Source organism: Roseococcus suduntuyensis (assembly GCF_014196305.1).
GTDB lineage: Bacteria > Pseudomonadota > Alphaproteobacteria > Acetobacterales > Acetobacteraceae > Roseococcus > Roseococcus suduntuyensis.
Window position 1 is genome coordinate 792,290 of record NZ_JACIDJ010000001.1, and the last position, 54,707, is coordinate 846,996.

54 protein-coding genes (1 of these 54 cut by a window edge) are annotated in these 54,707 nt (G+C 71.6%); 33 read left to right on the top strand and 21 right to left on the bottom strand.

The annotated features are described in order from the left end of the window. Window positions 1–165 precede the first annotated feature (165 nt). Window positions 166–876 carry a glycosyltransferase gene (locus GGQ83_RS03670; RefSeq protein ID WP_242535016.1) on the bottom strand — a complete coding sequence of 237 codons (711 nt, stop codon included), beginning with the start codon at window positions 874–876 and terminating at the stop codon, window positions 166–168. Window positions 877–884: 8 nt separating this feature from the next. Beyond that, window positions 885–2,585, bottom strand: coding sequence for a glycosyltransferase family 39 protein (locus GGQ83_RS03675; protein ID WP_184382230.1), 1,701 nt, complete (start codon window positions 2,583–2,585; stop codon window positions 885–887). Between the two features lie 296 nt (window positions 2,586–2,881). On the opposite strand from GGQ83_RS03675, the gene ykgO reads away from it, so the two are divergent. The 7 genes from ykgO to GGQ83_RS03710 all read left to right on the top strand — a co-directional run bounded on the left by ykgO (window position 2,882) and on the right by GGQ83_RS03710 (window position 9,480). Continuing rightward, window positions 2,882–3,007 (top strand): type B 50S ribosomal protein L36, encoded by a 126-nt coding sequence (ykgO, locus tag GGQ83_RS03680; RefSeq protein WP_184382231.1) that lies wholly within the window; start codon window positions 2,882–2,884, stop codon window positions 3,005–3,007. Between the two features lie 134 nt (window positions 3,008–3,141). Continuing rightward, window positions 3,142–3,891 carry a hypothetical protein gene (locus tag GGQ83_RS03685; RefSeq protein ID WP_184382232.1) on the top strand — a complete coding sequence of 250 codons (750 nt, stop codon included), beginning with the start codon at window positions 3,142–3,144 and terminating at the stop codon, window positions 3,889–3,891. A gap of 188 nt (window positions 3,892–4,079) precedes the next feature. After that, a complete protein-coding gene (locus GGQ83_RS03690; protein WP_184382233.1) occupies window positions 4,080–5,519 on the top strand; it encodes an FAD-linked oxidase C-terminal domain-containing protein in 1,440 nt (479 codons plus the stop codon). Continuing rightward, entirely contained in the window at window positions 5,516–6,685 is a 1,170-nt protein-coding gene (locus tag GGQ83_RS03695) for an FAD-binding protein (protein ID WP_184382234.1), read from the top strand. Before GGQ83_RS03690 ends, GGQ83_RS03695 begins: the two co-directional genes overlap by 4 nt. 18 nt (window positions 6,686–6,703) lie before the next feature. After that, window positions 6,704–7,126 carry a hypothetical protein gene (locus tag GGQ83_RS03700; RefSeq protein WP_184382235.1) on the top strand — a complete coding sequence of 141 codons (423 nt, stop codon included), beginning with the start codon at window positions 6,704–6,706 and terminating at the stop codon, window positions 7,124–7,126. Window positions 7,127–7,129: 3 nt separating this feature from the next. Continuing rightward, a complete protein-coding gene (glcF, locus tag GGQ83_RS03705; protein ID WP_184382236.1) occupies window positions 7,130–8,425 on the top strand; it encodes a glycolate oxidase subunit GlcF in 1,296 nt (431 codons plus the stop codon). A gap of 74 nt (window positions 8,426–8,499) precedes the next feature. Beyond that, on the top strand, window positions 8,500–9,480 hold the full coding sequence (locus GGQ83_RS03710; RefSeq protein ID WP_184382237.1) for a Bug family tripartite tricarboxylate transporter substrate binding protein: 981 nt from the start codon (window positions 8,500–8,502) through the stop codon (window positions 9,478–9,480). A gap of 158 nt (window positions 9,481–9,638) precedes the next feature. Here GGQ83_RS03710 and GGQ83_RS03715 read toward each other — a convergent pair whose 3' ends face one another. The 3 genes from GGQ83_RS03715 to GGQ83_RS03725 are packed head-to-tail and all read right to left on the bottom strand — an operon-like array spanning window position 9,639 to window position 12,516. Further along, on the bottom strand, window positions 9,639–10,580 hold the full coding sequence (locus GGQ83_RS03715) for a ketopantoate reductase family protein (RefSeq protein WP_184382238.1): 942 nt from the start codon (window positions 10,578–10,580) through the stop codon (window positions 9,639–9,641). After that, window positions 10,577–11,344 carry a creatininase family protein gene (locus tag GGQ83_RS03720; protein ID WP_184382239.1) on the bottom strand — a complete coding sequence of 256 codons (768 nt, stop codon included), beginning with the start codon at window positions 11,342–11,344 and terminating at the stop codon, window positions 10,577–10,579. The genes GGQ83_RS03715 and GGQ83_RS03720 overlap by 4 nt, the downstream gene beginning before the upstream one ends. Further along, the gene (locus GGQ83_RS03725) at window positions 11,341–12,516 is read right to left on the bottom strand and encodes a M20 metallopeptidase family protein (protein WP_184382240.1); all 1,176 of its coding nucleotides are present in this window, start codon (window positions 12,514–12,516) and stop codon (window positions 11,341–11,343) included. Before GGQ83_RS03725 ends, GGQ83_RS03720 begins: the two co-directional genes overlap by 4 nt. 325 nt (window positions 12,517–12,841) lie before the next feature. Here GGQ83_RS03725 and GGQ83_RS03730 point away from each other — a divergent pair, with 325 nt between their 5' ends. The 3 genes from GGQ83_RS03730 (at window position 12,842) to GGQ83_RS03740 (ending at window position 15,667) form a co-directional block, all read left to right on the top strand. Then, window positions 12,842–13,324: a hypothetical protein gene (locus tag GGQ83_RS03730; RefSeq protein WP_184382241.1), complete on the top strand. Its 483-nt coding sequence runs from the start codon at window positions 12,842–12,844 to the stop codon at window positions 13,322–13,324. Between the two features lie 12 nt (window positions 13,325–13,336). Continuing rightward, window positions 13,337–14,839 (top strand): tripartite tricarboxylate transporter permease, encoded by a 1,503-nt coding sequence (locus GGQ83_RS03735; RefSeq protein WP_184382242.1) that lies wholly within the window; start codon window positions 13,337–13,339, stop codon window positions 14,837–14,839. Between the two features lie 75 nt (window positions 14,840–14,914). After that, a complete protein-coding gene (locus tag GGQ83_RS03740) occupies window positions 14,915–15,667 on the top strand; it encodes an SDR family NAD(P)-dependent oxidoreductase (protein WP_184382243.1) in 753 nt (250 codons plus the stop codon). A 49-nt stretch (window positions 15,668–15,716) separates the two neighbouring features. Here the strand turns inward: GGQ83_RS03740 and GGQ83_RS03745 are convergent, their stop codons facing one another. Continuing rightward, window positions 15,717–16,376 carry a gamma-glutamylcyclotransferase gene (locus GGQ83_RS03745; protein ID WP_311727120.1) on the bottom strand — a complete coding sequence of 220 codons (660 nt, stop codon included), beginning with the start codon at window positions 16,374–16,376 and terminating at the stop codon, window positions 15,717–15,719. Between the two features lie 67 nt (window positions 16,377–16,443). Between GGQ83_RS03745 and GGQ83_RS03750 the strand changes: the two genes are divergently transcribed. From GGQ83_RS03750 to GGQ83_RS03770, 5 genes are all read left to right on the top strand, one after another. After that, window positions 16,444–17,346 carry a DUF2125 domain-containing protein gene (locus GGQ83_RS03750; RefSeq protein WP_184382245.1) on the top strand — a complete coding sequence of 301 codons (903 nt, stop codon included), beginning with the start codon at window positions 16,444–16,446 and terminating at the stop codon, window positions 17,344–17,346. After that, window positions 17,343–17,729, top strand: a complete 387-nt coding sequence (locus GGQ83_RS03755; RefSeq protein ID WP_184382246.1) for a nuclear transport factor 2 family protein — start codon at window positions 17,343–17,345, stop codon at window positions 17,727–17,729. Before GGQ83_RS03750 ends, GGQ83_RS03755 begins: the two co-directional genes overlap by 4 nt. Window positions 17,730–17,782: 53 nt before the next feature. Continuing rightward, entirely contained in the window at window positions 17,783–18,784 is a 1,002-nt protein-coding gene (locus GGQ83_RS03760; RefSeq protein ID WP_184382247.1) for an NAD-dependent epimerase/dehydratase family protein, read from the top strand. Then, window positions 18,784–19,584 (top strand): SDR family NAD(P)-dependent oxidoreductase, encoded by an 801-nt coding sequence (locus tag GGQ83_RS03765; protein ID WP_184382248.1) that lies wholly within the window; start codon window positions 18,784–18,786, stop codon window positions 19,582–19,584. Before GGQ83_RS03760 ends, GGQ83_RS03765 begins: the two co-directional genes overlap by 1 nt. 335 nt (window positions 19,585–19,919) lie before the next feature. Continuing rightward, complete coding sequence (locus GGQ83_RS03770) at window positions 19,920–20,129, top strand: YegP family protein (protein WP_184382249.1); 210 nt, start codon at window positions 19,920–19,922, stop codon at window positions 20,127–20,129. A 71-nt stretch (window positions 20,130–20,200) separates the two neighbouring features. Here the strand turns inward: GGQ83_RS03770 and GGQ83_RS03775 are convergent, their stop codons facing one another. From GGQ83_RS03775 to GGQ83_RS03785, 3 genes are read right to left on the bottom strand one after another with little or no spacing between them, the layout of a single operon-like run. Continuing rightward, window positions 20,201–20,716, bottom strand: coding sequence for a DinB family protein (locus tag GGQ83_RS03775; protein WP_311727124.1), 516 nt, complete (start codon window positions 20,714–20,716; stop codon window positions 20,201–20,203). Then, window positions 20,713–21,705 (bottom strand): GNAT family N-acetyltransferase, encoded by a 993-nt coding sequence (locus GGQ83_RS03780; protein ID WP_184382250.1) that lies wholly within the window; start codon window positions 21,703–21,705, stop codon window positions 20,713–20,715. Before GGQ83_RS03780 ends, GGQ83_RS03775 begins: the two co-directional genes overlap by 4 nt. Before the next feature lie 2 nt (window positions 21,706–21,707). Further along, window positions 21,708–22,910, bottom strand: coding sequence for a pyridoxal phosphate-dependent aminotransferase (locus GGQ83_RS03785; protein WP_184382251.1), 1,203 nt, complete (start codon window positions 22,908–22,910; stop codon window positions 21,708–21,710). Between the two features lie 148 nt (window positions 22,911–23,058). On the opposite strand from GGQ83_RS03785, the gene GGQ83_RS03790 reads away from it, so the two are divergent. Beyond that, window positions 23,059–24,015, top strand: coding sequence for an acetyl-CoA carboxylase carboxyltransferase subunit alpha (locus tag GGQ83_RS03790; protein ID WP_184382252.1), 957 nt, complete (start codon window positions 23,059–23,061; stop codon window positions 24,013–24,015). 4 nt (window positions 24,016–24,019) lie between these two features. Next, entirely contained in the window at window positions 24,020–25,504 is a 1,485-nt protein-coding gene (locus GGQ83_RS03795) for an MFS transporter (protein WP_184382253.1), read from the top strand. A 46-nt stretch (window positions 25,505–25,550) separates the two neighbouring features. Here GGQ83_RS03795 and GGQ83_RS03800 read toward each other — a convergent pair whose 3' ends face one another. Together GGQ83_RS03800 and GGQ83_RS03805 are read right to left on the bottom strand one after the other, a co-directional pair. Continuing rightward, a complete protein-coding gene (locus tag GGQ83_RS03800) occupies window positions 25,551–26,855 on the bottom strand; it encodes an SDR family oxidoreductase (RefSeq protein ID WP_184382254.1) in 1,305 nt (434 codons plus the stop codon). A gap of 59 nt (window positions 26,856–26,914) precedes the next feature. After that, on the bottom strand, window positions 26,915–28,096 hold the full coding sequence (locus tag GGQ83_RS03805) for a methyltransferase domain-containing protein (RefSeq protein WP_184382255.1): 1,182 nt from the start codon (window positions 28,094–28,096) through the stop codon (window positions 26,915–26,917). A 99-nt stretch (window positions 28,097–28,195) separates the two neighbouring features. Here GGQ83_RS03805 and GGQ83_RS03810 point away from each other — a divergent pair, with 99 nt between their 5' ends. Beyond that, window positions 28,196–29,176: a tripartite tricarboxylate transporter substrate binding protein BugD gene (locus GGQ83_RS03810; protein ID WP_184382256.1), complete on the top strand. Its 981-nt coding sequence runs from the start codon at window positions 28,196–28,198 to the stop codon at window positions 29,174–29,176. Between the two features lie 44 nt (window positions 29,177–29,220). Here the strand turns inward: GGQ83_RS03810 and GGQ83_RS03815 are convergent, their stop codons facing one another. Then, window positions 29,221–30,186: a Bug family tripartite tricarboxylate transporter substrate binding protein gene (locus GGQ83_RS03815; RefSeq protein ID WP_184382257.1), complete on the bottom strand. Its 966-nt coding sequence runs from the start codon at window positions 30,184–30,186 to the stop codon at window positions 29,221–29,223. 163 nt (window positions 30,187–30,349) lie between these two features. Between GGQ83_RS03815 and radA the strand changes: the two genes are divergently transcribed. From radA to GGQ83_RS03835, 4 genes are read left to right on the top strand one after another with little or no spacing between them, the layout of a single operon-like run. Then, window positions 30,350–31,765 (top strand): DNA repair protein RadA, encoded by a 1,416-nt coding sequence (gene radA / locus GGQ83_RS03820; RefSeq protein ID WP_184382936.1) that lies wholly within the window; start codon window positions 30,350–30,352, stop codon window positions 31,763–31,765. Window positions 31,766–31,790: 25 nt separating this feature from the next. After that, window positions 31,791–32,351, top strand: a complete 561-nt coding sequence (locus GGQ83_RS03825) for a CvpA family protein (protein ID WP_184382258.1) — start codon at window positions 31,791–31,793, stop codon at window positions 32,349–32,351. 5 nt (window positions 32,352–32,356) lie between these two features. Then, entirely contained in the window at window positions 32,357–33,868 is a 1,512-nt protein-coding gene (gene purF, locus GGQ83_RS03830; protein ID WP_184382259.1) for an amidophosphoribosyltransferase, read from the top strand. Beyond that, window positions 33,865–34,569: an SDR family NAD(P)-dependent oxidoreductase gene (locus GGQ83_RS03835; RefSeq protein WP_184382260.1), complete on the top strand. Its 705-nt coding sequence runs from the start codon at window positions 33,865–33,867 to the stop codon at window positions 34,567–34,569. Before purF ends, GGQ83_RS03835 begins: the two co-directional genes overlap by 4 nt. Here the strand turns inward: GGQ83_RS03835 and GGQ83_RS03840 are convergent. Then, window positions 34,566–35,522 (bottom strand): NAD(P)-binding domain-containing protein, encoded by a 957-nt coding sequence (locus GGQ83_RS03840; RefSeq protein WP_184382261.1) that lies wholly within the window; start codon window positions 35,520–35,522, stop codon window positions 34,566–34,568. The two genes, GGQ83_RS03835 and GGQ83_RS03840, sit on opposite strands and share 4 nt — an antisense overlap. 117 nt (window positions 35,523–35,639) lie before the next feature. Between GGQ83_RS03840 and GGQ83_RS03845 the strand changes: the two genes are divergently transcribed. Further along, the gene (locus GGQ83_RS03845) at window positions 35,640–36,563 is read left to right on the top strand and encodes a lysophospholipid acyltransferase family protein (protein WP_184382262.1); all 924 of its coding nucleotides are present in this window, start codon (window positions 35,640–35,642) and stop codon (window positions 36,561–36,563) included. A gap of 3 nt (window positions 36,564–36,566) precedes the next feature. On the opposite strand, the gene GGQ83_RS03850 is transcribed toward GGQ83_RS03845, so the two are convergent. Genes GGQ83_RS03850 through GGQ83_RS03865 form a run of 4 tightly spaced genes read right to left on the bottom strand, consistent with a single transcriptional unit; the run spans window position 36,567 to window position 40,267 of the window. Then, window positions 36,567–37,370 (bottom strand): ABC transporter permease, encoded by an 804-nt coding sequence (locus tag GGQ83_RS03850; protein ID WP_184382263.1) that lies wholly within the window; start codon window positions 37,368–37,370, stop codon window positions 36,567–36,569. Next, window positions 37,367–38,149 carry an ABC transporter ATP-binding protein gene (locus tag GGQ83_RS03855; RefSeq protein WP_375781503.1) on the bottom strand — a complete coding sequence of 261 codons (783 nt, stop codon included), beginning with the start codon at window positions 38,147–38,149 and terminating at the stop codon, window positions 37,367–37,369. The genes GGQ83_RS03850 and GGQ83_RS03855 overlap by 4 nt, the downstream gene beginning before the upstream one ends. 40 nt (window positions 38,150–38,189) lie before the next feature. Then, window positions 38,190–39,347, bottom strand: a complete 1,158-nt coding sequence (locus GGQ83_RS03860) for a hypothetical protein (RefSeq protein WP_184382265.1) — start codon at window positions 39,345–39,347, stop codon at window positions 38,190–38,192. Next, window positions 39,344–40,267 carry a hypothetical protein gene (locus GGQ83_RS03865; protein ID WP_184382266.1) on the bottom strand — a complete coding sequence of 308 codons (924 nt, stop codon included), beginning with the start codon at window positions 40,265–40,267 and terminating at the stop codon, window positions 39,344–39,346. The genes GGQ83_RS03860 and GGQ83_RS03865 overlap by 4 nt, the downstream gene beginning before the upstream one ends. A gap of 222 nt (window positions 40,268–40,489) precedes the next feature. Between GGQ83_RS03865 and GGQ83_RS03870 the strand changes: the two genes are divergently transcribed. Further along, window positions 40,490–41,863 (top strand): bifunctional heptose 7-phosphate kinase/heptose 1-phosphate adenyltransferase, encoded by a 1,374-nt coding sequence (locus GGQ83_RS03870; protein WP_184382267.1) that lies wholly within the window; start codon window positions 40,490–40,492, stop codon window positions 41,861–41,863. An 18-nt stretch (window positions 41,864–41,881) separates the two neighbouring features. Here the strand turns inward: GGQ83_RS03870 and GGQ83_RS03875 are convergent, their stop codons facing one another. After that, a complete protein-coding gene (locus GGQ83_RS03875; protein WP_242535014.1) occupies window positions 41,882–43,234 on the bottom strand; it encodes a transglycosylase SLT domain-containing protein in 1,353 nt (450 codons plus the stop codon). A 296-nt stretch (window positions 43,235–43,530) separates the two neighbouring features. On the opposite strand from GGQ83_RS03875, the gene GGQ83_RS03880 reads away from it, so the two are divergent. The 6 genes from GGQ83_RS03880 to GGQ83_RS03905 all read left to right on the top strand — a co-directional run bounded on the left by GGQ83_RS03880 (window position 43,531) and on the right by GGQ83_RS03905 (window position 49,028). Further along, on the top strand, window positions 43,531–44,820 hold the full coding sequence (locus GGQ83_RS03880) for a glutamate-5-semialdehyde dehydrogenase (protein ID WP_184382269.1): 1,290 nt from the start codon (window positions 43,531–43,533) through the stop codon (window positions 44,818–44,820). A 103-nt stretch (window positions 44,821–44,923) separates the two neighbouring features. Continuing rightward, a complete protein-coding gene (locus tag GGQ83_RS03885) occupies window positions 44,924–45,565 on the top strand; it encodes a nicotinate-nucleotide adenylyltransferase (protein ID WP_184382270.1) in 642 nt (213 codons plus the stop codon). Window positions 45,566–46,475: 910 nt separating this feature from the next. After that, the gene (gene rsfS / locus GGQ83_RS03890) at window positions 46,476–46,850 is read left to right on the top strand and encodes a ribosome silencing factor (RefSeq protein ID WP_184382937.1); all 375 of its coding nucleotides are present in this window, start codon (window positions 46,476–46,478) and stop codon (window positions 46,848–46,850) included. Then, a complete protein-coding gene (locus tag GGQ83_RS03895; protein ID WP_242535013.1) occupies window positions 46,847–47,311 on the top strand; it encodes a 23S rRNA (pseudouridine(1915)-N(3))-methyltransferase RlmH in 465 nt (154 codons plus the stop codon). Before rsfS ends, GGQ83_RS03895 begins: the two co-directional genes overlap by 4 nt. A gap of 15 nt (window positions 47,312–47,326) precedes the next feature. Then, complete coding sequence (locus GGQ83_RS03900; protein ID WP_184382271.1) at window positions 47,327–48,001, top strand: NnrU family protein; 675 nt, start codon at window positions 47,327–47,329, stop codon at window positions 47,999–48,001. A 160-nt stretch (window positions 48,002–48,161) separates the two neighbouring features. After that, on the top strand, window positions 48,162–49,028 hold the full coding sequence (locus GGQ83_RS03905) for an ion transporter (protein WP_184382272.1): 867 nt from the start codon (window positions 48,162–48,164) through the stop codon (window positions 49,026–49,028). Here the strand turns inward: GGQ83_RS03905 and GGQ83_RS03910 are convergent. Then, complete coding sequence (locus tag GGQ83_RS03910; protein WP_184382273.1) at window positions 49,007–49,366, bottom strand: DUF2306 domain-containing protein; 360 nt, start codon at window positions 49,364–49,366, stop codon at window positions 49,007–49,009. The genes GGQ83_RS03905 and GGQ83_RS03910 overlap by 22 nt on opposite strands. 51 nt (window positions 49,367–49,417) lie before the next feature. Between GGQ83_RS03910 and GGQ83_RS03915 the strand changes: the two genes are divergently transcribed. Genes GGQ83_RS03915 through gshB form a run of 3 tightly spaced genes read left to right on the top strand, consistent with a single transcriptional unit; the run spans window position 49,418 to window position 52,492 of the window. Continuing rightward, the gene (locus GGQ83_RS03915; protein ID WP_184382274.1) at window positions 49,418–49,930 is read left to right on the top strand and encodes a TetR/AcrR family transcriptional regulator; all 513 of its coding nucleotides are present in this window, start codon (window positions 49,418–49,420) and stop codon (window positions 49,928–49,930) included. A gap of 50 nt (window positions 49,931–49,980) precedes the next feature. Further along, window positions 49,981–51,501 (top strand): 2,3-bisphosphoglycerate-independent phosphoglycerate mutase, encoded by a 1,521-nt coding sequence (gpmI, locus tag GGQ83_RS03920; RefSeq protein ID WP_184382275.1) that lies wholly within the window; start codon window positions 49,981–49,983, stop codon window positions 51,499–51,501. Between the two features lie 40 nt (window positions 51,502–51,541). Beyond that, window positions 51,542–52,492: a glutathione synthase gene (gene gshB / locus GGQ83_RS03925; RefSeq protein ID WP_456315208.1), complete on the top strand. Its 951-nt coding sequence runs from the start codon at window positions 51,542–51,544 to the stop codon at window positions 52,490–52,492. Window positions 52,493–52,603: 111 nt separating this feature from the next. Here gshB and trpE read toward each other — a convergent pair whose 3' ends face one another. Next, entirely contained in the window at window positions 52,604–54,103 is a 1,500-nt protein-coding gene (gene trpE / locus GGQ83_RS03930) for an anthranilate synthase component I (RefSeq protein WP_184382277.1), read from the bottom strand. Beyond that, window positions 54,100–54,707, bottom strand: the final stretch of a protein-coding gene (locus GGQ83_RS03935) for a peptidylprolyl isomerase (protein WP_184382278.1). 1,294 nt of this gene lie beyond the right edge of the window; 608 of the gene's 1,902 nt are visible here — the last part of the coding sequence; the start codon falls outside the window, past its right edge; its stop codon occupies window positions 54,100–54,102. The genes trpE and GGQ83_RS03935 overlap by 4 nt, the downstream gene beginning before the upstream one ends.

Sequence of the window (54,707 nt, forward strand, 5' to 3'; positions counted from 1 at the left end):
GATCCGCGAAGGCGGAATCGCCGGAGCGGTGAATCGCTCTCGCGGCAAAGCCAGCGCGATCCGCGAAGGCGGAATCGCCGGAGCGGTGAATCGCTCTCGCGGCAAAGCCAGCGCGATCCGCGAAGGCGGAATCGCCGGAGCGGTGAATCGCTCGCTCAACTCAGTTCAGGTCATCTCCCGCGCGCCCGGCACCCGCTTCCGTCGGCGGATCAGCCACATGACACCCAGCATGTCGTCAATGCCGACCCAGAGCCGGTCGAAGAAGCCGTATTTCGACACGCCCGCCTGGCGTGGCCGGTCGCGCACATCCACGAAGACCACGCCCAGCCCCTCGCGCTTCACCAGCGCGGGCAGGAAGCGGTGCAGCCCGTCGAATTGCGGCAAAGCGAGGAACACAGCACGCGGCAGCAGCGCGAAGCCGCAGCCGGCATCGCGCGTCGCATCGCCCAGCATGCGCTTGCGCACCCCGTTGGCGAGACGCGACTGCCAGCGCTTGAAGGCAGTGTCCTTGCGGCCGAGGCGCTGCGCCATGACCAGCACCGGCGCGCCCGCCGCGTCATGCGCGGCCAGGAGCTGCGGCACATAGGCGGGGTCGTTCTGCCCGTCGCCATCCATCAGCGTGATCAGCTCGCCGCGTGCCGCCCGGGCGCCGGCCCGCAGCGCCTCGGCCTTGCCGGCATTCACGTCCAGGTTCAGCAGGCGCAGATGCGGGCGCGTGCCGGCCAAAGCGAGGATTTCCTCCACCGTGCCGTCGGTCGAGCCGTCATTCACATAGAGGATCTCGAACTCCACCACGCCCGTCAGCGCGGCCTCGATCTCCGCCACCAGGGGGGCGATGTTCCCGGCCTCGTTGCGAACCGGGATCAGGACGGTCAAGCGCGGGTTCATGGCGCGCGCCGCCACAGCACCATCTGGCGCCAATGCCCGCCATTCATGTTGCGGCCCTCCACGACTGTCAGGCGTTCGGCCCGCAGGCCCAGGGCTTCCAGCCGCGCCAGGAAGGCCACCTCCTGCGAGGGCTGGCCGCGCCGGCCGGGGGCGGCGTCCACGAAGGCCACGCGGCAGCCCTCCAGCGCCAGGAAATCCGCGGCCTCACGCCCGCCCGTCAGCAGGGCGTCGGTGCGGGTGAGGAAGGGGAAGCTCGGCTCCCGGTAGCCCCCCGAGGCGATGGCGGGGTCGGGGCAATGGGCCTGGGCGCGGATGGCCTCGGCCATGCGGGGGGAAAGCCAGAGGCTGTCCATCCGCGCCACCATCGGCCAGGTGCCGAGCCAGGTGAACAAGGCGGCCGCCACCACCACCGGCACTGTCGCCACGGCGGAGCGATGCGCCACCATCACCGCCAACGCGCCCAGCCCCACGCCCCCCAGCAGCGCCAGGACGGAGAGGGGCGGCAGCCAACCCTCATAGAACCAGAAGGCCCCGCCGCCGGCCAGAAGCAGCGCCAGCGGCAGCAGCCAGAGCCCCTGCAGTGTCAAGCGCGACCACCAGCCGCGGGCCAGCACGCCGATCTCGGTCACGGCCAGCGCCACCAGCGCGGCCAGGGCCGGGTAGGTGGGCAGGACGTAGTGGGGAAGCTTGGTGGCCACGATCTCGAAGATCAGCCACATCGGAACCACTAGGCACAGCAGCACCACCACCTCGCGCCGCCGCCGCTCGGCCCAGATCCAGGGCAGCAGCGCCGCGAGCAGCGAGGCCGCCGGCCAGAAGGTGACCCAGACCAAGGCGAGGTAGAAGCCCGGTGGGCCGCCATGGCCCTGGTGGGCGTCGGCCACCTTGCCCAGCGCGTTCCAGCCCAGCGCGGTCTCGAAGAAGGCGCCCTCGGTGCGGATCGTGATGGCCACATACCAGGGCAGGGCGATGGCCAGCAGCAGCAGCACCCCCGGCCAGGGGCGCAGCGCGCCCAGCCAGCGCACCCCGCGCGCGGGCAGGCACAGCGCCACGGCGGCCACCGCCACCACCAGCAGCCCGATCGGCCCCTTGATCATGCTGCTGACGCCGAGCGCGCCCCAGAACAGCCAGGGCAGCCAGGTGGCGCGGAGCTTCACGGGGTCGAGGAAGGCGCGGAGCAGCACGCCCGTCGCCGCCATGACGGTGGCAAACAGGACGGCATCGGTCTTGGCGATGCGCGCCTCCACCCCCAGCAGCAGCGTCACCCCCATCAGCGCGCCCGCCAGCAGCGCCGCCCGCCGCCCGATCAGCGGCAGGAAGGCCCACCAGGTCAGCACCGTGCCCGTCACGGCGCCGATGAGCGAGGGGATGCGATAGACCCCGATAGGTGCCGCATCGCCCTGGCCGCTGAGATGCACCGCCGCCGCCTGCAGCCAGTAGATGCCGGCGGGCTGCTTGTGCCGCGGCTCGTCCTGGTTGCGGATGTCGATGTAGTCGCCGCTGGCCACCATCTGGCGTGTGGCGAGGGTGTAGCGGCCCTCGTCGCGGTCAGTGGGGGGCAGGGTGGCATAGCCGGGCAGGAAGGCACCCGCCGCCACCAGCCCCACCAGCAAGGCGGCGCGCAGAGGCGCGCGGCTGGCCCAGGCGATCAGCTTCAGTGCGGCCGCGAGGGTGGCCGCCACGATTCGTTCCAGCATCCGGTCATCAAGCGCGGCCCGAAGTAGGGAGGGCCCGCGGCATCCTTCCAAGGCGGGGGAGGGGCCGCATGGGAGCGCCAGACGGTCCGGGGGTGGTCCTAGCGCGGCGGCAGCCGCGCGGGAAGGGATGGTCGCGGCGGCAGCCGCGCGGGAAGGGATGGTCGCGGCGGCAGCCGCGCGGGAAGGGATGGTTGCGGGAGTTGACTCCAACCACCCCTCCCGCCTATCTGCCGCATCCCGGTGCGAGGGCTCCCTTCGCGCCGCCCTGTTTCCGTTTGCCGAGTGGGTCCCGTGCCATGAAAATCCGCAACAGCCTGAAGTCCGCCAAGTTGCGGGACAAGAACTGCGTGGTCGTGCGCCGCCGCGGTCGCCTGTATGTCCTGAACAAGAAGAACCCGCGGATGAAGGCCCGCCAGGGCTGAACTTGCACGGCCTCCGGGCCTTGCGATGACAAGACAGCGCCGCTGGGGAAGCCCGGCGGCGCTTTCTTGTGTGCAACCATTATCTCTCGCGGTGGTTCTCCTGGCATCGGCATTCACCGAACAGGAGACCGAACATGCGAACTCTTTGGATCGCCGGCCTCGGGGCCGTTCTCATCAGCGGCGGCGTGGCCGCGCAGGGCATGACCTCGCCCCATGGCACCGGCGTGGACCGGCATGGCGCCGCCATGCCGCGCGCGACGGAAAGCCCCTTCCAGCGCCAGCCGGGCGATGCGCCCGACAACGCGCTGCGCGCCCAGGACCCCCGTCTGACGCAGGGCCGCCTGCCGACCGGGCAGAATACGAACCAGCCCGCGCCGCTTCCGCCGGGCCTGCAGGCTTCGCCCAACCAGCAGACGCCTGACCGCACGCTGGAAGCGCAGGATCCGCGGCTGCAGCAGCAGCGTGGCACCTCCCGCCAGAATGTGACGGGCGGTTCCGGCCCGGGTGGGCGCGCTGATGCCATGCCGCATCGCCAGGCGGCCGGCGGCACCGCCGGCGCGCATGGCCGCACCGATGCGCCCCGCAACCCTGCCGACCGCGCCTATATGGGCGGTGGCATGATCCTGGAAAACGGCCGTCCTGTGCCGCTTCCGGGTGATGCGCCGGGCATGGCGTCCGACTTCCGCGCCGATGGCGTGCCGCAGTCCACCGCACGGGGTGGCCGCATGGGCGCCACGGGCATGGGCGACATGGCGCCGGACGGGCATCGCTCGCCGCAGACCAATGTCGGCCAGACCGGCATGCGTGACCAAGGCATGGTGGGCACGCCGCAGGGCGCCTTCCCCGCCAACCCCGGCACCCCGGCCGGTCGCGTGCCCAACTGATCCATGCCCTGGCCTGGCTTGAGGTCGGGGACATGATCGAGACGATTGGCCGCGTGCCCCGATCGGGCGCGCGGCCTTTCGCCGTTTGGACCCGTTGGGCGGCCCTGAACCCCTGATCGCGCAGTTGCGCCTTGCGGCGGGCGGGGTGCGACGACATGTTGCGGCTGGACGTTTCGCGGACAGCCAGCATGATCAGCCTGCCAGAGCCCAAGCCCGAAATCCTCGCCCGTCGCGCCTCCATCCTGGCGGACCTCGCGCGGCTGTTGCCGGCGGATGCCGTGATCGGCGAGGAGATCCGTCTGCGCCCCTACGAGACGGACGGGCTCTCCGCATACCGCCAGATGCCGCTCGCCGTCGTGCTGCCGCGCACCACGCAGGAGGTGGCGGAGGTGCTGCGCTACTGCCACGCCAACGAAATCCGCGTTGTGCCGCGCGGCGCGGGAACCAGCCTTTCGGGCGGCGCGCTGCCGCTGGCCGATGCGGTGGTCATCGGCCTCATGCGCATGAACCGCATCCGCGAGATCAATTTCGAGGACCGCTACGCCGTGGTCGAGGCGGGCGTCACCAACATCGGCATCACCAAGGCCGTGGAGGGCGAGGGCTTCTTCTACGCACCAGACCCTTCCAGCCAGCTTGCCTGCATGATCGGCGGCAATGTGATGATGAACAGCGGCGGGGCGCATTGCCTGAAATACGGCGTGACGGCGAACAATCTGCTGGGCGTCACCTTCGTCACCATCGAGGGCGAGGTGGTGGAGATCGGCGGCACGCACCTGGACGCCGCGGGCTATGACTGGCTCGGCCTCATCACCGGCAGCGAGGGGCAGCTGGGCCTCGTCACCGAGGTGACGGTCCGCATCCTGCGCGGGCCGGAGGGCGCGCGTGCCATGCTGGCCGCCTTCGACAGCGTGGAGGTGGCGGGCCAGGCGGTGGACGCCATCATCGGCGCGGGCGTCATTCCGGTGGCGCTGGAGTTCATGGACAAGCCCTGCATCCATGCCTGCGAGGCCTTCGCCCATGCCGGCTATCCGCTGGATGCCGAGGCCATGCTGATCATCGAGGTGGAGGGCAGCCAGGCCGAGCAGGACATGCTGCTGGGCCGCATCCGCGACATCTGCGCGCAGTTCAAGCCCATCTCCATGAAATTGGCCGAGAGCGCGGAACAGTCGCTCGCCATCTGGAAGGGCCGCAAGGGCGCCTTCGGGGCGGTGGGACGCATCAGCCCGGACTACCTCTGCATGGACGGCACCATCCCGACGGGCGAGCTGCCCTTCGTGCTGAAGCGCATCGGCGAGATGAGCACCCAATATGGCCTGGGCGTGGCCAACGTGTTCCACGCGGGCGACGGCAACCTGCACCCGCTCATCATGTTCGACGCGAACGACCCGGAAAGTTTCCGCAAGGCCGAGGCCTTCGGCGCCGACATCCTGAAGCTCTGCGTCGAGGTGGGCGGCTGCCTGACCGGCGAGCATGGCGTGGGTGTGGAGAAGCGCGACCTGATGACCGTGCAATTCACCGCGCGCGAATTGGACCTGCAGCGCGACATCAAGTCGGCCTTCGACCCCGGCTGGCTGCTGAACACGGCCAAGGTCTTCCCGCTGGAAGGCAATGCGAGGATCACGGCTTGATCGCGCCGCCTGACGAAGCGGGCGTGGCCGAGGCCGTCCGCGCCGCCCATGCGGCACGGGAGCCGCTTGCCATCGAGGGGCGTGGCACCAAGCGCGCCATGCTGCGGCCGGTGCAGGCCGCCCGCACCCTGTCCACGCGCGGGCTGACGGGCATCACGCTGTATCGCCCGACCGAGATGGTCATTTCCGCCCGCGCCGGCACGCCCATCCCCGAGATCGAGGCGGCGCTGGCCGAGCACAACCAGCAGCTCATCGCCGAACCGCCCGACACGCGCGCGCTGTTCGGCACCGAGGAGCCGGCCACGCTGGGCGGCGTGGTGGGCGCCAATCTCAGCGGGCCGCGCCGCATCACCTGGGGTGCCATGCGCGACCATGTGCTCGGCATCCGCGCCGTGAATGGCACGGGCGAGGTGTTCCGGTCCGGCGGGCGGGTGCTGAAGAACGTGACGGGCCTTGACCTCTGCAAGCTGCTGACCGGCGCGCATGGCACGCTGGGCGTGCTGACCGAGATCACGCTGAAGGTGCTGCCGCGCGCCGAATCCTCCGGCAGCCTGGTGCTGCGCGTGGCGGACATCGCTTCCGGCGTGCGCGCATTGAGCGCGGCGCTGGGCACGCCCTATGGCGTCAGCGGCGCGGCCCTGCTGCCAGATGGCCATGGGGCGATGCAGGGCTGCCTCGCCATCGCGCGCATCGAGGATTTCGCGGAAAGCGTCACCTACCGGCTGGACCGGCTGCGCGCCGAACTCGCCGCGCAGGGCGAGGCCGCGTTGCTGGGCCGCGAGGCGTCCGAGGCGCTGTGGCGCGACATCCGTGACGCCGCGCCGCTGAACCCCGCGCCGGAGGAGGCGGTGTGGCGCCTCTACCTGGCACCCTCCCGCGCGCCCGCCGCCTGCGCCGCGCTGCGCCAGGCCTTCGACGCCCGCCTGCTGCTCGATTGGGGCGGTGGCCTGATCTGGGTGGCGGGCCCGGCGACCGAGGCGGCGCATGGCGCCGTCATGCAGGCCGCCGCCGGCGGCAGCTTCACCCTGTTCCGCGGCCCCGACGCGCTGCGCGCCGCCGTTCCCGTCCTTCCCGCCGAGCCCCTGCCCCTGGCCGCCATCGGCGCACGGGTGAAGTCGGTGCTCGACCCCGCCGGCATTCTCAACCCCGGGCGCCTGCGCGCCTGAGCCCTAGGAGAGACGAGCATGGGTTCCCTGGCTGATGGCCTGGCGCTGCTGGCGCTGGTGCTGGTGAGCGCGATCTACATCGCCGCCTTCTTCGACGAGGTGGACCCGGACTGGGCCACGCGCTCGCTGAAGGAGCGGGTGCTGGCCATGCCGGTGCTGACCGGCGTGCTCATTGCCGTCTGGCTCATCGGGCTGCTGGGCGGCGCGTCCTGGCCCGGGCAGCTCGCCACCTGGGTGGCGGGCTGGAGCTTCACGGCCGTGCTGATGATCGCCGCCCTGCTGGGCGCGGCCGTGGCGGTGGTGGGCCTTGCCCTGCTGCTGCGGCTGCGCTTCTCCGGTCCCGCACTGGCGCTGCCGCGCCAGGTGGCGGCCGCGCAGCTGGGACTGGCGTTGATGCTGGTGGGCCTGGGCATGGCGCAGGCGGGAATCGGGAGCCACTGAACCTTGCAGACCAGCTTCACCGCCGAGCAGCTCCGCGACCCCGACACCGCGGAGAGCAACAAGATTCTCCGCAGCTGCGTGCATTGCGGCATGTGCACCGCCACATGCCCGACCTTCCTGCTGCTGGGCGATGAGCTGGACAGCCCGAGGGGGCGCATCTACCTCATCAAGGACATGCTGGAGAACAACCGGCCGGCCACGGAGCTGGAGGCGCGGCATGTGGACCGCTGCCTCTCCTGCCTGTCCTGCATGACGACCTGCCCCTCGGGCGTGCACTACATGCACCTGGTGGACCATGCGCGCCGCCACATCGAGGAGACCTACACCAGGCCCTTCCCCGAACGCATGCTGCGCCGCGTGCTGGGCGCGGTGCTGCCGCGTCCGGGCCTGTTCCGCGCGGCGCTGACGGCGGCGCGGCTCGCGCGGCCGCTGGCGGGGCTGGTGCCGGGCCAGTCGCTGACGGCGCAACGGCTGCGCGCCATGCTGAAGCTGGCGCCGGCCAGCCTGCCGCCGAAAAGCGCCGCGCAGGAGGCACAGGTGCATCGCGCCGAAGGCCCGCGCCGCGGCCGCGTGGGCCTGCTGACCGGCTGCGCCCAGAAGGTGCTGAACCCCACCATCAACGAGGCCACCATCCGCCTGCTCACGCGCATGGGCCTCGACGTCGTCATCACGCCGGGCCAGGGCTGCTGCGGCGCGCTGACGCACCACATGGGCCAGCACGACCCCGCCATGGCCGCCGCCCGCGCCAACATCGCCGCCTGGGGCGCTGAGATGGATGGCGAGGGGCTGGACGCCATCGTGGTGAACACCTCGGGCTGCGGCACCACCCTCAAGGACTACGGCTTCATGTTCCGCACGGAGCCCGAGGCCGATGCCGCCGCGCGCGTCTCGGCGCTGGCCATGGACGTGACCGAGGTGCTGGCGAAGTTCGACTATGCCCCCACCCGCGAGGCGCCGGGCTTGACGGTGGCCTACCACTCCGCCTGCTCGCTCCAGCACGGGCAGAAGATCACGGCGCTGCCCAAGCAGTTGCTCGCCCGCGCCGGCTTCACGGTGAAGGAGCCGGCCGAGGGCCATATCTGCTGCGGCAGCGCGGGCACCTACAACCTGATGCAGCCGGCCATCGCGGCGCAGCTGCGCGCGCGCAAGCTGGAGAACATCCAGCGCACCCGCGCCGACCTCGTCGCGGCCGGCAATATCGGCTGCATGACGCAGCTGGGGGGCGATGCGCTGCCCGTGGTCCATACCGTCGAGCTGCTGGACTGGATGGCCGGAGGGCCGAAGCCCGCCTCTCTCTGAGTGCTCCGCCGGGGCATGGACGACCGCCGCGCGCCGCGTCAATCTCCCGTGAAATCCATCACGGGAGAGAAACCATGTTCCGTCGGTCCCTGCTCGCCGCGCCCGCGCTGCTGGCGCTGCCCGCCCATGCCCAGGCCAACTACCCCGAGCGCGCCATCAACGTCGTGGTGGGCTTCCTGCCGGGCGGCTCGACCGACACGGGCGCGCGGCTGCTGGCCGAGCGGATGGCGCCGCGCCTCGGCCCCAATGCCCGCATGATCGTGGAGAACCGGCCCGGCGCGGGCGGTTCCGTGGGCGCCGAATATGTCACGCGCCAACCGGCCGATGGCTATCTGCTGACACTCTCCACTGCCTCCGGCCACGCGACCAACCCGGCCGCGCTGCCCGCCACCGTGCGCTACAACCCGGTGGAGGACTTCACCCACATCGCCGTCATCGGCGGCGGGCCGCTGGTGGTGGCGGTGCCGCGCGCCTCGCCCCACCGCACCGTCGCGGAACTGATCGCCGCCGCGCGGGCGGCCAACCCGCCCATGCTCTGGGGCAGTTCCGGCGTGGGCGGCATCGGCCATCTGACGGGCGAGGCCTTCGCGCACCGCGCCGGCATCCGTGGCGAATACGTGCCCTATCGCGGCGGGGCGGCCGTGCTGGAGGCGATGATGAAGAACGAGCTGGGCTTCTCCTTCGAGGTGATGGCCAGCGCCCTGCCGCATTTGCGCGACGGTTCCTCCCGCCCGCTCGCCGTCACCAGCCGCGCGCGCCATCCGGCCTTGCCTGACGTGCCCTCGCTGCACGAGACGGGCATGGAGGGCTTCGACATCATCACCTGGAACGTGCTGCAAGGCCCGCGCGGCATGCCCGCGCCCATCGTGGAGCGGCTGAACCGCGCGGCGGTGGAGGCGCTCGCCGAGCCCGAACTGCGCCGGCGCATGGTGCAGGCCGGCATCGACCCCGCCGACCCCGCCACGCCCGAGCAGACGCGCGCATTCGTGGCGGCGGAGCTGGAGAAGTTTCGCGGGATCGTGCGGGATGCGAACCTTCAGCTGGGGCGAACCTGAAGCCTTCGCCCGCCGCTGATTCACGCCTTCGGTGCTTCGACCGAAGGCGACCAGCCGCTGGAGCATGCTGCGTTCACATGCGTTCACGCAGTCTGCTCTAACCTTTGTTGAGAGCGGGATTCAGCGTTTTCGGTGATTCCACCTCAACGCATCCCGGTCTAACCCCGCCCCACCGTCTTCCGCGCCAGCGCCACAAGCAATTCCAGCGTGGGCGCGGAGACGCCCGCGGCGCGGGCCAGTTGCAGCGGCACCTCCAGCAGCGCGTCGAATTCCAGCGCGCGCCCCGCCTCAAAATCCTGCAGGATGGAGGGGCGGTGCGCGAGCGTGACCGAGCGCAGCACGTTCTTCTCGATCTCCGGGCCGAGCGGGTGGCCCAGCGCGGCGGCGATCGCCATGCCCTCCTGCATCACGGCCCTCGCGGCGGCCATCACCACCGGGTCGTTGAAGGTGGTCCGCATGTCCTGCCGGGTGATGAGCGTGATGGGCCCGTTGGTCAGGTTGTTGAGTAGCTTGGTCCAGATCTCGGTGCGGATGGCGGGGCTGACCACGCCGCCCATGCCGCCCGCCTCCAGCGCCGCCGCCAGGGCCTTCAGGCGCGGTGTGGCCTCGCCCGAGCGTTCCCCCATGATGAGGCGGTTGGCCGCCGTCTGCACCTGCACCACGCCAGGCTCGGTCACGGTGCAGGCGGACCACACCACGCCGCCCACGGCGCGATCGAGCCCCACCGCGGCGCGGGTGACGCCATCGGGGTCCAGCACGTCCGGCGCGTCCTCCCACCACCAGGGAATACCGTTCAGCACGAAGACCACGGGGGTGTCCGGGCGCAGCAGCGGGCTGATGGCGGCGGCGATGCCCGGCACGGCGGGCGCCTTCACCGTCACCACCACCGCATCCTGCGGGCCAAGGGCGGCGGCATCGGCCTCGGCGCGGGGGCGGGCGGTGAACTCCTCCTCCGGCGTGCGCACGGTGATGCCGCGCGCGCGGATGGCCTCCAGCTGCGCGCCGCGCGCCAGGACACTGACCTCCGCCTGGCCGCCCTTGGCGAAGCGCGCGGTGATGTGGCTGCCGATGGCGCCGGGGCCGAAGACGCAGATCTTCATGGCGTGTTCTCCAGGGCGGTGAGCATGGCCTGGCCCGCCTGCACCAGGCGTTCCACGATGCGCGCACCATGCGCCGCGTTCGCGCCGCGCGGGTCCGGGGCCTGGGTGCCGCCGGGGGCGACCTCGTCCAGGTTCAGCGGCACACCGAATTCCGCGCCGGCGGTGGCCAGCGTTCCGAAGCCACTGATGGGCAGGCCGAGGAAGGGCGGCAGTGCCTCACGCGGCGCGAGGCGCTCCGGCGCGCAGAGATCGGGCCGCAGGTGCAGCGCCACCGAGGCCACCGGGTCGCCCCCATGGCCCAGCGCGGCCGGCTCGCCGCCCAGCGCCTGCTGCCAGCCGCCCGCGTTCTTCCACAGGTGCAGCACGGGCGCGATGAGCCCGCGCGAGACCCGCAGGCCGCGCTGTGCCTCCTCGACGGCCGGGATGTTTCCGCCATGGCCGTTGATGATGAGGATGCGCGTGGCACCGCCCTCGGCCAGCGCCTCCAGCACCTCGCGCAGCAGGGCGGTCAGCGTGGCGGTGGAGAGCGCGATGCCCCCGGGCACGCCCCGGAAGAAATCCGCGCCGCCGAAGGGGATGGGCGGGGCCACCAGCGCGCGGCCATGGGCTTGCGCGATGCGCAGCGCGATGGCCTCGGCCAGCAGGTAGTCGCCCATGGGCAAGGCGGGGCCGTGGGTTTCCAGGCTGCCCAGCGGCAGCAGCACGGCATGGCCCTCGGCGAGGCGGTGCGCGACCTCGGGTGCTGACAGTTCCGCGAGTCTCATCGCAGCATGTCCACCGCGATGCGGCTCAGCGCCTGCACGCCGAGCGCGATGCAGCGCTCATCCGGCTGGTAGTTGGCGTTGTGCAGGCGGTCGTCGCGGCCAGGCGCGCCGGCGCCGATGCCCAAATGGAAGGCGGGCGCGCGCTCGGCGAAGGCGGCGAAATCCTCGGCGCCCATGCTGGGCTGGCCCTCATGCACCACCTCGCCGAAATGCGCGCGGACGCTGGCGATGGCGGGGTCCAGCACGCGGTCATCATTCACCAGCGAGGCCACCATGCGGCGGTATTCGATGGTCGCCTCCAGCCGCAGCGCGGCGGCGGAGTGTTCCACCAGGCGGCGGATGGCGGCCTCGGCCACGTCGCGCGCCTCGGCGTGCAGGGTGCGGACGGTGCCCTTCAGGTGAACGCGCTCGGGGATGATGTTGTAGGTCGTGCCGCCCTGGAACATGCCCACCGTCACCACGCAGGGGTGCAGCGGCTTCTGCTCGCGGCTGACGACCGTCTGCAATTGCGAGACGATCTGCGCCGCGCCCACGATGGGGTCCACCGCCGCATAGGGGTGGGCGGCATGGCCCGACTTGCCGCGCAGGTGGATGTCGAAGCGGTCGGAGGCGGCGAGCGACGGCCCGCGCACAAAGCCGAAGGTGCCGACCGGCTTGTCCGGGTGGTTGTGGAAGCCGATGGCCATGTCCACGCCATCCGCCGCGCCATCGGCGATCATGGCCGGCGCGCCTTCCAGCACCTCCTCGGCCGGCTGGAAGACCAGCACGATGCGCCCCGCCAGGTTCTCGCGCAGCCCGTTCAGGATTTCGGCGGCCCCCAGCAGCGTGACGGTGTGGATGTCATGCCCGCAGGCGTGCATCTTGCCGTCGTGCTTGCTCGCGAAGGGCTGGCCGGTTTCCTCATGGATGGGCAGGGCGTCCATGTCGGCGCGCAGCGCGAGCGTGGGGCCGGGCCGCGCGCCCTCGATCACGCCCAGCACGCCCGTGCGCCCCACGCCCGTGCGGTGCGCGATGCCCATGCGCGTGAGTTCGGCGGCGACGATGCCGGCCGTCCGCACCTCTTCGAAGGCGAGTTCGGGGTGGGCGTGGATGTCACGCCGCATCTCGATCAGGCGCGGCTCCAGGGCGGCGGCCTGTTCGCGGATGCGCTGTTCGGGGTTGTTGGAGAGCATGTCGCGGTCTCTTTGACGTAATGTCGCATGGTCCTCGCTGGTGCCGCCCTTGTCCACACGGGCGGCCGGGCGCCGTGCCGCGGGTAGCTGTAAAGTAATTTAGGAATAAATTCGTTTTAATATTTTGTATGGGGCGGCCTCCATGTGACTTCACCATAAGTTCCCACTCTGGAAACGAATACAGGGTAGGGAGGTATAAGTGGGCCACAGGATCAATACGAGAGATGTATTGTCCGGACTAATTTTACTTGGGTTAGGTCTGGCAGGGCTGTATTTCAATCAGGAGCACGCCATCGGTACCGCCCGGCGCATGGGGCCAGGCTACATGCCCATGCTCGCGTTTGTTGGATTGACTGGTATTGGCGCCTTCGTGACATTTGCGGCCTTTTTTACGGGCCCAAATCCGGTGGGCAACTGGTCGCGTCGCAATTTGGTCAGCCTGTTCGGGGCGATCATTGTATCGGCTTTCGTCTATCTCGTTTCGCCTTCCGTCCTTCCTTTCTTCGGGATCGGCTACAACGCCGTCGGCATCGCGATCGTGGCGGGAATGCTGGTGCTGACGCTTGCGCCCGACCTCCGCTTCATCGCGCTGATCTCGGCTTCCGTGGCGGTGTTCGGCCTGCTGCTGGAGCAGATCGGCTTCTTCGCGGCGCTGACAGGAACCATCCTGCTGTCCTGCGCGGCGGAGCGTGAACACTTCCGCAAGCCGCTCGGCGTCCTGGGCCTGATCGTCTTCATGCTGGCCCTGTGCTGGTGGGTCTTCATCCTCCAGCTCGACATCCGCGTCCACCTCTGGCCGACGATCTGAGAGCCCGCCCACATGCAATTCCTCATCGAGAACCTGGCGCACGGGTTCACCATCGCCTTCGCGGGCCAGAACCTGCTCTTCGCCTTGCTGGGCGCCTTTATCGGCACCGCCATCGGCGTGCTGCCGGGCATCGGGCCGGTGGCGACCATCTCGCTCCTGCTGCCCATCACCTTCGGCATCCCGCCGACGACGGCCATCATCATGCTGGCCGGCATCTTCTACGGGGCGCAGTATGGCGGCTCCACCACCGCCATCCTGCTGAACCTGCCGGGCGAGGTCAGCTCCGTCGTCACCACGCTCGAGGGCTACAAGATGGCCCAGAACGGGCGGGCGGGGGCCGCGCTGGCCACGGCCGCCATCGCCTCATTCCTGGGCGGCACGGTCGGCACGCTGCTGGTCGCGGCCTCGGGCCCCGCGCTCTCGGCCGTGGCGCTGTCCTTCGGCCCGGCCGAGTACTTCTCCCTCATGCTGCTCGGCCTCATCGTCGCCAGCGTGCTGGCGCAGGGCTCGCCCATCAAGGCGGTCGGCATGGTGATCCTGGGCGTGGGGCTGGGCATGGTCGGCACCGACGTGCAGACCGGGCAGCAGCGCTTCACCTTCGGCATCGCGGAGCTTTCGGACGGCATCAGCTTCGTGGCGATCGCGATGGGCATGTTCGGCATCGCCGAGATCGTGCTGAACCTGGAGCGGCCCGAGGCGCGTTCCCTGCTCAAGACCAAGGTGGGGTCCCTCTGGCTGAACCGCGAGGAGTGGAAGCGCGGCACCCCCTCGGCCGTGCGCGGCACGCTGCTGGGATCGGTGCTGGGCATCCTGCCGGGCGGCGGCGCCGCACTCGCCTCCTTCGGCTCCTTCATGATGGAGCGGAAGATGTCGAAGGGCCGGCACCTCTTCGGCAAGGGCGCCATCGAGGGCGTCGCGGGGCCGGAAGCGGCCAACAACGCCGCCTCGCAGACCGCCTTCATCCCGCTGCTGACGCTGGGCATCCCGTCCAATGCGGTGATGGCGCTCATGGTGGGCGCGCTGATCATCCAGGGCATCCAGCCCGGCCCGCAGATGATGGTGCAGCAGCCCGACCTGTTCTGGGGGCTGATCGCCTCCATGTGGATCGGCAACGTGATGCTGCTGGTCATCAACCTGCCCATGATCGGGCTGTGGGTGAAGCTGCTCCAGGTGCCCTACAAGTTCCTCTTCCCGGCCATCCTGGTGTTCTGCTGCATCGGCACCTACTCGATCAGCAACAACGTCTTCGACGTCTACATGACCATCGCGTTTGCCGTGTTCGGCTACATCTGCGCCAAGCTGCAGCTGGAGGCGGCGCCGCTGCTCATCGGCTTCGTGCTGGGCCCGATGATGGAGGAGCACCTGCGCCGCGCCATGCTACTTTCGCGCGGCGACTGGTTCATCTTCATGGAGCGCCCCATCAGCGCGACCATGCTGGCGATCGGCCTGGTGGCGCTGGTGATGATGCTGCTGCCCGCGGTGCGGCGGGGCAAGGACAAGGCGCTGGCCGAGTAGGCGGGCGCGACCGCTTCCGCAACTCACGCCGCGGGGGGTAACCTCCGCGGCGTTCCTCATGGGCGGGAGTTTGGCATGGATCTGCAACTGACGGGCAAGGTGGCGCTGGTGACGGGCGCCTCGGCGGGGCTGGGCCGCGCCATCGCGAAGGAACTGGCGGCGGAAGGCTGCAAGCTGGCACTCCTCGCGCGGCGGCGCCCGCTGCTGGAGGAACTCGCCGCAGAACTGCCCGCGGGTGCGGAGCCACTGATCATCGTGCAGGACTTCACCGCGAAGGATGCCGGCGAGAAGGTGCGCGCCGCCATGCAGGCACGCTTTGGCCGCTGTGACATCCTGGTGAACAACGCCGGCAGCAGCCGCCCGCAGACCGACCTGGGCACCGACGAGGTCTGGATGGAGGCGATGGAGATCAACTTCCACGCCGGCCGCCGCATCACCCATGCGCTGGTGCCGATGATGCAGGAGAACCAATGGGGCCGCATCATCAACCTGACCGGCCAGGACGAGCCCTTCATGGTGAACGCCGCCAACGCGCCCAACGGCGCGGTGCACATCTGGGCCAAGGCGCTGTCGCGCGTGCTGGGCCGCGACGGCATCACGGTGAACAGCCTGCCGCCCGGGCGCATCCGCTCCGAGCAGATCGACCAGCGCATCATGCCCACCGAGGAAGCACGCCGCGCCTGGGCCGAGCGCGAGGTGCCCGTGGGCTATATCGGCGAGGCGCGTGACATGGCCGTCATCGCCACGTTCCTGTGCTCACCGCTCGCGCGCTACATCACCGGCCAGGTCATCCATGTGGATGGGGGCACGCGGCGCTTCTCCCACTAGCGTCTGATCCGCGGAGGCCGGGAGGCCGGAGCGGTGAATCAGCCGCTGGTCATCCTGCGTCTGATCCGCGGAGGCCGGAAAGGCCGGAGCGGTGAATCAGCCGCTGGTCATCCTGCGTCTGATCCGCGGAGGCCGGGAGGCCGGAGCGGTGAATCAGCCGCTGCTCCTCTTCCACCAGCCGCGCGAGTCGCTCCAGCCGCCGGTCCGGCAGCCCCATGGCGCGAAGATGGGCGGCGGTGTTCAGCAGGTATTCGCGGTTGGGTCCCGCCTGGCCATGGCCGCGCGCAATGGCGGCCACCGTGCTGTCCTCGCAGGGGCGGGCATAGGAGGGGTGGCGGCGGTCGGCCACATAGGCGATGCCGCGCACCTGCCGGCCGGAGGCCAGGCTCAGCGGCAGCAGCCGGCGTTCATAGACATAGAAGCCGTTCGGGTTCTCGCGCGCGTCCAGGTATTCCAGCACCGCGGCAGCGTGGGACGCCACGACGCGGAAGGCCACGCCCCGGCAGGCGCCGCCCCGGTCCAGGCCCAGCACCAGCCCCGGCACCTCCGGCGTGCCGCGATACATGCGCGACCACAGGCAGAACCTGCGGTGATAGCCACGCAACAGGGCGGGCTCGGCGCCCTGGTGGTCGAACCCAGGCCGCCAAATGAGCGAGCCATAGGCGAAGACATACAGATGCCCATCGGCATCCAACGGCAGGTGTTGCACCGCGGCGCGGCCTTTGCTTGTCGGACGGGACCGGGTTAAGCCCAAACCCATGGCAGGAAAATGGTGGGTGCGCGCCGCTGTCGCGCCGGTGCTGGTGGTGGGCCTGGTTGCGGGGGCCTGGCACCTCGCGACCTCGCGTCTGGAGACGGAATTCACCGCCTGGCGCCAGGCGCGTGAGGCCGAGGGCTGGCACATCCGCCACGCCCCGCCCACGCGCGGAGGCTTCCCGTTGCAGGCGGAATTGCGGCTGCGCGACGTGGTGGTGGACGCGCCCTCGCGCCTGGGCTGGCAGGCCGAACGGGTGGTGCTGCGCATCGGCGTGACGCCCTGGGGCGTGCTGCGGGCGGATGTCGCGGGGGCGCAGGCGCTGCGCCATGCCGGGGGGGTGACGCCGGTGGTGGCCGAGGGGCTGCGCCTCTCCGCCCGCCTGCCCTATGCCGGGACGGATGTGGTGGCCGAGAGCCTGGCCCTGCCCGGCATGGCGGCCGAGGCGGTCTCGGGGCGGATCGAGGGTGGGCGGATGGAGTTGGCGGCCGGCCGGGTCGAGGCCGCGGGCCTGCCGCCGGTGGAGCAGGCGGGGATCGAGGCCCGGGTGAACATCCCGCTGGAAGGCACGGCCGCGCAGTGGCAGGCAGCGGGCGGGCAGCTGCGCGTGGACCGTCTGGAATTTCGCAGCGGCCGCGTGGTGGCGCAATTCGCCGGCCAGTTCAGCCTGGACCGAAGCCTGCAGCCCGAGGGCTATGGCGGCCTTTCCGTGACCCATGCGGCCGAGGCGGTGGGCACCTTGTCCGAGTCCGGCCTTGTGTCCCCCGACATGGTGGGGCCGCTCAGGGCGCTGGTGCTGCTGACCTCGCGCATCCCGCCCGAGGGCGGGCCGCCGCGCCTCGACGTGCCCATCGAGCTGCGGAACCGGCGGCTGATGGCGGCGCGCATGCCGCTCGTCTCCCTGCCCGCGCTGGACTGGCGATGACGGCGCCCGATTGGGTGGAGGAGTTCCTCGCCGCCATCCGGCGCGGCGTGGCCGAGGCCGCGATGGACGCCTTCGAGGGCCGCTTCGCCGAGGAGGCTGAGTATTACACCTCGCCCCAGCTTGCCCCGCTGCGCGGGCGCGCGGCCATCCTGGCGCATCTGCAGAAGCAGATCGCGGGGCAGCGCGACATGCGGGGCATGACGGAGGTGCTGAACGTCACCGGCATGACGGCGCTGGTGCGCTGGCGGGCCAGCTATGTGCTGCGCGCCGATGACAGCGTGCAGCATTACGACGCCCTCATCCTCTACGACTTCGCCGCGCCCGGCGTGTGCTTGCGCCGCCGTTCCTGGGCCGTGCAATGGGCCGAGACGCCATTGCCCTGAGGCCGCAACGGTTCCATCCTCCGCCCCAAGCAAGGCAATGATGGAGGAAGAGCGTGGCTTCTGTGCCAGTGTCCGGCGGGCGTTTCGTGATCATCGGCGGCGGCAGCCTGGTGGGGTCCGCCACGGCCGCCGAATTGTTGGATGCGGGTGCCGCCGAGGTGCGCCTCTTCGACAATTTCTCCATGGGCGCCGAGACGGCGGTGGCGCATCTGCGCGACAACCCGCGCCTGTCCGTGGTGCGCGGCGACGTGATGCGGATGGCTGATTTGCTGGCCGCCATGGAGGGCATGGACGGCGCCCTGCCGCTGGCCGCCTACATGACGCTGAACATGGACCGCGACCCCTGGGGCGGCTTGGACGTGAACATCCGCGGCGTGCAGAACGCGCTGGAAGCCGCTTCCGCGCGCGGCGTGAAGAAGGTGGTCTTCGCCTCCTCCAACGCGGTCTATGGCTATGGGCCGGGCATCAAGGGTGACTTGATCGAGACCACGCCCTTCTTCAGCGAAGGGGCGCCGCCGGCCGCCATCCTCTACGGCGCCACCAAGATCATCGGCGAGCAGCTCTGCCGCACCTACACGAAGAAGCACGGCCTGCCGCATGTCGTTCTGCGCTATTCGACCGTGTATGGCGAACGCCAGCACCACCGCGCCGCCAACGCGCTCTTCATCATCGAGACGCTGGAGAAGCTGGCGAAGGGCGAGCCGCCCGAGGTCTTCGGCGATGGCAGCGAGACGAAGCACTTCGTCTATGTGGGAGACCTCGCCCGCGCCAACCGCATGGCCTTCGAGAGTGCCGCCAGCGACGTGGCGGTGAACTGCTCCGGCCCCGCGCCCATCACCACGAAGGAGCTGGTGGAACTGGTCACGGAACTGGCCGGCGGCGGCCCCGCGCCGCGCTTCGTGGGCGAGACGCCGGGCAAGGTGCGCCTCACCTCCGGCGGCGCCTTCCGCATCGCGCATGAGAAGGCGCATGCCGCCATCGGCTGGAAGCCCGAGGTGGACATGCGCGAGGGGCTCGGGCGCCTCATCCGCTGGCTGCGCGAAGGCAACGCGTGATGGCTGGCCGTCTGGCGGGCAAGCGCGTCCTGATCCTGGGCGCGGGTTCGGTCGGTGTCGGCGTGGGCAATGGCCGCGCCATGGCCATTCTCTTCGCGCGCGAGGGCGCGCAGGTGGCCTGCGTGGATTACCGCATGGAGGCGGCGGAGGAGACCACCGCCATGATCGCGGCCGAGGGCGGGCAGGCCTTCGCCCTCTCTGCCGATGTGACGCAGGAAAGCGAGATCGCGCGCATCGTGGAGGCCACCATGGCCGCCTTCGGGCGCATCGACATCCTGGTGAACAATGTGGGCGGCAGCGTGCCCGGCGGGCCCGAGGAGCTGACGCCCGAGATGTGGCACAAGCAGTTCCACCACAACCTGCACTATGTGCATCTGTCCACGCGGGCGGTGCTGCCCATCATGGTGAAGCAGGGTGGCGGGGCGATCGTGAACCTCTCCTCGGTCGCGGCGCACCGGAACATCGGCAATGACCTGATGGCCTATGCGGCGTCCAAATCGGGTGTCACGGCGCTGAGCCGGATGATCGCGGTGCGCTACGCGCCGCAGGGCGTGCGCTGCAACATCGTGACGCCAGGGTTGATGCACACGCCGCTGGTGGAGGCGCGCCTCGCGGGCCAGCGCACGGGCGGCGACGTGGCGGGCATCATCGCCAGGCGCAACGCGCAGCCGCCGATGGGCCGCATGGGCGATGCCTGGGACATCGCCTATGCCGCGCTGTATCTCGCTTCCGACGAGGCGAAGTATGTCACGGGCGCCGAGATCATCGTGGATGGTGGGCTGACGCTGAAGACGCCTTAGGTTTACAAACCGTTCGTCTCACTTGCCGAGTCGCCGCTCGCGTTTTGCTCGTAGGCGTGGCCGCCACCACAAGATGTGGTAATTTTCGGCGCACAGGCCCCAGATGTAGGGTAAGCCTTGACAGGGGCGGTCTGATTATGCGGAATAAGTGTGCACTTCAGGATATGGATGAGCCGCCAGGTGGTCAGACCTGGCGGCTCGGAGATGCCCTGATCCCGTCCTGACGTCAGGTCCGGGAGGAGACTGCACACTCGGAGTGTTCCTCCGAGACGTTTCTCAGTCAAGCCTGACGTCGCCGATCGGCAAATTTAGCGCCGTAGTGTGATAGGTGACCCATGACTCAACGCACGTACCCCTCTTACTGGCTCTACAAGGACAACGCAGGCCAGTTCCGCTGGAGCTATGCGGCGTCAAACGGCCGCGTCATCGCTGTCTCGAGCGAAAGCTATCTTCGTAAGGCTGACTGTCTTCGAGGGATCGAGATCATGAAGGGCTCTTCCTCCGCTCCTGTGTGGTTGCCGGAGGATCTTGTGAACGCTGCATAAGCGACTGCATATGGGTCGGTACCTTCGGTTACGCGCGGGTGCCGACCTTAAATCCATAAAGACAAGCCCGGTCAGGCCCAGTCCGTTTCCGCGACCACCCAGGGCAGGTCCGTATCGCCCGTGCCGGCGCCTAGCCGTGTCAGCAGCGCGTGCGCCTGCCCGCGATGGTGCGTCTGGTGGTTGAACATGTGCGTCACCAGCAGCCAGCGCGGGCGGCGCATCTCGCGCCCCGTGGCGCCGCTGAACCATGTCAGGTCGCCTTCGAGATCGGCCGGCGCCAGCGCGGCCGCCCAGCCCTGCATGCGCGCATCCATCGCGGCGCGGGCGGCGCGCAGCGCGTCCCAGCCTTCCACCAGCCGCGTGCTTTCCGCGATGCCGCCCGCCGGCCGTTCCCAGCCGGCGAAACGGTGCATCCAGATGCTGTCGCCCCAGAGCAGATGGCACAGCGTGGCGTGGATGGACCCGAAGAAGGCGCCGCCATCCGCGCGCCGCTGCGCCTCGGTCAGCGTGGCGGCGGCGTCGTAGAGGCGGCGGTTCATCTCGGCATTGTAGGCGGCCATGGCGCGGACATGGGCGGGGCTGATCACGCGGGCACTTCCTTGAAGAAGAACACCACATCCTGCTTCTCGCGCCGCGCATCCAGCTCGCAGCGCGGAATGCGCCCGGCCTCCCGCCAACCCAGGCGGCGATACAGCGCCTCGCCCGCCGCGCCGCCGCGCGTGTCGAGCGTCAGCAGCTTGCGGCCCAGGCGTTCGGCCGCCTGTTCGGCCCGGCGCACCAGGGCGGTGCCCACGCCGCGCCGGCGGAGCGCGGGGTCCACCAGCAGCTTCTCGACTTCGACGCGGTGCGGCTGATTCTCCTGGCTCTCCAGGTGCAGCTGCACCGTGCCGGCCAGCACGCCATCCAGCCAGGCCACCAGCAGCAGCCGGTGGTTCTGCGCCACCTCGGTGCTGACGCGCTTCCAGAAGCCCCGCGCCTTCTCGCGCGACATGGGGGGCAGGAAGGAGACGGAGGCCCCCTCCGCCACGCAGCCGATCAGGATGTCCGCCAGGCGCCGTTCCGCGCTGGCGGCGGCGGCGGCGTCCAGCGCCTCCACCACCAGCCCACTGAGCGGCTTGCCGTAGCGGAATTCCAGCGATTTCGAGAGGTCGTCCAGGATGCGGATGGCACCCGACCGCACATAGCCGCGCTTTTCGTAGAAGGCGTGCGCGGCGTCGAAGCGCGTGTCGGTCCAGAGCACCAGGCGCTCGGCGCCGGCCGCGCGGGCATGGGCCTCGGCGGTGTCGAGCAACCGGTGCGCGAGGCCCGACCCCCGCGCCCCGGCATCCACATACAGCCGGCAGATTTCCCACGCGTCATCGGAGCCCAGCGGACGGGTGGCGACCATGCCCTGCCCGTCCTCGCTCAGCCACAGGGCCCCGCCGCTGCCGGCGAAGTAGGTGGCGAGCGCGCGAAGCTCCGGCAGCTCCGCGTCCAGGTCGAAGATGCAGCCGGGGAACTCCGCCCAGGCGTCGCGGATCAGGCGGATGAAGGCCTCGGCGTCGCCATCGCGGCCGGGACGGATGGCGACCCCCATGCTCAGCGCAGCGCCTCGCAGAAGGCCTTGATGCGGGCCATCGCCTCGGTCAGCTCGCCCATGTTGGTGGCGTAGCTGATGCGGATGTAGGGCGACATGCCATAGGCGCTGCCCTGCACCACCGTCACATGCGCCTCCTCCAGCAGGGCCATGGCCAGCTCGGTGTCGGTCGTGATCCTGGTGCCGGCCTTGGTGGTCTTGCCCAGGCAGCCCGAGACGTTGGGGAAGACGTAGAAGGCGCCCTCGGGCTTGTGGCAGACGATGCCGGGGCACTGGTTCAGCGCGTCCACCACGAAGTCGCGGCGGGTGAGGTACTCGGCCGCGCGTTCCTTCACGAGGTCCTGCGGGCCGTCCAGGGCGGCGGCGGCGGCGGCCTGGCCGATGGTGGAGACGCCCGAGGTCGCCTGGCCCTGCATGTTGAACATGGCCTTGATGAGGTTCTTCGGCCCGCCGCAGAAGCCGATGCGCCAGCCGGTCATGGCATAGGTCTTGGAGGCGCCGTTCACCGTCAGCGTGCGGTCGCGCAGGCCGGGCTCGACCTCGGCGATCGTGCAGAACTCGAACCCGTCATAGACGAGGTGCTCATACATGTCGTCGGTCATGACCCAGACATGCGGGTGGCGCATCAGCACATCGGCCAGCGCCTTCATTTCGGCGCGCGAGCAGGCCGCACCCGTCGGGTTGTTGGGGAAGTTCAGCATCACCCACTTGGTCTTGGGGGTGATGGCGGCCTCCAGGTCCTCGGGGCGCAGCTTGAAGCCGTTGTTCTGCGGGCAGTTCACGGTCACCGGCACGCCGCCCGCCACCTTCGCCATGTCCGCGTAGCTGATCCAGTAGGGGGCGGGGATGACCACCTCGTCGCCCGGATCGAGGGTCGCCATCAGCGCGTTGTAGATGGCCTGCTTGCCGCCATTCGTCACCAGGATCTCGTCATCGGAGAAGTCCAGGTTGTTGTCGCGCTTGAACTTCCGGCGGATGGCCGCCTTGAAGGCCGGCGTGCCGCCCTGGGGCGGATACTTGGTGTCGCCCTTCAGCGCCGCCTGGTGCGCGGCCTCGATGGCATGGGCGGGGGTGGCGAAATCGGGCTCGCCGGAGTTCAGCGCGATGACCTTCACACCCTGGGCGGCGAGTTCGCGCGCCTTCATCCCCATGACGACGGAAGCGGAGACCTGGACATCGGCGAGGCGACTGGCGAGGGTGGGCATGGTCAATTCCTGAAGCGGTGTGAAAGGCGCGCGCATCCTATGGCCGGGCCGGGGCCGCGCCAATATGCGGGGGCATTGCGTCATCGGAATGCAACCCACCGGGGTGGGCAGTTCTCGCGCCGCGGGGTTTCGGCTAAGCGGCACCACCATGCGCCACTTCCTCGATTTCGAAAAACCCATCGCCGAGCTGGAAGGCAAGCTCGAGGAGCTGCGCCGCACCACGGATGCGGGCGGGCTCGACCTGCACGAGGAGATCGAGAAGCTCCGCGACAAGGCCGAGAAGCTGCTGGCGGCGACCTACGCCAAGCTCACCCCCTGGCAGAAGGCCCAGGTGGCCCGCCACCCCGAGCGGCCCAAATGCCTGCACTATGTGGAAGCCCTGATCGAGGACTGGACGCCCCTGGCCGGCGACCGCGCCTTCGGCGAGGATGCGGCCATCATCAGTGGGTTGGGCCGTTTCCGGGGCCGCCCCGTGGCCGTGCTGGGCACCGAGAAGGGCCACGACACCGAAACCCGCGTGAAGCACAATTTCGGCATGGCCAAGCCCGAGGGCTACCGCAAGGCCCGGCGCATCATGCAGCTGGCCGGGCGGTTCAACCTGCCGATTCTCTCCTTCGTGGACACCTCCGGCGCCTTCCCGGGCATCGAGGCCGAGGCGCGCGGGCAAGCCGAAGCCATCGCCCGCTCCATCGAGGCGGGGCTGGAGGCACCGGTGCCCTTCGTGGCCACCATCATCGGCGAGGGCGGTTCGGGCGGCGCCATCGCGCTCGCCACCGCCGATAGGGTGCTGATGCTGGAGCACGCCATCTATTCCGTGATCAGCCCCGAGGGCTGCGCCAGCATCCTGTGGCGGGACGCGACCCTGGCGCCCCAGGCCGCCGAGGCGCTGAAGCTGACGGCCGAGGACCTGAAGCGCCTCGCCTTGATCGACACCGTCATCACCGAGCCGCTGGGCGGCGCCCACCGTGACACCGCGGCCACCCTGGCCAGCGTGGGCGATGCGGTGGCGGCGGCGCTGGACCCGCTGCTCAAGCTGGACGGACCCACGCTAAAGGCCCGGCGGCGCGACAAATTTCTCGAAATGGGGCGAAGCGCGGTAGCCTGACGGCATGACCCCCCCGCCCGCCTTCTCCCCCGCCGAAGCCCGGCGGTCCTTCCTGCGGGCCTTTCCCACCATCGCGGTGGCCATCTTCATCCCGGCCATCGACACCACCATCACCGCCACCGCCCTGCCCGCCATGGCGGCGGAGTTCGGGGTGGTGGAGCGCATTTCCTGGGTGGTGGTGGCCTATCTCATCGCCGCCACCATCGCCGCCCCGGTCTTCGGCCGGCTGGGCGATGCCTTCGGCCGCCGGCGCATGCTGCTGCTGGGATTCGCCATGCAGGGGCTGGGCATGCTGGCCGCGGGGCTCGCGCCCAGCTTCGAGGCCCTGCTGGCCGCCCGCCTGCTGCAAGGCTTCGGCGGCGGCGCCCTGCTGACCCTGGCCATGGCGCTGATCGGCGAAAGCCTGCCGCCGCGCGAACGCGGCCGTTACCAGGGCTACCTGGTGGCCTGCTTCATGAGCGCCTCGGCCACCGGCCCGCTGGCGGGTGGGTGGCTCACCCAGGCCTTCGGCTGGCCGGCGGTGTTCCTGGCCGGGCTGCCGCTGGTGATCCTGGGGGCGTTGGCCGCCTATACCTTGCCGCGCCGGCCCCTCTCCGGCGCTGGCTTCCGCTTCGACCTGCCGGGCACGCTGCTCTTTGCCGTGTTCGTGGTGACGCTGGTGCTGATGCTGGACCGCATCCAGGCCCTGCGCTGGGATGCGGCGGTCTGGGCCGCCGTGTTCGGCCTGATGGCGCTGGGCGCCCTGCTGGCGCTGGGCTTCGTCGAGCGCCGCGTGCCCGACCCGCTGCTGCCCCTGCCTTTGCTGGCCCACCCGGCCATCTGGCGCCTGTCCATCCTGTCGGCCTGCGTGCAGGGGGTGCTGGTGGCGCTGATCTCCTTCCTGCCGCTATATCTGTACGCGGTGCGGGACGTGCCGCTGGCCACCGTGGGCGTGCTGCTGCTGCCGATGAGCGTGGGCGGCGGGGTGGGCGCCTTGATCTCCGGGCAGTTCATGGCGCGCACGGGGCGGAACATGCTGCTGCCCTCCATCGGGCTCACGGCCTCGGCCGTGCTGCTGTCGGGGCTGGCCTTTGTGGCGCAGGACATTCCCCTGGCCTGGCTGCCCTGGGTGCTGGGGGTGGTCAGCTTCTGCTTCGGCACCTCCTTCCCCGTGGTGCAGACCACGGTGCAGGTGGCGGCGGGGCCGGGGCAGCTCGGTGTCGCCACCGCCTCGGTGCAGTTCATGCGGAACCTGGGCTCGGCGGCGGGGACGGCCATCCTGGGCACCGTCATCTTCGGCAGCTTCGCCCTGGCCGATGCCGCCCTGGCCGAGCGTTTCGCCTCCGTGCTGCGCGGCGGGCGAGAGGCGCTCGCCGCGCTGCCGGTGCTGGAGAGGGCCGCCATGGCGGCGGGCCTCTCGGGCGGCTACCGCGCCATGTTCGCGGGGGCCGCGGCCATCATGGCCTTGGCCGCCGTGATGGCCTGGCGGGTGCCGCTGCGGCGGGTCTGAGCCTTGGCGCCTGATCCGTGGCGGTGAATCAGGCGCCCCGACAAGGCTACAACCCGACCCTGTTGCGCAGCCGCTGGGCGGCGTCGCGGGCATTGTCATAGCCACGCTCCCACCAGCTGCGGTTGTCCCAGCGGGGCAGCCAACCGCGCTGGCGGCCCAGCCCATGATCGGCCGCGGTGTCGCTCAGGTAGCGGCCGGCGTCGCGGGCGTGGGTGCTGGCATAGCGTCCGGCCTCACTGGCGTGGCTGCCGAGGTAGCGGCCCGCATCATGGCCATGGCTGCTGAGATAGCGTCCGGCGTCGCGCCCATATTCGTTCATGGTGCGGCGCGCCGTGTCCCAGTAGGTCTCCCGCGCCGTGCCGCGGCACAGCGCCGCGATGCCCAGCGCGCCCAGCGTCATCAGCGCCAGCGACGTGACGGGATACATCTTCGCCGTGGTGTAGAGGCTGTTGCTGAAGGTGTGCCCCTGGTCGCCATAGCGCTTGCCGTCCTCGCCCGCGCTGTGCAGGTTCTTGGGCGTGTCGCGCTTCGGCACACCCGCCTGCCTGGCCGTACGGAAGAAGGCGAAGCTGAACACCTGGTCCGCCAGCAGCGGCACGGTGCGCGTCAGCGCGATCATGAAGCGGCCCCAGCCGCCCACCACCAGGTCCCGCGTCGGATGGACGGCGGCGTGCAGGATGGCCTTGGCCACCACCTCCGGCGCATAGACCGGCGGCGGCACCTGGCTCTTTTCCTCCATGTAGTTCACTGCGTGCTCGCCGAAGGGCGTGTCGATGCCCGAGGGCTGGATCAGCGTGATGCGCGCGGGGCTGCCCTCATGGATCATCTCCAGGCGCAGGCTGTCCGTGAAGCCCTTCACCGCGAACTTCGACGCCGTGTAGGCGCTGAGGATGGGCGAGGGCATTTCCGAGGAAATCGAGCCGATGTTGATCAGTGTGCCACCGCGCTTCTTCAGCGTCTTGAGCGCCTCGGTGGAGCCATAGACCACGCCCCAGTAGTTCGTCTGGAACAGCTTCTGGTGGTCCTCGTCGGACATCTCCTCGAGCTTCGCATAGGCGCCAATGCCGGCATTGTTCACCCAGGTGTCGAAGCCGCCATAGGTGGTGTTGGCCACCTCCGCGATCTTCGCGACATCCTCGCGCACGCCCACATCGGCAACGACCGTGGTGCACTGCCCGCCGGCCGCCTTGATGGCGGAGCAGACGGTCTCGAGCGCTTCCTCGTTGCGGGCGGCCATCACGACCTTTGCTCCCCGGCGGGCCGCCATGCAGGCGGTGGTGAGGCCGATGCCGGAGGTCGCGCCGGTGATGACGATGACCTGCTGGTTCAGGGGTTTGGATTTCCGGGCCATGTGGTGCCTCCGATGGATTGGCGCGACGGAGGGCCGCCGCATCCTCGGGGGCTAACCGATCAGCCCGGGGCAGGTTGCCGGCGCAGCAGGAACAGCGCGCCCTCCACCGGCGCGCCCTTCTCCTGGCGCAGCACCGCAGGTTCCCGCCGGACGGGCGTGAGGCCCGCCGCCTCGGCCAGGGATGCCACATGCGCGGGGTCGTGCCGGAAGCGCAGCCCCTGGCCCAGCTCCACCTGCGCCGCGCCCGTCTCGATGCTGAACAGCGCCTCGCCCCCCGGCTTCAGCGCGGCTGCGATGGCGGCGAAGGCAGGGGCGAGGTCGCCCAAATAGTTCAGCACGTCGGCGGCCGTGATCAGGTCATAGGCCGCGGCGCGGCGGGGCAGGAAGTCCAGCAGATCCGCCTCGTGCAGCGCGTCATACAGGCCGCGCGCCCGGGCGCGGTCCAGCATGCGCGGCGAAAGGTCCAGCCCTTCCAGCCGCTTGGCGAAGGGCTTCAGCGCCACTCCCGAAAGACCCGTGCCGCAGCCCAGGTCCAGCACGCGGCCGCGCACGCCGGGTTCCAGCAGCGCCGCCAGCAAGGCGGGGGTCTGGTAGTCCAGCGCCTCGGCCAGGTCCTGGTCGAAGCGGGGGGCGAAGGCGTCGAACATCTCGCGCACGAAGGCGGGCGGCGCGCGCGGGGGCAGGGGGGCCTCGCCCAGCGCGGCCAGCAGGAAGCCGGCCTGGGCGGCCAGCGGTCCCTTCACGGCCTGGGCGGCGGCGCGCGCCTCCTCCGCCGCGCCCGCCTGGTGGGCGGCATGGGCAAGGGTCAGCGCCACCTCGGGCGAGGCGGGGGCCAGGCGGTGCGCCTCGCGCAACGGGCCCAGCGCCGCTTCCGGCTGCCCGCCCGCCGTCAGCACCTGGCCCAGGTTGCGCAGGCTGGTCACGTCATCGGGCTCGCGCTCCAGCGCGGCCTGGAGGGTGGCCACGGCCTCGGGCAGCATCCCATGGGCCGCCAGGGCCGCGCCATGGTTGGCCAAGTAGATGGCGCTGTCGGGCATCACGGCCAGCGCCCGGGCGGAATGCTCCACCGCCGCCGCCGTGTCGCCGCGCTGCAGGGCGCAGACGGAGAGCAGGTTCTCCGCATCCGGATGTCCGGGCGCGAGGCGCAGCGCGCGGCGGTAGAGGCTCTCCGCCTCCTCCACCTTGCCGGCACGGTGGCGCTCGGCGCCGCGGCGCAGCAGGTCTTGGGCCGTGATCTTCATGGGCCAACCTATGCGCGGCCAAACGCCCTATTGCAAACCGGGGGGGGCGAAACCAAAACATCCCCAGTCATCCTCAATATCCCCCCGGGAGAAACCTCCATGTCGCATTTCACGCGCCGCGCCCTGCCGGCGCTCGGTCTTGGGCTGGCCGCCCCTGCCATCGCCTCGGCCCAGTCCTTCCCGACGCGCAACATCAGCATCGTGGTGCCCTTCGCGGCCGGCGGCCCGACCGACACGGTGGCGCGCCTCATCGCCCAGGGGATGACGGCCAATCTCGGCCAGAACGTGATCGTGGAGAATGTGGCCGGTGCCGGCGGCTCGCTCGGCGCGCAGCGCACGGCCCAGGCGCGGCCCGACGGCTATTCCCTGCTGGTGCATCACATCGGGATGAGCACCATCCCCACCCTCTACCGCCGCCTGGCCTATGACCCGGTGAACGGCTTCGAGACCATCGGCCTCATCACCGAAGTGCCCATGACCATCGTGGCGCGGCGCGACTTCCCGGCGAACAACCTGCAGGAGCTGATCGAGGTGGTGCGCCGCGACCGTGAGCGCATCAACCTCGCCAATGCCGGTATCGGCGCGGCGTCGCATCTCTGCGGCCTGCTGTTCCAGTCGGCGCTGAACGTGCCGCTGACGACCGTGCCCTATCGCGGCACGGCGCCCGCCATGGCCGACCTGATGGGCGGCCGCGTGGACATCCTGTGCGACCAGACCACCAACACCACCCAGCAGATCGCGTCCAACCAGATCCGCGCCTATGCCGTGACCACGCGCGAGCGTGTGGCCTCGCTGAGCGACCTGCCCACCGCCGCCGAGGCGGGGCTGCCCAACTTCGAGGTCAGCGTGTGGCACGGTCTGTATGCGCCGCGCGGCACGCCCGCCCCCGTGGTCGAGCGCCTGTCCCAGGCGTTGCAGGCCGCGCTGCGCGAACCCTCGCTGGTCGAGCGCTTCGCCGCCCTGGGCACGGCCCCGGTGGCGCAGGCGCGTGCGACGCCCGCCGCCCACCGCGAGTTCTGGCAGGCGGACATCGCCCGCTGGCGCCCGGTCATCCAGGCCGCGGGCCAGTTCGCGGACTGATGTGACGACAGGGGGCGGGGCGCCATGCCCCGCCCTCGCCGCCTTCAATCGGCGGTGATGCCGGCCTCGCGCACCAGCGAGGTCCACATGGCGCGGTCCTCGCGCAGCTTGGCATCCAGCTCGGCCCCCGGCGCGAAGCGCGGGAAGGTGCCCAGGCTGGTGAGCGTCCGCGGCAGGTCGGTGTTCTCGAAGACCCAGCGCAGGTTGTCCTCCAGCCGCTGCCGGATGGGCGCCGGTGTGGCGGTGGGCGCCGCGATGCCCTGCCAGCTGGTGAAGACCCAGTCCATGCCCTGCTCGCGCACCGTGGGCACGTCCGGCAGTTGCGGGTGCCGCTCGGCCGAGGTGATGCCGATGACGCGCACGCGCCCGCCCTCATGCGCCCCGCGCACCACGCTGTAGCCGTCCAGCATCATCTGCGTGCGGCCGCCCAGCAGGTCCTGGAAGGCGGGGGCGGAACCGCGATAGGGCACATGCACGATGTCCACGCCGGCCTGGCGCTTCCACACCTCGAAGGCCAGATGCGGCACGCCGCCCGACCCGCCGGAGCCGAAGTTCAGCTCGCCCGGCCGCGCCTTCGCCGCCGCGATCAGGTCCGGGATGGAGCGGATGGGGCTGTCGGCATGCACCACGAAGACCAGCGGGCCCAGGGTGATCTGCCCCACGAAGCGGAAATCGCGCGAGGTGTCGAAGGTCAGGTTGGGGAAGAGCGCATGCGTCATGGCGAAATTGCCGACATTGCCCTGGAACAGGGTGTTGCCGTCGGGCGGCGCCTTGGCCACGAAATCCATGGCGATGTTGCCATTGTTGCCGGCGCGGTTGTCGATCACGACGGGCTGGCCCAGCCGCTCGCTCCAGCGCTGCGCGATGGGGCGGGCCAGGGCGTCCACCCCGCCACCGGCGGGAAAGCCCACCACGACGCGGATGGTGCCCGACTGGGCGCGCAGGATGCCGGGGGCGGCAAGCAGGGTGGCGGCAGGCGCGATCAGCGCCGCGCGGCGGGTCAAGGACATGATTTTTCCTCCGTTTTATTGTCCGGAAGGCTGGCCGCTGGCGGGGGCCGATGCAAGTCCGGCGCGGCAAGACGAATCCGCAAATTTCCGCGATGCTGGAACCGAACGCCTGGGAGCGATGGCATGACGCGACGACCCATACCCGTGCCGGCCCGATAGCTTGATGGCGAAGGAACGCACCCGCTTCGTCTGCCAGTCCTGCGGCGCCGCCCACCCGAAATGGCAGGGCCGCTGCGATGGCTGCGGCGAATGGAACACACTGGTGGAGGAGGCCGCCCGCACCGGCCCCGGCCCCGGCGGCAAGGCCCCGCCGGGCAAGGGCATCACCATCCTGGGCCTGCAGGGCGAGACCGCGCCGCCCCCCCGCCACCTGACCGGCATCGTGGAGCTGGACCGCGTGCTGGGCGGCGGCTTCGTGCCGGCCTCGGCGGTGCTGGTGGGGGGTGACCCGGGCATCGGCAAGTCCACCATCCTGCTCCAGGCCGCGGCGCGCATGGCGGGCGCGGGCAAGCGCGTGCTCTACATCTCGGGCGAGGAGGCCGTGGCGCAGGTGCGGCTGCGCGCCCAGCGCCTGGGGCTGACCGAGAGCCCGATGGGCCTCGCCTCGGCCAGCGCGCTGCGCGACATCACGGCCACGCTGGAGCATGAGCGCGAGGCCGCGCTGGTGGTGATCGACTCCATCCAGACCATGTGGCTGGACACGCTGGACTCCGCGCCCGGCACGGTCGCCCAGGTGCGCGCCTGCTCCAACGAGTTGATCCGGCTGGCGAAGTCGCGCGGCTTCGCCCTGGTGCTGGTGGGCCATGTGACGAAGGAGGGCACGCTGGCCGGCCCGCGCGTGCTGGAGCACATGGTGGACGCCACCCTCTATTTCGAAGGCGACCGCGGCCACCAGTTCCGCATCCTGCGCGCGGTGAAGAACCGCTTCGGCGCGACGGACGAGATCGGCGTCTTCGAGATGACCGAGGGCGGGCTGATGGAGGTGCCCAACCCCTCGGCCCTGTTCCTGGCGGAACGGCGCGGCAACATCTCGGGCAGCGCGGTCTTCGCGGGGCTGGAGGGCACGCGGCCCGTGCTGGTGGAGGTGCAGGCGCTGCTGGCACCCTCCTCGGGCGGCTCGCCGCGCCGGCAGGTGGTGGGCTGGGATGGCGGGCGGCTCAACATGCTGCTGGCGGTGCTGGAGGCGCGCTGCAACCTCACCTTCGCCCAGGCCGATGTCTATCTGAACATCGCGGGCGGGCTTCGCATCAATGAGCCGGCGGCGGACCTGGCCGTGGCCGCCGCCCTGGTCTCCGCCATGACCGACCGGCCCACGGAACCGGATGCCGTCTATTTCGGCGAGGTGGGGCTTTCGGGTGAGGTGCGCCAGGTGTCCCAGGCCGAACAGCGCCTGCGCGAGGCGCAGAAGCTGGGCTTCGGCCAGGCCGTGCTGCCGCGCCGGGTGGCGCGCGGTTCCAAGCAGCCCGCGCCGGTGGAAGGGCTGCGGCTGACCGAGATCGGGCACCTGGCGGACCTGGTGGCGCCGTTTGCGGCGCAGACGGTGCGGCGCCGCTCCGGGGCCAAGGGTGACGCGGGGTGACGCCCCGGCTATACCGCGCCGCATCATGACCTGGGTCGACGGCGTCCTCCTCTTCGTGATGGTGATCTCCGCCATCCTCTCCCTCCTGCGCGGCTTCGTGCAGGAATTCCTCGGCGTGGCCGCCTGGATCGGCGCCGCCTTCACCGCCTTCGCGCTCCAGGAAAGCCTCACGCCCCTGCTGGCGGGCGTGGTGGAGCCCGACTGGCTGGCCGATGCCATCGTCATCGGCGGCACCTTCCTGGTGGTGCTGATCGTACTGAAGCTGGTCATCCACGCCATCGCCGGCCGGGTGCAGGACAGCGCGCTGGGCGGGCTGGACCGTTCGCTGGGCGCTCTCTTCGGCCTCGCCCGTGGCGCCTTCCTGGCGGTGCTGGCCTATGTCATCGCCGGGCTCTTCGTGCCGGCGGTGGACCGCTGGCCGGAGCCGGTGCGGGACGCCATGGCCCTGCCCTATGTGGTCGAGGGCGCGCGCTGGCTTGCGGACAGGCTCCCGCAGGAGTATCGCCCGCGCATAGCAGAACCGCCCGAGCGCCGCATGCCCACGCAGGATGACCTGTTGCGCCCGCCCGCCCGCGACCGCATCTGAAGGTCATGCGCATGCCCCAAGCCGACGCCCTCTCCACCCCCCACGGCCTCGGGCCCCACGGTCTTGGGCCCCACGGTCTTGGAAACGACGACGACCATTTCCACGAGGAATGCGGCGTCATCGGCGTCTGGAACGGCAAGGACGCCGCGGCTCTCACCGCGCTCGGCCTGCACGCGCTGCAGCACCGGGGCCAGGAGGCCTCGGGCATCGTGGCGCTGAGCGAGAAGGGCGAGTTCCATTCCCACCGTGGCCTCGGCCTGGTGGGCGACATCTTCGGCGATGCCAAGGTGATGGCGGGCCTCCCTGGTACCGCCGCCTGCGGCCACAACCGCTATGCCACCACGGGCGAGACGGCGCTGCGCAACGTCCAGCCCCTCTACGCCGATTTCGAGTTCGGCGGCCTGGCGGTGGCGCACAACGGCAACTTGACCAATGCCCTGCAGCTGCGCCGCGCCATGGTGCGCCGCGGCTGCCTGTTCCAGTCCAGCACGGACAGCGAGGTCTTCGTCCACCTCATCGCTATCAGCCTCTATTCCAACGTGGTGGACCGGCTGATCGACGCGCTGAAGCAGGTTCAGGGCGCCTATTCGCTGGTCGCGCTGCACAATGGCGCGCTGATCGGCGCGCGGGACCCGCTGGGCGTGCGCCCCCTGGTGCTGGGCAAGCTGCACGAGGGATGGGTGCTGGCCAGCGAAACCTGCGCGCTGGACATCGTGGGCGCCGAATTCGTCCGCGACATCGAGCCGGGCGAGATCGTCGTCATCAACGACGAGGGCATCCGCAGCCTCAGCCCCATGCAGCCCGCCCCGTCGCGCTTCTGCATCTTCGAATACATCTACTTCGCCCGGCCGGATTCCGTGGTCGAGGGCACGCCGGTCTACGAGACGCGCAAGCGCATCGGCGCCGAACTGGCGCGCGAAAGCCATGTGGCGGCCGATGTGGTGGTGCCCGTGCCCGACAGCGGCGTGCCGGCGGCCATGGGCTATGCCATCGAGGCGGGGGTTCCCTTCGAACTCGGCATCATCCGCAACCACTATGTGGGCCGCACCTTCATCGAGCCCACGGACCAGATCCGCCACCTGGGCGTGAAGCTCAAGCACAGCGCCAACCGCGCCATGCTGGAGGGCAAGCGCGTGATCCTGGTGGATGACAGCATCGTGCGTGGCACCACCTCCAAGAAGATCGTGGAGATGGTCCGCAACGCCGGCGCGGCGGAGGTGCACATGCGCATCTCCTCGCCGCCCACCACCCATTCCTGCTTCTACGGGATTGATACGCCGGAGCGCGCGCAGCTTCTGGCCGCCCAGCACGACCTCGCCGCCATGGCGAAGCTGATCGGCGTGGACAGCCTCGCCTTCATCTCGCTGGACGGGCTGTATCGCGCGCTGGGCCGGCCGGGGCGCGACGCCGCCAGCCCCGCCTATTGCGACGCCTGCTTCACCGGCGACTACGCCATCCCGCTGACCGACTGGTCCAACGCGCCCGAATCCAAGGCCAAGGCCGCCATCCCCGCATGAACGACACGGTATTGAAGGGGCAGGTGGCGCTGGTCACCGGCGCCTCGCGCGGGATCGGCCGCGCCACGGCCATGGCGCTCGCCGCGCGCGGCGCCCATGTGGTGCTGACCGCCCGCACCCAGGGCGCGCTGGAGGAGGCGGATGACGCCATCCGCGCGATCGGCGGCACCGCGACCCTGCTGCCGCTCGACCTCATCCGCGAGGCCGACCAGATGGACGCCATCGGCCCCTCGCTGGTCGAGCGTTTCGGGCGGCTGGACATCTTGGTGCATGCGGCTGGGCACCTCGCGCGGCTGACGCCGGCCGCGCATATCGTGCCGAAGGATTGGTCGGACAGCCTGGCGGTGAACGCCACCGCCGCCTGGCGCCTGATCCGCACCTGCGACCCGCCGCTGCGCGCCGCCCCCGCCGGGCGCGCCCTGTTCCTCACGGATGGCCAGGCGGACCAGGCCTATTGGGGCCTCTATGGCGCGGCCAAGGCGGCGGCGGCGCATCTGGTGGGCTGCTGGGCCGCCGAGGTGGCGCGCACCCCGCTGCGCGTGGCGCTGCTGGACCCGGGGCCGGTGAACACCAAGCTGCGCTCCTTCGCCTTTCCGGGCGAGAATCCCGCCTCCATCCGCCAGCCGGAATCCGTGGGCGAGGCCATCGCGGCCCTGGTCGCGGACGGTGACATCGCGCAGGGCGCGACGATCCGCATCTAACCCAGCGCGCGAGCCAAGGTCGGCCCGTCCAGCGCCGCCAGCACCGGGTGGGCGGAAGCCCCACCCCCCATGCCCGCCTTCAGGATGGCCAGCGCCCCACCCAGCAGCGGCAGGGGCGTGCGCGTGGCGCGGCCCAGCGCGGCCAGGAATTCCAGGCCGTGCAGGGTCTCGGCCAAAGGCGGGTCGGCCAAGGATAGGCTGGCCAGGGGGCCGGTGCCGGCCAGCAGGTCATCGAGGCCCGGCAGCACCCGCCCACAGGCGGCGGCCAGCGCGTCGCGTTCCCGCCCGAAGGCGGCCAGCAGGCGGAGTGGGGCCTCCTCCATCCGCGCGGGGGCCAGCAGCCGCGCGGCGCCGAGCAAGGCCATCGGTTCGGCCAGCCCCGCCGCCAGCATGTCGGGCAGCGGGTCCACCGGCACGGCGAAGATGCGCGCGGTCAGTTCCGCGAGGGCCGGCGCCGCGGCGGCCGGCAGCCCGGCCAGCCAGAGGCGCGGCCGATGCCCCGTCACCAAAAGGCTGCCATCGCCATTGCGCTGCGCCAGCAGGGGCAGGGCGGGCAAGGCGCCGATGCGCGGCACGCCGCCCCGCGCCAGCAATTCCCGTTGCAGCAGCAGCGCGGCCAGCCCGCCCGAGGGCGCGAAGACCAGGTCCGGATCACCCCGCAGCGCGCCCGCGATCCGCACCACGCCGCCCGGCAGCACGGCGGGCGGCAGGCAGATCAGCACGGCATCCGCGCCTTCCATGGCCCGGCCGAGATCGGCCGCCACCCGCACCGGCCAGCGTCCGGCCAGGGCGCCGCGCGTCGTCACCGACCCCAGGATGTGCCGCGTGCCACCGCCGCGCGGCGACCACAGCACCGCGTCATGCCCCCGCGCGGCCGCCAGGGCGGCCATGGCGGTGCCCGCCGGCCCCGCGCCCAGCACCGCGACTCGCAGGGTTTTCCCGGCCGTTTCCATCGCACGACATTGCGGCCTGCGCGCCGGGCGCGACAACCCCGGGTTCGGCGGCAGGCTTCATCATCTTGTCGCCATGCCGTCATTGCCTTGACCCCATGGAAGCGGATAGCTGCCCAGATGACCTCCGACGCCACGGCCTTCACCGGCGCCCCCGCCGGCACGCCAGCCCCGGGCGCGCGCCGGCTGCGGCGCGGCCGCCCCTTGCGCTTCCGCCCGCGCCTTCCCGGGCCGATCTGGAACGACGTGCTGGGCGAGCGGCCCGAAGGCGGCCGGCTCCGCGCCATGCGCCGGATGGCGACCGCGCTGGTCTTCACCCTGTTGTGCATGCCCATCCAGGCCGTGCTGCTGCTCCTGCCCGGTCCGGCCAAGAGCGCCTTCCCGCGCTTCTACCACCGGACCCTCTGCTGGCTGATCGGCCTGAAGCTGCGCGTCATCGGCCGGCCGACGGGGGCACCGCGCACCCTCTATGTGTCCAACCACTCCTCCTGGCTGGACATCTTGGTGCTGGGCGCCACGCTCGACGCCCGCTTCGTCAGCAAGAGCGAGGTGGGCACCTGGCCCGTCATCGGCTGGGTGGCGAAGCTGGGGCGCACCGTCTTCGTCAGCCGCACCCGCGGCCGCACGGGCAGCGAGGCGCAGGAGATGCGCGCGCGCATGGAGGCGGGCGACAGCCTGATCCTCTTCCCCGAGGGCACCACCAGCGATGGCGCCCGCGTGCTGCCCTTCCGGTCCAGCTTCTTCGCCGTGGCCAATGCAGCGCAGCAGGTGCAGCCTGTCACCCTGGTCTATGACCGGCTGGGCGGCCTGCCGGTGGGGCGGCGCGACCGCCCCCTCTTTGCCTGGTATGGCGACATGGAGACGGCGAGCCACGCCTGGCGCCTGCTGCGCCGCACCGGCACGCGCGTCACGGTGGTGATGCACGCGCCCTTCGCGCCCGAGACCGTGCCCGACCGCAAGCTGCTGGCCGCCCGGGTGGGCCGCGCCGTCAGCGAGACGGCGGCGACCCTGCGCCAGAACCGCGAGGTGACGATCGGCGTGTGAGGCTCACTCGCCGATGTTCAGCAACGCGCCCCGCACCCGTGCGCCGCGCAACTGCCCCATGAACAGCGCCGCCATGCCCGCGAGCCAGATGAGGTTCAGGGCATAGGCGGCCGCCAGGTGGTCCCAGGCGATGACGCCCTGGGTCAGCGCCGCGCGCATCCCCTCGAACACATGCGCCGCCGGCAGGATGAGCGCCACGGGCTGCAACCACACCGGCAGCACCGCCACCGGATAGAACACGCAGGCGAAGGGCGTGATGCCGAACAGCACCGACCAGGCCAGCGCCTCCGCCCCCGCGCCATAGCGCAGGATCAGCGATGTCACGCCCAGCGCCACCGCCCAGCCCATCAGGATCAGCGCGGCGAAGAAGGCCACCAGCACCGGCCCCATGGCGAAGATGTTGAAGGCGTAGAGTAGGAAAGCGAGCCCCATGGCCGGGATCACGCCCACCATGGCGCGCAGCAGGCTCATGGTCATCAGCGCCGCCACCATCTCGGCGGGCCGGATGGGCGAGACGAAGATGTGGCCGAGGTTGCGCGACCAGATCTCCTCCAGGAAGGAGATGGAGAAGCCCATCTGGCTCCGCAGCGCCGCCTCCCACAGCAGCACGCCGCCGATCAGCACGCCGGCCGCGATGGTGGTCACGTCATTCTGCAAGCCGGCCAGGTAGGCGGTGACGAAGCCCCAGACCACCATCTGCAGCGCGGGCCAGTACATCAGCTCGATGATGCGCGGCGGCGAGCGCCGGAACAGCGCCAGGTGCCGGTAGACCAGCCCCCAGACGCGGCGCAGCGAGGCGGCGTTCATGCCAGGGCCTCCGCGCGGGTGCCGCGGGCGATGTCCAGGAACACCTGCTCCAGGTCGTCGCGGCCATAGCGGGCGATGAGGTCGTTCGGGCTGCCCTGGTCCACCACGCGCCCCTGCTTGAGCATCAGCACATGGCCGCAGAGACGCTCCACCTCGGCCATGTTGTGGCTGGCCAGCAGGATGGCGCAGCCCGTTTCGTCCCGGTAGCGCTCCAGCCGGGTGCGGACCCAGTCGCCGGTGTCGGGGTCGAGGCTGGCGGTGGGCTCGTCCAGCAGCAGCAAAGCGGGCGTGTTGATCAGCGCCTTGGCCAAGGCGACGCGCGTCTTCTGCCCGGCGGAGAGGTCGCCCGCCGGGCGGTCGATGAAGTCGGTCAGCTGCAATTCCTCGGCGAGGCGGGCGATGCGCGCATCCAGCCCGCGCACGTCGTAGAGATGCCCATAGACCTTCAGGTTCTCGCGCACCGAAAGCTTGTGCGGCAGGGAGATATAGGGGGACGAAAAATTCATCCGCGCCAGGGCGGCGAAGCGGTCCGTCGCCATGTCATGCCCCAGCGCCACCACCCGGCCGGATGTCGGCAGAAGCAGCCCCAGCAGCATGGCAATGGTGGTGGTCTTGCCCGCCCCATTGCCCCCCAGCAGGCCGAGCGTGGTGCCGGCTGTGAGGGTAAAGCTCAACCCATCCACGGCCGGGGGGCGGCCGGGGGCATAGCGCTTGACGAGGTTTTCGACGACGAGGGCATGGGTCACCCCCCAGATATGCCCCCGCACGCGCGCCAGCACACCCCCAGCCCTCCCCCTTGGGGCATGCTTGCCGCGCAGGTCAACGCCGCGCGTCCAGGACCTTTCCCATGAAGGCCGTGATGCCGCGCTGCCAGGCCCAGGCAATGGCCACCGGCGCATCGGCGCCCATCAGCACCACCCGATCGCGGTCCCTGGGCAGGCTCGCGTCGAGGGCGGCGCGTTCGGCCACGCTGCCCGCCAGCCATTCGGCCCGGAAACGCAGCCGGATCAGCCCGGGGTCGAGCGCACGCAGGTCCATCCGCGCGAGGTGCCATGGCTCCAGCTCATCCAGGCCGAGGGTCCAGCCGCGTTCCCGCGCCAGCCGTGCGGCCAGCGCCGCCCCCGCGGGGTCGGCCAGCACGTCGGAGAGCGGCACGCAGATCACGAGCTGCTCCCGCCCCGCGGGCCCCAGCGCGGCGTCGAAGCGCAGCCCCTCGGTCTCCGTCACGGAACCGAGGCTCAGCGGCAGGCAGGCCGGGTCCATGGCGCGGGCCACCTGCGGCCGGGCGAGCTCGGCCAGCAGGCGGCGCTCCGCCGCGCGGCGGAACAGGCGCCCCAGCGCCGGCGCGCCCGCCAGCGAGGCGCCCGGCAGCAGCCGCTCCATCAGGTCCGGCAGGTGGACGCGCGTCTCGGTCCAGAGCGGGGTGGGCGTGGCCTGGCCATCGCCCAGGCGCCAGATGGGGTGGTTGCGGAGCGCGGCGGCGAGGTCCGCCGTCGCCAGGGCGCGCAACGCGGCCTCCAGCTCGGTGGCGGAGGGCAGCGGCAGGACGTCGGTGGGGGAGGCCGATTCGCGTTGCAGAACCAGCCCCATCGCGCCCTCGACCACGGAGAGCAGCCGCGCCCCCTCCGCCGGCAGGCGCATCGTGGTGGAGAGCGGCCCGTCCGTCGCCTCCGGCAGCAGGCGGGAGAGGGCGGCGTGCACCTCCTCCAGGTGCTGGCCGGGCGGGGGCGAGACGATGACGAGGTCCCCGCCCGGCAGTTCGAAGCGGCGGGCGCGGGTGGGGCGCATGACCGGGGCCAGCACCTCGTCGATCATCTGGCGGTGCCGGGTTTCGCGCAGCGCCTCGGGCAGGGCGGAGAGGCGCAGATGCAACGCCCGCCGCTCGACGCCCGAGGTCACGCAGTCGCGCACCAGGGCGGCCAGGGCCAGCGCCTCGGCCTGGGGCCCGACCTCGGGGCCGCTCAGGGCCATGCTCATGCCGGCACCTCCCACAACAGGCCCGGCGCGCGGCACCAGGCGGGGATGTCGCGGCCGAGGGCGATGAAGCGCGGCGCATCCCCCAGGGGTGGCAGGGCTGGCGGCGCCGCGGGTGGCGGGGCGGCCAGCACATATCCGCCGCCCACGAGCAGCCCCGCCGCCTCCGCATCCTTGCTGACGAAGCCCGTGTGCCAGCCCGCCGCCGCCAGCCCCTGCGCGAGGGCGGGAAAGCGCGGCTCCGCCAGGGCGGCCAGCGGCAGCAGCGCGATGGGGGCGTCGCGCCCGCCCCTGCCACCGCCCACCATCCGCCCGCCCGGCAAGCCTGCCAGCGGCAGGTCCAGAAGAAGGCGCAGCCCGGGGCGCATGGCTGGCAGCCGGCCCCGCAGCGCAGGGTCCGTCAGCGCCGCCAGCACGCGGCGGCAGAGCAGGGCGCGCGCCTGGGCGCGCAAATCGGGATCTTCCAGGGGCAGGTCGGCCGGCGCCAGCCGCTGCGCCACCGCCCGGGGGTCCGGCCCCTCGGCGAAGAAGGTGAGCCGCGCGACCTCCTCCATCGGCAGGGCGGCGCAATGCGCCTCCAGCGCCACAAGGGTCGTGGGCTGGGGCGCGGGGGCGGGCAGCCGGTCCAGCCAGTCGTCCAGCTCGGCGGCCTCGCTGGGCAGGGTCCAGGTGGTGGGGCGGGCGCCGATGAGCCGGTGAAGCGCCTCGCCGGCCCTGGCGGCGGCGCCGGGCGCGGCCCCCAGCAGCAACTGCGCGCGCGGCCATGGCATGACATGGCCACCCCCCTGCGCCGCCGCGTCCTCCAGGAAGGCGAGGGCGATGCGCCGCGCCATCGGGTCGGGCAGGTCGGGCATGGCCAGCACCAGGCTGTCCGGCGGCAGGGCGCGCAGCGTCGCCCGCACATCGCTGATGGCGGGTTTCATGGCAGCGACGCGCGGTGGGCGTCGCGCCCGGATTTCGGTGGCGCCATGGTGGATGCCCCGTCGGTGGCGCGGCGGCTCATCCGTCGCGCGGGCCTTCTGCCCGCACCCTTTGTCTGCGAAAGTCGTTAAGGAAACGTGCCGCCGCCCGGCGGACATGTTTCGTCACTATATGTTGCGCTGCCACCTCCCGGCGGGTTAGGAAAATCCATGGTTTTTGACCCGATGTCCCAAGCCGGACGCGATGCGGTCAGCCCCGCCGAGCTGGCGGAGGCCGTGAACAACCTCTCCCGCACCGCCGTGCTGGTGGTGGGCGACGCCATGGTGGACCGCTACATCTTCGGCACGGTGAGCCGCGTCAGCCCCGAGGCCCCGGTGCCCGTCCTGAACATTGACCGCGAGGTGGCGCTTCCGGGCGGCGCGGGGAATGTGGTGCGCAATCTGACCGCGCTGGGGGCGGCCGTCGCCTTCGTCTCCCTGGTGGGCGACGACGCGGCGGGCAGCGACCTCACGGGCCTCATCGGCGGGCAGTTGCGGGTGGAGCCCTGGCTGCTGGTGCAGGGCGGCCGCACCACCACCACCAAGACGCGCTTCCTGGCCGGCGGGCAGCACATGCTGCGCGCCGACCGCGAGGAGGCCCAGCCCATCCACCCCCGCCTGGCCGACCGCCTGGTGAAGATCGCGACCGACGCGGTGGCGGCCACCAGCACCGTGGTCCTGTCGGACTATGGCAAGGGCGTGCTGGCGGGCGATATCCCCGCGCGGCTCATCGCCGCCGCCCGCGCCTCCGGGCGCCGCGTGGTGGTGGACCCCAAGGGCGGCGACCATGCGCGCTTCGCCGGCGCCGACCTCATCATGCCCGAACCGGCCGAGCTGGCGGGCGAGACCGGCATGGCCGTGACGGACGAGACGAGTGCGGCCATCGCCGCCTCCATCCTCAGCCGCAAGCACGGCTTCGGCGCGGTGCTGGTGCCCCGCGTGCCGGACGGGCTGACGCTGTTGCAGGTGGAGGCCGATGGCAGCGAGACGGTGCGCCATTTCCGCGCCGAGGCCTCCGAGGTGCATGACCCCGCCGGCGGCGGGGATGCGGTGGTGGCGGCGGTGGCGGCGGGGCTGGCCTCGGGGCTGTCGCTCGCGGGCTGCGCGCGGCTGGCGGCGCTCTCGCTCGGCATCGTCAGCCGGAAATCCGGCATCGCGGTAGTCCGCACCGATGAGCTGCTGGAGGGGCTGACCCCCGGCCGGGGCGCGGCCCGCAAGCTGGTCTCCCTGCCATTGGCCGTCGAGGTGATCGAGCGCTGGCGCCATCGCGGCTGGCGCATCGGCTTCCTGCCCGCCAATGGCAGCCCCTGTCCGCAGACCATCACGCAGGAGGCGCGCCGCTGGTGCGACCGCCTGCTGGTGGGCGTCGAGGATGAGAGCATCTGGGCTGGCGAGATGGCCGAGCGGCCGGAGGTGGACCTGGTGGCCGTGGGCGCCGGGGCCGGCCATGAGGACACGCTGCGCCTGCTGCGCCCCGATGTGGTGATGGCCTCGGATGCCGATCCGCGCCTGACCGCCCTGCTCAGCGAATGGGGCGGCCAGGTGAAGCTGCCGGGCTGAACCCGGCAGCCATTTTCCTTACTCCGGTGCGACCACCGCGCAGCCGCCGCTGAGCCGCGCGCAGGCCTGCTGCGCGGCGGCCTGGTTCAGCCCCGTGATGCGCGCGCGGAACAGCGTGCCCTGTGACACCTGCACCGCCATCACCTGCACCATGCCGCCGCTGCGCGCCTGGGTCTGGGCGTTCGCGGCCGCACGGCGCGCCTGCTCGGGCGAGCGGAAGGCACCCACCTGCACACCCCAGCTCGCGGCCGGCGCGGAGGGGCGGGCCATCGCCACGGGCGTGGCGCGGGTGGGCGCTGCAAGGGTGGACGCGGTGCGGGTCGGCGCCGCCAGGACGGGGGCGACGAGGGCGCTGGCCGGGCGCGGCGCCTGGCGGAAGCTCGCCGGCAGGGTGCTGGCCTGGGCCGTGCCGATCAAGCCGAGGCCGCGCGCCGGTGCGGCGGCCACCGGCAGTTGCGGCGGCGTGGAGTCCGACAGCGGCGGCAGCGCGCCCTGCGACTCGGCCAGGCGCGCCGCGCCCTCGGGCGTGGAGCCGTCGGGGATGGGGTCCATGGCGGCGACGACGATGCGCCCATCGGGCAGCACCCGTCCGCCGCTGGGCGAAATCACCGGCGCGGGGGCCGGCGCCGAGGCCAGCACCACCGGCGGCGCCGCGGCGGGCGCGGGCGCCGGGGCGGGCGTGCGGCTGGCAAACATGGCGCCCTGCTCGCGGATCTGGCGCTGCTCGGCGAGGGCGAGGCGCGTGGCGGCGTCCATCCGGCGCGGGCCAGGCGGCACCTGCAGCGGGATTTCGGCGGCGGCGTAGATCTCGGAGGGCGCGCGCCGGCTCGGGCTGTGGCGAATCACGCCGGGGCCCACGCGGGCGACATAGTTGCGCGTCTCGGGCGGCAGGCCGCGGCGGTTGTAGAGGAAGCCCTCCAGCCGGCCCGGCCCCGCATTGTAGGCGGCCAGGAAGGCGGGCGAGCCGAAGAGGTCATACATCTGCCGGAGATAGGCGGTGCCGGCCATGATGCTGTCATAGGGGTGGTAGGGGTCATCCCCCAGCCCGTGGCGGGCCTGCAGTTCGCGATAGGTGGCCGGCATCACCTGCATCAGCCCCATGGCGCCGGCGCGGGAGGTGACATGCGCGCGGCCGCCGGATTCCTGGCGCATCACCTCGCGGATCCAGGCCTCGGGCACGTCGAAGCGGGCCGATGCCTCGCGGATCCAGGGGCCCCAGGGGTCGCCGGGCGGGCCGGGCGGCGTGGTGCTGCGGATCTGCGTGGACGTCGCAGCCGGCGTGCGCGCCTGCTGCTGCGACCCGCAGGCCGCCAGCACGCCCAGCGCGGCCAGCGCCAATACCGGCGCGGACAGGCGTCGAGCGCGTGCCATGGGTTGAAAGACCATCCCCGAAAACTCCCCCAATCGGCCTTGCCGTCCCGGGCTTCACCCCGGCCCCCCGACACCGCCACCCCCATGGCACGCGCGGAAAGCGGCAAGATTACGAGTGTCCAACGCGGGGCGGTGCCCCATGCGGACATAGTTTCCAGCGTCCGGTCGGCCTGGGCTTCCACCCTGGCCGGCCAAGCGCCGGCGCGCGGACACTATGCCCGCAAGCCAGCCCCGCGCAAGCAAAGCCTTGCCGTAACGGTCGCGACACCCGACAAGGTGTGGCGCGCCTGCCATGGATGCGCGCGAAAGATGAGGGTCCCGTGAACGCCGTCACCGATGATGCCGCCCGCCTGTTCGACACCGCCGGCCGCGCCGCCCGCGCCGCCGCCGCGACCGTCGCGCGCGCGCCAAGCCCGGTGAAGGATGCGGCCCTGCGCGCGGCGGCGGCGCGGCTGCGGGCGGAGAGCGCGGCCATCCTCGCCGCCAATGCGGCCGACCTCGACGCCGCGCCCGGCCTCACGCCCGCCTTCCGCGACCGGCTGGTGCTGAACCCCGCCCGAATCGAGGCCATGGCGAAGGGGCTGGAGGAAGTCGCCGCCCTGCCCGACCCCGTGGGCCGCGTGCTGGCCGAATGGACGCGCCCCAACGGGCTGCGCTTCACCCGCGTGGCCCAGCCGCTCGGCGTCATCGGCATGATCTTCGAGAGCCGCCCCAACGTGACGGCGGATGCCGGGGCGCTCTGCCTCAAGGCCGGTTCCGCCGTGATCCTGCGCGGCGGCAGCGAGAGCGCCCATTCCGCCCGCGCCATCGCCGCCTGCCTGCGCGCGGGCCTGGCGGAGGTCGGGCTGCCCGAGGATGTGATCCAGCTCGCCCCCACCCAGGACCGCGCCTTCGTGGGCGCCATGCTGCGGGGTTCGGGCTTCGTGGACCTCATCATCCCGCGCGGCGGCAAGGGGCTGGTGACGCGGGTGCTGGAGGAGGCGCGGGTGCCCGTGCTGGCCCATGCCGAGGGGCTCTGCCACACCTTCATCCATGCGGCCGCCGATCACGCCATGGCCCGCACCGTGCTGCTCGATGCCAAGCTGCGCCGCACCGGCGTCTGCGGCGCCACCGAGACGCTGCTGGTGGACGCCGCCGTGGCACCGACCCTGCTGCCGCTTCTGGTGGCGGACCTCGCGGCCAAGGGCTGCGGCTTCCGCGCCGATGACCGCGCCCGCGCCATCTGCCCCGAGCTTCCCGCCGCCACGGATGAAGACTTCGCGACGGAATGGCTGGACGCGATGCTCAGCATCGCCGTGGTGGATGGGGTGGAGGGCGCGCTGGCCCACATCCGCCGCTTCGGCAGCGAGCACACCGAGGCCATCATCACCGAGGACGCGGCCGCCGCCGAGGCCTTCCTGTCCGGCATCGACAGCGCGGTGGGCCTGTGGAACGCCTCCACCCAGTTCTGCGACGGCGGCGAGTTCGGCTTCGGCGCCGAGATCGGCATCGCCACCGGCCGCATGCACGCGCGCGGCCCGGTGGGGCTGGAGCAGCTCTGCACCTATCGCTACCGGGTGGTGGGCACGGGCCAAGTGCGTGGGTGAACAAGTACGTGGGTGAACAGGTACGTGGGTGAAAAGGTGCGGGGCTGAACGCGCTTCCCTTCCGCGTGCCGACCGGTAGGCTGTGCGGGTGAGGAACGCCACCATGACGCCCGCGCACCCCACGCGCGCCGCCCCCGGCCCGGCCGGCGATGGGCGCCGCGCGCGGATCGGCCTGCTGGGCGGCAGCTTCAACCCGGCCCATGCCGGGCACCGCCACGTGGCGGAGGTGGCGCTGCGGGCGCTGCGGCTGGACCAGGTGTGGATGCTGGTCTCGCCCGGCAATCCGCTGAAACCCCGCGCCGGCATGGCCCCCTTCGCCGAACGCCTGGCCAGCGCGCGCCGCGTGGCCGATGGCGTGCGCGTGATCGCGACCGATATCGAGGCCCGCCTGGGCTCGCGCTACACCTTCCGCACCCTGGCGCTGCTGCGTGCGCGCTTTCGCCGCGTGGCCTTCGTGCTGGTGCTGGGCGCGGACAACCTGCTGCAATTGCCGCGCTGGCGCCGCTGGCGGGAGATCGCGCGCCAAACGGCGCTGGCGGTCCTGCCGCGTCCGGGCTACAGCCGGATGGCGCTGCGTGGGCGCGCGGCCAGCGTGCTGCGCCACACCCGCCGCGACGCCGGCGGGCTTTTGGCGTTGACCCCACAGGACGGGTTGCTGCAAGCGGGGGAGGGGGCATGGTGCTTCATCCCGGCCGCCGAGCGATCCATTTCCGCCACCGCGATCCGCGCGGGGGCGAGGAGCTAGAGTTCAGGACATGGCGCGGACACCCGACGACACGAAGAAGCCCGCCCGCAAGCCCGCGGCCCGGACGGCGAAGCCCAGCACCCGGGCCAAGCCCCCGGTGCGCGAGGCGGCGGCGAAGGCTCCCCCGCGGGACGCCGCGAAGGCCCCCCCGCGGCACGCCGCGAAGGCCCCGCAGCGGGACGCCTCGAAGAAGGCGGCGCCGCGCGGCGATGCCAAGCCGGTCGCCCCGCGTGGTGGTGCCACGCCGGTCGCCCCGCGTGGCGGTGCCAGGACGGCAGCCCCGCGAGGCGCGGCAAAGCCGTCGGCCCCGCGTGGCGCGGCCCGGCCGACCGCCACCCGGGATGGCGGCGACACCAAGCCTCGCGCCGGCGGCAAGGCGACGCCGACCCGCGCCCCGGCCGCCGGGAAGGCCCCCCGCGCCGCCGCCGCCGCGCCCCGCGCCGCGCGGTCCGAGGCACAGGCGCCCGCGCGCAAGCGTGCCGCCCCGGCCGAGGCCAGCCCCGCCCGCCGTGGCCGCGCCGAAGCGCCGGCTCCCGCCCGGCGCGCCGCCGCGACGCCGGGCGCCAAGCCCGCCCCACGTCGCCGTGCCGCGCCGCCCGAGCCCACGCCGGCCAAGCGCAGCACCACGGCCAATGTGCGCGCCACGCCGCGCGGCACCTCGGCCGCGACGCCGCGCGCTGCCGCCGGAACGGTGAAGCCGCGTGCCACTGGTGCCGCCTCGCGCGCTTCCAGCGCTGCGTCACCCAAGCGCTCTTCCTCCGGAACGGCCGCCCCGCGCACCTCCGGCGCGGCTTCAGCCCCGCGCGCCTCCAGCGCGACGTCCAAGCGCGCCTCCGGCGAGACCAAGCCCGACGCCGCCGCCAAGCCCCGCCCCATCGCCCCGCGCCGCAAGGCGGGCAAGCGCGTGCCGATGGACCGCGACCGCCTGGCCGCGCTGGTCGCCGTCGCGGTGAAGAGCCTGGAGGATGACAAGGCCGAGGATGTGGTCGTGCTCGACGTCACCGGCCGCGCCAGCTTCACCGACCGCATGGTGATCGCCACCGGCCTCGTGGAGCGGCAGATCGAGGCGATGGCCACGCACCTCGTGGAAAACCTGGGCAAGGAAGGCCTGCGCCTGAAGCGCGACGCCATCCAGGGCAGCGAGGACTGGGTGCTGATCGACGCGGGCGACCTCGTCATCCATCTGTTCAAGCCCGAAGCGCGCCAGGCCTATGACCTGGAGAAGATGTGGGGCCCCGACAGCCCGCTGGGCGAAGCGGCACCCGGCGAGCAATCGCCCATTTGAAGGCGCGGCTGCTGGCCATCGGCCGGTTCAAGTCGGGCGCGGAGGGCGCGCTCTTCGCGCAATACAACGCCCGGCTGCGCCCGCCGCTCGACCTTGTGGAACTGCCCGAGGCGCGCGGCAGCGCGGGCGAAATCCGCGCGCGTGAGGGCACGGCGCTGCTGGCCGTGCTGCCGGCCAATGGCCTGCTGGTGGCGCTGGACCTGGGTGGCCCCGCGCCGACCTCCGAGGCGCTGGCCGCGCTGACCGAACGTTGGGAACAGGCGGCCCGCCCCATCGCCTTCGCCATCGGCGGCGCCGAGGGGCTGGATGGCGCCGTCACCGCGCGGGCCGAGCATGTGCTGTCGCTGGGGCCGCTCACCTGGCCGCATCTGCTGGTGCGGGCCCTGCTGGCCGAGCAGCTGTTCCGCGCCCAATGCATCCGCGCGAATCATCCCTACCACCGCAGGTGGAGACCCGCCTAAGCTGCGCGGATGAGCATGTTCCTCCTGATTCTGGCCTCCTGCCTCTGGGTGGGGGTGCATTTCGGCATCGCGGGCACGGTGGCGCGGGCGCGCATCGTGGCGCGGGTGGGGGAGTTGCCCTTCACCATCGGCTATTCGCTGCTGTCGGTGGGCGCCATCATCCTCCTGGTGCAGGCCTGGGGCGCGGCGCCCTATGTGGGGCTGTGGCTCACGCCGGACTGGCTGCGCTGGGTGCTGGCGCTGCTGATGCTGCCGGCCTTCGTGCTGTTCGTGGCCTCGGTCGCCACGCCCAACCCCACCGTGGTGGGCGGCAAGCTGACCACGCCCGAGCCGCGCGGCATCCAGCGCATCACCCGCCACCCCATGCTGTGGTCCTTCGCGCTGTGGGGGCTGGTCCACCTGGTCGCCAAGGGCAGCCTGGGCGGCGTCTTCTTCTTCGGCGCATTCCTGGTGACGGCGCTGGTGGGCATGCCCTCCATTGACCGGAAGGTGGCGGCGCGGAGCCCGGAGATGTGGGCGCGGCTCGGCCCCGTCACCTCCATCATCCCCTTCGGCGCCATCCTGGCGGGGCGGAACCGGTTGGTGCCGGCGGAAATCCCGGTCCTCGTCTGGGCCGGGGGGGCGGTGGCGTGGCTGGTTTTCCTCATCGCCCATCCCTGGCTGTTCAGCTATCCGGCCGTTCCCCTCTGACCCCGGGGCGGGGTGCGTTGAGGCGGGCTCGCCGAAAACGCTGAACCCCGCCTTCCAGAAACGGCTGGAGCAGGCTGTGTGGACGCGGCCTGCTCCAGGGGCTTGATCCTGGCGCGGCGCGCGCCCATTCCATGCGCGCACCAACAGGACATTGCCCCACATGCAGGAAGCCCTCACCAGCGCCGATTCCGGCAGCGACCTGCGCGCGCGCGCCGCGCGTCTGGTCATGGAGCCGCTGTTCCAGAAGATCGTGATCGGGCTGATCCTGTTCAACGCCGTGACGCTGGGGCTGGAGACCAGCGAGACCATCTCGGCGCGATGGGGCGGGGTGCTGGCGGTGCTGGACCGGGCGCTGCTGGTGATCTTCACGGCCGAGGTGGCGCTGCGCATCTACGCCTTCCGCGGCCGCTTCTTCCGCGACCCCTGGGGACTGTTCGACCTGGCCATCATCACCATCGCCTGGCTGCCGGCCACGGGGCCGCTGTCGGTGCTGCGGGCGCTGCGAATCCTGCGCGTGCTGCGCCTCATCTCGGTGGTGCCCAGCATGCGCCTGGTGGTCGAGGCGATGCTGCACGCCCTGCCGGGCATGGGCTCCATCGTCATGCTGATGGGGCTGATCTTCTACGTCTTCGCGGTGATGGCGACGAAGCTCTATGGCGAGATCCTGCCCGACCGCTTCGGCTCGCTGGGCTCAAGCCTCTACACCCTGTTCCAGATGATGACGCTGGAATCCTGGTCCGAGGCCAATGTGCGGCCCATCCTGGCGCAGCAGCCGCTGGCCTGGATGTTCTTCGTGCCCTTCATCCTGATCGCGACCTTCGTGGTGCTGAACCTGTTCATCGGCGTGATCGTGGACAGCATCCAGACGCTGCGGAAGCAGCGCGAGGCGAGCGACCCGGCCGCCGTGGCTGCCGACGCCCATACCCGCGAGTTGGAGGAAGAGCAGCACGCCCTGCTGCGCGAAATCCGCGCGCTGCGGGCCGAGGTGGCGGCCCTGCGGGAGGCTCAGCCGAAGACCACGCCATAGAGGTAGCGGCCGGGGATGACGGTGGCGAAGATGCCGGCCGTCAGCAACCCGCCGGCCGTCGCCAGCATGGTGGTGCGGTGCGCCGCGATGCGCCCCTGCCGGGCATAGCGGATGCCCAGCGGCAGCATCACCAGCGTCAGCAGCGTCAGCGCGTGGATGGGGGTCAGGTGCCCCCAGGCCGGCAACCCGAAGGAGGAGGCCGCCGCCAGCGCCCAGGCCCCAACGGCGACCCTCCCCGCCAGCCGGTGCCGCGCCGTCCCCTTGGGCAGCACCAGCACCGAGAGAATGAGCGCCGCCGCCAGCAGCGAGGACCAAAGATGCACTTGCAGCATGGACATGACGCCCAGACCCCTTATGTTGACGATGTGAACATAGCGGGAATGTGATCGGTGTCAACATCGGAAAAGCCCTATCACCACGGAGACCTGCGCGCCGCCCTGCTCGACGCCGCCGACACGCTGCTGGACCAGGGCGGCGATGGCGCTGTGTCGCTGCGCGAGGTGGCGCGGATGGCCGGCGTCTCCCCCACCGCCGCCTATCGCCACTTCGCGGACAAGGAGGCGCTGCTGGCCGCGCTGGCCGCGCGCCACTTCGCGGAATTCGGCGCGGCCCTGGGCGGGCGGCCGCTGGCCGAGATGGGGCCCGCCTACCTCCGCTTCGCTCTCGCCCGGCCAGGCCGTTTCCGGCTGATGTTCGGCCCCCTGCTTCAACGGTCGAAGCAGCACCCGCCGCTGGCCCAGGCCTCGGACGCGGCACTTGCGGGGCTCTACGCGGCCGCGCCCTCGCCCGATGCCGCCCTGCGCGCCTGGGGCCTGGTGCATGGCCTGGCGCATCTGATGCTGGACGGCGCGCTGCCGGCGGAGGAGGGCCTCATCACCCGCCTGCTCAACCCCCCCGGCTGACAGCCCGCCCGTTCCGCCGTAAGGCCTTGGGCGCGGAGAGGGAGTTGCGCATGACCAAGCCCGTGATGCTGGTGATCCTGGATGGCTGGGGCCATCGCGCCGAGAGTGTGGACAATGCGGTGGCGCTGGCCCGCACGCCGAATTTCGACGCGCTCTGGGCCGCCTGCCCGCGCAATCACCTCCGGACCTCGGGCCTCGATGTGGGCCTCCCGCCCGGCCAGATGGGCAATAGCGAGGTCGGGCACCTGAACATCGGTGCCGGCCGGGTGGTGATGCAGGATCTGCCGCGCATTGATGCCGCCATCGCCGATGGCAGCCTGGGTGCGATGCCCCCGCTTGCCGACTTCATCGCGCGCATGAAGGCGGGCGGCGGCACGGCCCATCTTGTCGGCCTGATCTCGGCGGGCGGGGTGCATTCGCACCAGCGCCATGCGCTGGCACTCGCGCGCCTCCTGGACGAGGCGGGCATCCCCGTGGCCCTGCACGCCTGGACGGATGGGCGCGACACCGCGCCGCGCGCGGCGGGGGATTCGCTGGCGGTGGTGGCGCAGGAATTCGGCGCACTGAAACACGCGCGCATCGCCACCATCACCGGCCGCTACTTCGCCATGGACCGCGACCACCGCTGGGAGCGGGTGGAGCAGGCCTGGCGCGCCATGGTCCTGGCCGAAGGCAACCAGGCCGAGAGCGCCGACGCCGCCATCCGCGCCTGCTACGCCGCCGACAAGCACGACGAATTCCTGCCCGCCTCCGTCCTGCCCGGCCACACGGGCATGGCGGATGGCGATGGCATTCTCTGCTTCAATTTTCGGGCCGACCGGGTGCGGCAAATTCTCGCCGCCCTGCTGGACCCGGCCTTCACGGGCTTCGCCCGTCCCCGCGCGCCGCGCTTCGCCGCCGCCCTGGGCCTCGTGGAATACTCCCGTGAGTTGAACCCGCTGATCGGCACGATCTTCCCGCCGCAATCCATGGAGGACATCCTGGGCGCCGTGGTGAGTGCCGCCGGCCGCACCCAGCTGCACATGGCCGAGACGGAGAAATACCCCCACGTCACCTACTTCCTGAATGGCGGCGAAGAGGTGGCCTTCGACGGCGAGACGCGCATCATGGTGCCCTCGCCCAAGGTGGCGACCTATGACCTGCAGCCCGAGATGAGCGCACCGGAACTGACGGCCAAGGCGGTGGAGGCCATCGCCTCCGGCGCGCATGAACTCATCGTGCTAAACTTCGCCAATGCCGACATGGTGGGCCACACCGGCAGCCTGAGTGCCGCCATCCGCGCCTGCGAGGCGGTGGACCGGGGCCTGGGTGCCATCGCGGACGCCGTCCGCGCCCAGGGTGGCGCCCTGATGGTGACGGCGGACCATGGCAATGCGGAACTGATGCGCGACCCGGCCAATGACGGCCCGCACACCTCCCACACCACCAACCCCGTGCCCGTGCTGCTGATGGGCGGGCCCGAGGGGGCGGTGCTGCGAGAGGGGCGCCTCGGCGACATCGCGCCCACGCTGCTGGCGCTGATGGGCCTGCCCCAGCCCGCCGCCATGACGGGGCGCAGCCTGCTGGCCTGACGCGCCCGCGCGTGGCACATCACAGGAACCAATAAGGAGCTTGACCATGGCGCTGCGCGTCGCCGTCCAGATGGACCCGATCGAGAGCATCAACATTGATGGCGACAGCACCTTCGCCATGATGCTGGAAGCCCAGGCGCGCGGCCACACGCTCTGGCACTACCATGTGCGCCATTTGTCGCTGAACGCCGGCCGCGTGCTGGCGCAGGCGCATCCCGTCACGGTGCGGCGCGAGAAGGGCAACCACTTCACCTTTGGCGAAGCTGTGGAATTGGACCTGGCGCGCGACGTGGACGTGGTGCTGATGCGCCAGGACCCGCCCTTCGACATGGCCTACATCACGGCCACGCACATCCTGGAGCACATCCACCCCAGGACGCTGGTGGTGAACGACCCCGCCCAGGTTCGCAACGCGCCGGAAAAGCTGTTCGTCACGCATTTCCCGGAGCTGATGCCCGAGACGCTGGTGACGGCCGACACGCGCCAGATCGCGAAGTTCCGCGCCAAGCACGGCGACATCATCGTCAAGCCGCTGTTCGGCAATGGCGGCGCGGGCGTGTTCCACCTGCGGCCCGACGACCCCAACCTGAACTCGCTGGTCGAGATGTTCACCGAACGCTCGCGCGAGCCGCTGGTGGTGCAGCAATACCTGCCCGCCGTGCGCCTGGGCGACAAGCGCGTGATCCTGATCGACGGCGTGGCGATGGGCGCCATCAACCGCGTGCCGGCCGAGGGCGAGGCGCGCAGCAACATGCATGTCGGCGGTCGCGCCGAACCCACGCAACTCACCGACCGCGAGCGCGAGATCTGCGCGCGCATCGGGCCGGAGCTGAAGAAGCGCGGGATGATCTTCGTGGGCATCGACGTGATCGGCGGCTATCTCACCGAGATCAACGTCACCTCGCCCACCGGCTTGCAGGAACTCGCGCGGTTCGACGGCATCCACCTGGAACGCGCCATCTGGGACGCGATCGAGGAAAAACGCCGGTAAGCGGGGGTTTTTCGCCCGGCCGAATTACGCCGCCGGCTGCGCCGGGACGATCGGACGTGATCGCCCGGCCGATTTACGCCGCTGACTGCACCAGCGACGATCGGACGGCGCCTACCCGCCCCCCGCCGCGAACCTCACCGCCTCCTCCGCCGCGCGGAACAGGGCGCGGGCCTTGGCGATGCATTCCTCATGCTCGGCCCGCGCGTCGCTGTCGGCCACCACGCCGGCGCCGGCCTGGACGTGCAGGCTGCCTTCCTTCACCAGTGCGGTGCGCAGCGCGATGCAGATGTCCATGTTGCCGTCCACGCCGAAATACCCGACGCCCCCGGCATAGAGGCCGCGGCGTGACGGCTCCAGCTCCTCGATGATCTCCATGGCGCGCACCTTGGGCGCGCCCGACAGCGTGCCGGCCGGGAAACCCGCCTGCAACGCGTCCAGCGCCGAAAGCCCCGGCCGCAGCCGCCCGCGCACCTCGGAGGCGATGTGCATCACCTGGCTGTAGCGCTCGATGCGGAACTGCGCCGTGACGCGCACGGAGCCGATGGAAGCCACCCGCCCCACATCATTGCGCCCGAGGTCGAGCAGCATCAGGTGCTCCGCGCGCTCCTTCGGATCGGCCAGCAGTTCCGCTTCCAGCGCGGCGTCTTCCTCGGGCGTGGCGCCGCGGCGGCGCGTGCCGGCCAGCGGGCGGATCGTCACCTCGCCATCCTTGGCGCTGACCAGGATTTCCGGCGAGGCACCCACCACCGCGAAGCCGCCATGGTCGAAGAAGAACAGATAGGGTGCCGGGTTGATCCGCCGCAGCGCCCGATACAGCGCGAAGGGCGGCAGCGCGAAGGGCGCCGTGAAGCGCTGCGAGGGCACGATCTGGAACGCGTCGCCCGCGCGGATGTATTCGCGGGCGCGCTCCACCGCCGCCATGTAGCCCTCGGGCGTGAAGTTCGAGACGGGCGCGGGCTGCGGCGCCAGCTTCGCGGGCGGGGCGGGGCGGGGAAGGGGGCGGGCCAGGGCGGCCTCGGCCTCGTCCAGCCGCGCCTGCGCCTCGGCCCAGGCGGATTCTGCATTCCCGCCCGCCTCGGCCCAGACGGGCGTGGCCAGCGTCAGGGCGTCGCGCACATGGTCGAAGACGGCCACCAGCGTGGGGCGGATCATGATGGCGTCGGGGATGCCCAGCACATCGGGGTTGGTGCTGGGCAGCCGCTCCATCAGCCGCACCATGTCATAGCCCAGATAGCCGAACAGCCCGGCCGCGATGGGCGGGATGCCGGGCGGCAGGGGCATCCGCAGCGCCGCCACGCGCGCGCGCAGGGCCTCCAGCGGTGGCGCTTCCTCCGGCACGAAGGCGTGGGGAGCCGAGAGGGCCTGGGTGTTGCACTCGGCCACGCCATCCCGGCATCGCCAGACGAGGTCCGGCGCCATGCCCACCGCCGAGAAGCGGCCGCGTGCCGCCCCGCCCTCCACGCTCTCCAGCAGGAAGGAATGCGGCTTGCCATGCGCCAGCTTCAGGAACACGCCGACGGGCGTCTCCAAATCCGCCACGCGCTCGCGCCAGAGAAGCTGGTTCTCGCCGCGCGCATAAGCGTCGCGGAAGGCGCTGTCCGGGCCGCTCATGGCAGGGAATTCCCCGCCACGCGGTCCATCATGCGCGGGTTGATCCGCACATCGGCCCGCGCCCGCAGCGCCGCCTGGTACTGCACCTCGATGTCGTCGGCCATGCGCTGGGCGCCGGTGGCGCGGACGGCCGCGATGGGCTGCTCCTGCCCCGTCAGGTCGGCCGGCGTCACGCCCGTCATCTGCATCACGGCGAAGGATTGCGGCAGCTCCACCATGGTCACGCCCTGCGGGGCCAGTTCGAAGGCGGGCGCCAGCAGGTCGCGCGGCATGGGGTTGCCGCCGCCGGGCTCGCGCCCGAAGGGCCCGAGTTCCTCGGCGGTGATGCCCTCGGCCGCCGCGGCGGCGGTGAGCGTCTGCCCGCCCCGCACCGCGGCCAGCAGGGCGGCGGCGCGCGCATCCTGGGCGCGGCGGCGGGCATCGGCCATGAAGGCCGCCACCACATCCTCGCGCACCTGGTCGAGCGGGCGCAGCGCCGGGGCGATCACCTCGTTCACCTGCACCGCCATGAAGCCCCAATCGCCTTCCTGGAGCCGCACATCGGCGTTCGGCGCCTGGGCGAAGATGGCGCGCACGGCGGCCTCGCGCGCCGCATCGGCCACGG

What these genes read in the sequence shown, in the direction of transcription:
- GGQ83_RS03805 (WP_184382255.1), bottom strand. Translation starts at nt 28,096, where the DNA reads ATGAAGATCACGGCCCAAGACCTGCTGCGCCGCGGCGCCGAGCGCCAC.
- GGQ83_RS03865 (WP_184382266.1), bottom strand. Translation starts at nt 40,267, where the DNA reads ATGAAACCCGCCATCAGCGATGTGCGGGCGACGCTGCGCGCCCTGCCG.
- GGQ83_RS03730 (WP_184382241.1), top strand. Translation starts at nt 12,842, where the DNA reads ATGCCCATGCTCGCGTTTGTTGGATTGACTGGTATTGGCGCCTTCGTG.
- GGQ83_RS03845 (WP_184382262.1), top strand. Translation starts at nt 35,640, where the DNA reads ATGACCTCCGACGCCACGGCCTTCACCGGCGCCCCCGCCGGCACGCCA.
- GGQ83_RS03740 (WP_184382243.1), top strand. Translation starts at nt 14,915, where the DNA reads ATGGATCTGCAACTGACGGGCAAGGTGGCGCTGGTGACGGGCGCCTCG.
- GGQ83_RS03715 (WP_184382238.1), bottom strand. Translation starts at nt 10,580, where the DNA reads ATGAAGATCTGCGTCTTCGGCCCCGGCGCCATCGGCAGCCACATCACC.
- trpE (WP_184382277.1), bottom strand. Translation starts at nt 54,103, where the DNA reads ATGAGCGGCCCGGACAGCGCCTTCCGCGACGCTTATGCGCGCGGCGAG.
- GGQ83_RS03905 (WP_184382272.1), top strand. Translation starts at nt 48,162, where the DNA reads ATGCAGGAAGCCCTCACCAGCGCCGATTCCGGCAGCGACCTGCGCGCG.
- GGQ83_RS03720 (WP_184382239.1), bottom strand. Translation starts at nt 11,344, where the DNA reads ATGAGACTCGCGGAACTGTCAGCACCCGAGGTCGCGCACCGCCTCGCC.
- GGQ83_RS03675 (WP_184382230.1), bottom strand. Translation starts at nt 2,585, where the DNA reads ATGCTGGAACGAATCGTGGCGGCCACCCTCGCGGCCGCACTGAAGCTG.
- GGQ83_RS03800 (WP_184382254.1), bottom strand. Translation starts at nt 26,855, where the DNA reads ATGGCCCGGAAATCCAAACCCCTGAACCAGCAGGTCATCGTCATCACC.
- GGQ83_RS03840 (WP_184382261.1), bottom strand. Translation starts at nt 35,522, where the DNA reads ATGGAAACGGCCGGGAAAACCCTGCGAGTCGCGGTGCTGGGCGCGGGG.
- GGQ83_RS03785 (WP_184382251.1), bottom strand. Translation starts at nt 22,910, where the DNA reads ATGCCCACCCTCGCCAGTCGCCTCGCCGATGTCCAGGTCTCCGCTTCC.
- GGQ83_RS03810 (WP_184382256.1), top strand. Translation starts at nt 28,196, where the DNA reads ATGTCGCATTTCACGCGCCGCGCCCTGCCGGCGCTCGGTCTTGGGCTG.
- GGQ83_RS03850 (WP_184382263.1), bottom strand. Translation starts at nt 37,370, where the DNA reads ATGAACGCCGCCTCGCTGCGCCGCGTCTGGGGGCTGGTCTACCGGCAC.
- GGQ83_RS03780 (WP_184382250.1), bottom strand. Translation starts at nt 21,705, where the DNA reads ATGGGGGTCGCCATCCGTCCCGGCCGCGATGGCGACGCCGAGGCCTTC.
- GGQ83_RS03770 (WP_184382249.1), top strand. Translation starts at nt 19,920, where the DNA reads ATGACTCAACGCACGTACCCCTCTTACTGGCTCTACAAGGACAACGCA.
- rsfS (WP_184382937.1), top strand. Translation starts at nt 46,476, where the DNA reads ATGGACCGCGACCGCCTGGCCGCGCTGGTCGCCGTCGCGGTGAAGAGC.
- gpmI (WP_184382275.1), top strand. Translation starts at nt 49,981, where the DNA reads ATGACCAAGCCCGTGATGCTGGTGATCCTGGATGGCTGGGGCCATCGC.
- GGQ83_RS03710 (WP_184382237.1), top strand. Translation starts at nt 8,500, where the DNA reads ATGTTCCGTCGGTCCCTGCTCGCCGCGCCCGCGCTGCTGGCGCTGCCC.
- GGQ83_RS03755 (WP_184382246.1), top strand. Translation starts at nt 17,343, where the DNA reads ATGACGGCGCCCGATTGGGTGGAGGAGTTCCTCGCCGCCATCCGGCGC.
- GGQ83_RS03795 (WP_184382253.1), top strand. Translation starts at nt 24,020, where the DNA reads ATGACCCCCCCGCCCGCCTTCTCCCCCGCCGAAGCCCGGCGGTCCTTC.
- GGQ83_RS03685 (WP_184382232.1), top strand. Translation starts at nt 3,142, where the DNA reads ATGCGAACTCTTTGGATCGCCGGCCTCGGGGCCGTTCTCATCAGCGGC.
- GGQ83_RS03875 (WP_242535014.1), bottom strand. Translation starts at nt 43,234, where the DNA reads ATGGCACGCGCTCGACGCCTGTCCGCGCCGGTATTGGCGCTGGCCGCG.
- GGQ83_RS03880 (WP_184382269.1), top strand. Translation starts at nt 43,531, where the DNA reads ATGCGCGCGAAAGATGAGGGTCCCGTGAACGCCGTCACCGATGATGCC.
- purF (WP_184382259.1), top strand. Translation starts at nt 32,357, where the DNA reads ATGCGCATGCCCCAAGCCGACGCCCTCTCCACCCCCCACGGCCTCGGG.
- GGQ83_RS03870 (WP_184382267.1), top strand. Translation starts at nt 40,490, where the DNA reads ATGTCCCAAGCCGGACGCGATGCGGTCAGCCCCGCCGAGCTGGCGGAG.
- GGQ83_RS03835 (WP_184382260.1), top strand. Translation starts at nt 33,865, where the DNA reads ATGAACGACACGGTATTGAAGGGGCAGGTGGCGCTGGTCACCGGCGCC.
- GGQ83_RS03910 (WP_184382273.1), bottom strand. Translation starts at nt 49,366, where the DNA reads ATGTCCATGCTGCAAGTGCATCTTTGGTCCTCGCTGCTGGCGGCGGCG.
- radA (WP_184382936.1), top strand. Translation starts at nt 30,350, where the DNA reads ATGGCGAAGGAACGCACCCGCTTCGTCTGCCAGTCCTGCGGCGCCGCC.
- GGQ83_RS03735 (WP_184382242.1), top strand. Translation starts at nt 13,337, where the DNA reads ATGCAATTCCTCATCGAGAACCTGGCGCACGGGTTCACCATCGCCTTC.
- GGQ83_RS03885 (WP_184382270.1), top strand. Translation starts at nt 44,924, where the DNA reads ATGACGCCCGCGCACCCCACGCGCGCCGCCCCCGGCCCGGCCGGCGAT.
- ykgO (WP_184382231.1), top strand. Translation starts at nt 2,882, where the DNA reads ATGAAAATCCGCAACAGCCTGAAGTCCGCCAAGTTGCGGGACAAGAAC.
- GGQ83_RS03790 (WP_184382252.1), top strand. Translation starts at nt 23,059, where the DNA reads ATGCGCCACTTCCTCGATTTCGAAAAACCCATCGCCGAGCTGGAAGGC.
- GGQ83_RS03765 (WP_184382248.1), top strand. Translation starts at nt 18,784, where the DNA reads ATGGCTGGCCGTCTGGCGGGCAAGCGCGTCCTGATCCTGGGCGCGGGT.
- GGQ83_RS03860 (WP_184382265.1), bottom strand. Translation starts at nt 39,347, where the DNA reads ATGAGCATGGCCCTGAGCGGCCCCGAGGTCGGGCCCCAGGCCGAGGCG.
- GGQ83_RS03700 (WP_184382235.1), top strand. Translation starts at nt 6,704, where the DNA reads ATGGGTTCCCTGGCTGATGGCCTGGCGCTGCTGGCGCTGGTGCTGGTG.
- GGQ83_RS03690 (WP_184382233.1), top strand. Translation starts at nt 4,080, where the DNA reads ATGATCAGCCTGCCAGAGCCCAAGCCCGAAATCCTCGCCCGTCGCGCC.
- GGQ83_RS03725 (WP_184382240.1), bottom strand. Translation starts at nt 12,516, where the DNA reads ATGCTCTCCAACAACCCCGAACAGCGCATCCGCGAACAGGCCGCCGCC.
- GGQ83_RS03900 (WP_184382271.1), top strand. Translation starts at nt 47,327, where the DNA reads ATGTTCCTCCTGATTCTGGCCTCCTGCCTCTGGGTGGGGGTGCATTTC.
- GGQ83_RS03825 (WP_184382258.1), top strand. Translation starts at nt 31,791, where the DNA reads ATGACCTGGGTCGACGGCGTCCTCCTCTTCGTGATGGTGATCTCCGCC.
- GGQ83_RS03815 (WP_184382257.1), bottom strand. Translation starts at nt 30,186, where the DNA reads ATGTCCTTGACCCGCCGCGCGGCGCTGATCGCGCCTGCCGCCACCCTG.